This is a genomic window from Acrocarpospora macrocephala (assembly GCF_009687865.1).
Taxonomy (GTDB): Bacteria; Actinomycetota; Actinomycetes; order Streptosporangiales; family Streptosporangiaceae; genus Acrocarpospora; species Acrocarpospora macrocephala.
Genome location: NZ_BLAE01000090.1, coordinates 1 through 40,961 on the forward strand (window position 1 = coordinate 1; position 40,961 = coordinate 40,961).

At 68.4% G+C, this 40,961-nt stretch carries 32 protein-coding genes, 2 tRNA genes and 1 rRNA gene; 16 read left to right on the forward strand and 19 right to left on the reverse strand.

Features of this window, described 5'->3' with window-relative positions; all coding sequences use genetic code 11:
* Positions 1-273, reverse strand: a 16S ribosomal RNA gene (locus Amac_RS47920); the annotation flags it as partial.
* A gap of 693 nt (positions 274-966) precedes the next feature.
* Between Amac_RS47920 and Amac_RS47925 the strand changes: the two genes are divergently transcribed.
* Positions 967-1,377 carry a hypothetical protein gene (locus tag Amac_RS47925; protein ID WP_155361118.1) on the forward strand — a complete coding sequence of 137 codons (411 nt, stop codon included), beginning with the start codon at positions 967-969 and terminating at the stop codon, positions 1,375-1,377.
* A 163-nt stretch (positions 1,378-1,540) separates the two neighbouring features.
* Positions 1,541-2,164, forward strand: coding sequence for an FMN-dependent NADH-azoreductase (locus Amac_RS47930; RefSeq protein WP_155361119.1), 624 nt, complete (start codon positions 1,541-1,543; stop codon positions 2,162-2,164).
* Positions 2,165-2,219: 55 nt separating this feature from the next.
* Here Amac_RS47930 and Amac_RS47935 read toward each other — a convergent pair.
* The 3 genes from Amac_RS47935 to Amac_RS47945 all read right to left on the reverse strand — a co-directional run bounded on the left by Amac_RS47935 (position 2,220) and on the right by Amac_RS47945 (position 4,749).
* Positions 2,220-2,296 (reverse strand) — tRNA-Met (locus Amac_RS47935).
* A 66-nt stretch (positions 2,297-2,362) separates the two neighbouring features.
* Positions 2,363-3,667 carry an ABC1 kinase family protein gene (locus Amac_RS47940; protein WP_155361120.1) on the reverse strand — a complete coding sequence of 435 codons (1,305 nt, stop codon included), beginning with the start codon at positions 3,665-3,667 and terminating at the stop codon, positions 2,363-2,365.
* Entirely contained in the window at positions 3,664-4,749 is a 1,086-nt protein-coding gene (locus Amac_RS47945) for a ThiF family adenylyltransferase (protein ID WP_155361121.1), read from the reverse strand. Before Amac_RS47945 ends, Amac_RS47940 begins: the two co-directional genes overlap by 4 nt.
* A gap of 169 nt (positions 4,750-4,918) precedes the next feature.
* Between Amac_RS47945 and Amac_RS47950 the strand changes: the two genes are divergently transcribed.
* Entirely contained in the window at positions 4,919-5,434 is a 516-nt protein-coding gene (locus Amac_RS47950; RefSeq protein ID WP_155351127.1) for a M48 metallopeptidase family protein, read from the forward strand.
* On the forward strand, positions 5,428-6,009 hold the full coding sequence (locus Amac_RS47955) for a hypothetical protein (RefSeq protein ID WP_155361122.1): 582 nt from the start codon (positions 5,428-5,430) through the stop codon (positions 6,007-6,009). Before Amac_RS47950 ends, Amac_RS47955 begins: the two co-directional genes overlap by 7 nt.
* Here the strand turns inward: Amac_RS47955 and Amac_RS47960 are convergent.
* The 3 genes from Amac_RS47960 to Amac_RS47970 form a co-directional block, all read right to left on the reverse strand.
* The gene (locus Amac_RS47960; RefSeq protein WP_155361123.1) at positions 6,002-7,009 is read right to left on the reverse strand and encodes an endonuclease/exonuclease/phosphatase family protein; all 1,008 of its coding nucleotides are present in this window, start codon (positions 7,007-7,009) and stop codon (positions 6,002-6,004) included. The two genes, Amac_RS47955 and Amac_RS47960, sit on opposite strands and share 8 nt — an antisense overlap.
* Before the next feature lie 78 nt (positions 7,010-7,087).
* Positions 7,088-7,651: an NUDIX hydrolase gene (locus tag Amac_RS47965; protein ID WP_155351131.1), complete on the reverse strand. Its 564-nt coding sequence runs from the start codon at positions 7,649-7,651 to the stop codon at positions 7,088-7,090.
* Between the two features lie 9 nt (positions 7,652-7,660).
* Positions 7,661-8,929, reverse strand: coding sequence for a zinc-dependent metalloprotease (locus Amac_RS47970; RefSeq protein WP_373869948.1), 1,269 nt, complete (start codon positions 8,927-8,929; stop codon positions 7,661-7,663).
* 82 nt (positions 8,930-9,011) lie between these two features.
* On the opposite strand from Amac_RS47970, the gene Amac_RS47975 reads away from it, so the two are divergent.
* From Amac_RS47975 to Amac_RS47995, 5 genes are all read left to right on the forward strand, one after another.
* Positions 9,012-10,082 carry an NAD-dependent epimerase/dehydratase family protein gene (locus tag Amac_RS47975; protein ID WP_246269172.1) on the forward strand — a complete coding sequence of 357 codons (1,071 nt, stop codon included), beginning with the start codon at positions 9,012-9,014 and terminating at the stop codon, positions 10,080-10,082.
* A 9-nt stretch (positions 10,083-10,091) separates the two neighbouring features.
* Positions 10,092-10,523, forward strand: a complete 432-nt coding sequence (locus Amac_RS47980) for a molybdenum cofactor biosynthesis protein MoaE (RefSeq protein ID WP_155361125.1) — start codon at positions 10,092-10,094, stop codon at positions 10,521-10,523.
* A 17-nt stretch (positions 10,524-10,540) separates the two neighbouring features.
* A complete protein-coding gene (locus Amac_RS47985; RefSeq protein ID WP_155361126.1) occupies positions 10,541-11,581 on the forward strand; it encodes a YlbL family protein in 1,041 nt (346 codons plus the stop codon).
* A gap of 175 nt (positions 11,582-11,756) precedes the next feature.
* Positions 11,757-14,684: a UPF0182 family membrane protein gene (locus Amac_RS47990; protein WP_155361127.1), complete on the forward strand. Its 2,928-nt coding sequence runs from the start codon at positions 11,757-11,759 to the stop codon at positions 14,682-14,684.
* Between the two features lie 141 nt (positions 14,685-14,825).
* Positions 14,826-14,899, forward strand: a tRNA-Met gene (locus tag Amac_RS47995).
* 500 nt (positions 14,900-15,399) lie between these two features.
* On the opposite strand, the gene Amac_RS48000 is transcribed toward Amac_RS47995, so the two are convergent.
* The 8 genes from Amac_RS48000 to Amac_RS48035 form a co-directional block, all read right to left on the reverse strand.
* The gene (locus Amac_RS48000; protein ID WP_155361128.1) at positions 15,400-15,582 is read right to left on the reverse strand and encodes a hypothetical protein; all 183 of its coding nucleotides are present in this window, start codon (positions 15,580-15,582) and stop codon (positions 15,400-15,402) included.
* A 38-nt stretch (positions 15,583-15,620) separates the two neighbouring features.
* On the reverse strand, positions 15,621-15,884 hold the full coding sequence (locus Amac_RS48005; protein WP_155341624.1) for a WhiB family transcriptional regulator: 264 nt from the start codon (positions 15,882-15,884) through the stop codon (positions 15,621-15,623).
* A 124-nt stretch (positions 15,885-16,008) separates the two neighbouring features.
* Positions 16,009-16,266, reverse strand: a complete 258-nt coding sequence (locus Amac_RS48010) for a hypothetical protein (RefSeq protein WP_155361129.1) — start codon at positions 16,264-16,266, stop codon at positions 16,009-16,011.
* 626 nt (positions 16,267-16,892) lie between these two features.
* Complete coding sequence (locus Amac_RS48015; RefSeq protein WP_155361130.1) at positions 16,893-17,324, reverse strand: cupin domain-containing protein; 432 nt, start codon at positions 17,322-17,324, stop codon at positions 16,893-16,895.
* Positions 17,325-17,570: 246 nt separating this feature from the next.
* Entirely contained in the window at positions 17,571-18,494 is a 924-nt protein-coding gene (locus Amac_RS48020) for an NADP-dependent oxidoreductase (RefSeq protein WP_155361131.1), read from the reverse strand.
* A 149-nt stretch (positions 18,495-18,643) separates the two neighbouring features.
* The gene (locus tag Amac_RS48025) at positions 18,644-20,602 is read right to left on the reverse strand and encodes an ABC1 kinase family protein (RefSeq protein ID WP_155361132.1); all 1,959 of its coding nucleotides are present in this window, start codon (positions 20,600-20,602) and stop codon (positions 18,644-18,646) included.
* A 15-nt stretch (positions 20,603-20,617) separates the two neighbouring features.
* Positions 20,618-21,487 (reverse strand): acyl-CoA thioesterase, encoded by an 870-nt coding sequence (locus Amac_RS48030; RefSeq protein ID WP_155361133.1) that lies wholly within the window; start codon positions 21,485-21,487, stop codon positions 20,618-20,620.
* Positions 21,484-23,526 (reverse strand): ATP-dependent DNA helicase UvrD2, encoded by a 2,043-nt coding sequence (locus Amac_RS48035; RefSeq protein WP_155361134.1) that lies wholly within the window; start codon positions 23,524-23,526, stop codon positions 21,484-21,486. The genes Amac_RS48030 and Amac_RS48035 overlap by 4 nt, the downstream gene beginning before the upstream one ends.
* Positions 23,527-23,652: 126 nt before the next feature.
* On the opposite strand from Amac_RS48035, the gene Amac_RS48040 reads away from it, so the two are divergent.
* Both Amac_RS48040 and Amac_RS48045 read left to right on the forward strand, forming a co-directional pair.
* Entirely contained in the window at positions 23,653-24,552 is a 900-nt protein-coding gene (locus tag Amac_RS48040; RefSeq protein ID WP_246269173.1) for an alpha/beta hydrolase, read from the forward strand.
* Positions 24,553-24,617: 65 nt separating this feature from the next.
* Positions 24,618-24,854: a mycoredoxin gene (locus Amac_RS48045; RefSeq protein WP_155351149.1), complete on the forward strand. Its 237-nt coding sequence runs from the start codon at positions 24,618-24,620 to the stop codon at positions 24,852-24,854.
* Here Amac_RS48045 and nudC read toward each other — a convergent pair whose 3' ends face one another.
* Positions 24,855-25,766: an NAD(+) diphosphatase gene (gene nudC / locus Amac_RS48050; RefSeq protein ID WP_155361136.1), complete on the reverse strand. Its 912-nt coding sequence runs from the start codon at positions 25,764-25,766 to the stop codon at positions 24,855-24,857.
* A 120-nt stretch (positions 25,767-25,886) separates the two neighbouring features.
* Between nudC and Amac_RS56950 the strand changes: the two genes are divergently transcribed.
* The 4 genes from Amac_RS56950 to Amac_RS57605 all read left to right on the forward strand — a co-directional run bounded on the left by Amac_RS56950 (position 25,887) and on the right by Amac_RS57605 (position 31,890).
* The gene (locus tag Amac_RS56950) at positions 25,887-27,233 is read left to right on the forward strand and encodes an ATP-grasp domain-containing protein (RefSeq protein ID WP_246269174.1); all 1,347 of its coding nucleotides are present in this window, start codon (positions 25,887-25,889) and stop codon (positions 27,231-27,233) included.
* A complete protein-coding gene (locus Amac_RS48060; RefSeq protein WP_155361137.1) occupies positions 27,218-28,810 on the forward strand; it encodes an IucA/IucC family protein in 1,593 nt (530 codons plus the stop codon). The genes Amac_RS56950 and Amac_RS48060 overlap by 16 nt, the downstream gene beginning before the upstream one ends.
* A gap of 3 nt (positions 28,811-28,813) precedes the next feature.
* Entirely contained in the window at positions 28,814-30,391 is a 1,578-nt protein-coding gene (locus tag Amac_RS48065) for an IucA/IucC family protein (protein ID WP_155361138.1), read from the forward strand.
* 239 nt (positions 30,392-30,630) lie between these two features.
* Entirely contained in the window at positions 30,631-31,890 is a 1,260-nt protein-coding gene (locus tag Amac_RS57605; protein WP_281356416.1) for a type III PLP-dependent enzyme domain-containing protein, read from the forward strand.
* Here Amac_RS57605 and Amac_RS48075 read toward each other — a convergent pair.
* The 3 genes from Amac_RS48075 to Amac_RS48085 form a co-directional block, all read right to left on the reverse strand.
* Entirely contained in the window at positions 31,869-35,108 is a 3,240-nt protein-coding gene (locus Amac_RS48075; protein WP_155361139.1) for an ATP-dependent helicase, read from the reverse strand. The genes Amac_RS57605 and Amac_RS48075 overlap by 22 nt on opposite strands.
* A complete protein-coding gene (locus Amac_RS48080; RefSeq protein ID WP_155361140.1) occupies positions 35,102-38,761 on the reverse strand; it encodes an ATP-dependent helicase in 3,660 nt (1,219 codons plus the stop codon). Before Amac_RS48080 ends, Amac_RS48075 begins: the two co-directional genes overlap by 7 nt.
* 277 nt (positions 38,762-39,038) lie before the next feature.
* Complete coding sequence (locus tag Amac_RS48085) at positions 39,039-39,632, reverse strand: TetR/AcrR family transcriptional regulator (protein WP_155361141.1); 594 nt, start codon at positions 39,630-39,632, stop codon at positions 39,039-39,041.
* A gap of 171 nt (positions 39,633-39,803) precedes the next feature.
* Between Amac_RS48085 and Amac_RS48090 the strand changes: the two genes are divergently transcribed.
* The gene (locus tag Amac_RS48090) at positions 39,804-40,772 is read left to right on the forward strand and encodes an aldo/keto reductase (RefSeq protein WP_307729855.1); all 969 of its coding nucleotides are present in this window, start codon (positions 39,804-39,806) and stop codon (positions 40,770-40,772) included.
* The last annotated feature ends 189 nt before the right edge of the window (positions 40,773-40,961 follow it).

The window sequence follows — 40,961 nt, forward strand, 5'->3', positions numbered from 1 at the left end:
GTCGCCTTGGTAGGCCACTACCCCACCAACAAGCTGATAGGCCGCGAGCCCATCCCCAACCGAAAAAACTTTCCACACACAGACGATGCCATCGTGTGTCATATCCGGTATTAGACCCGGTTTCCCAGGCTTATCCCAGAGTCAGGGGCAGGTTACTCACGTGTTACTCACCCGTTCGCCGCTCGAGTACCCCGAAGGGCCTTTCCGCTCGACTTGCATGTGTTAAGCACGCCGCCAGCGTTCGTCCTGAGCCAGGATCAAACTCTCCAAAAAATGCTTGAAAAGAAGATCTCCAGCTGAAACATAATGTTCAACCAAAGGAATCCGTCAAATAGACGGGGTTGTGCATCATGCACTGGCTTTTAGCACACTGTTGAGTTCTCAAGAAACGCACACGAACACCCGAGGAACACGATCATGGTGTGATCCCGCCCTCAGGGGCGTCATCGTCCAGCTTGTGAAGCTTATGTCTCTGCTATGTCCGATATTTTTGCAGTTCGTTTAGATCTTGTCAAACCGCCCCAACTTCGGACTCTTGACTCTAACCCGATCTGACTGCAGAAATTCCGACCACCCCGAATCCGGGGCAACCCCTCTAACTTACCAGACCATCATCCGCTTGGCGAACAGCTACCGGATCAGGCATGTCATCGGGGGTGTCGGCTCGGCCGAGTCAGCCCACGACTCACCCGCGTAAGCGAGGAGGTGGATTGCGCCGGGCCGTACCGACTCCAGAAGACTAACAGTTCCGCCGAGTGCTCACGCCGCAAACCGCAGGCGAGAGCCTGACAACCATCCAGGTCACTCGCGCATCTAAGTAGCACCGGTCGAGCGGTTGGCCCAGCACGGAGGTGTGAACAAGCCGATGTCAAGCCAACCGCAATCGTCCCGGGATACGAATCAAGATGCGGGAGTCACCGCCGGCGCCAACCTGACGCCCGGTCTCCTGTCGTGGAGGTGGCCATCATGACGCAGCGGTCCGAGTTCGACGACATCCGCGCACACATCACGGCCGAGGGCACGCACGCGGGCGATCTCCTTCGGATTGCGCGCGAGTTGCTGGACGACCTTGAGCAGGTTCGCATGCGGGAAGCGACCTTGCGTACCTACTACCTGGCGCTACTCACCGCCAGCCGGGCGAGTGTGGCCGCGCAGGCGGCGGGCTCGGATGAGCCCCTGCTCTTCGTGATGCACGAGTTGGCCAAGCACGGCCAGTTGCCCACGGGCGAGGAGGTGTCGCGGATCCTGTCCGACGCGACCGCGGCGCAGGCCATGCTCTCCGCCATGGGCCAGACCCCGCCGCCGCCCCGGCGGACGGGCCCCAGCAGCAGCCGGTTGCGCCGTTGCGTGGGGATAAGCCGATCGCTGCCGCACTGATCGCGGTTCGCCCTCTTTCCTCCCGCGCCTGACGCTGTGACGGCCGTTCGGCCGTCATGGCGGGGGGCTCCTCTCATGGCTTATCCGGCGCTTGACTAAGCGGACCACAGTCCATATCGTTCCATCGAGGAACCGGACCACAGTCCAATTAGGAGGGTCTTTCATGAGCAGGCTGCTGCACATCTCCGCATCGCCGCGGGGATCCGCTTCACACTCGCGTGACATCGCCGACGCGTTCCTGGCCGAGTATCGGGACAGCCATCCCGACGTCCAGGTCGACCACTACGACCTCTGGGACGGGACTTTGCCCCAGTTCGGCCCGGCCGCGGCGGGCGCCAAGATGACCGTCTTCGGCGGCGGAACGCCAGTAGGCGAGGAGAAGGTGGCCTGGGAGGCCGCGGTCGCGACCTTCAAGCGTTTCGACGCGTACGACAGGTATCTGTTCAGCGTCCCCATGTGGAACGGGGGCGTGCCGTACATCCTCAAGCAGCTGATTGATGTGGTCAGCCAGCCGGGCATGGTGTTCGACATCGACGGCGAACGGGGATATGTCCCCCTGCTCACGGGGAAGCGGGCGGCTGTGATCTATACGAGCGCCGTGTGGGCTCCCGGTCTCGGCATCGAATGGGGTCAGAACGCGCAATCGCCGTACTTCGAGGGCTGGCTGCGCTGGGCGGGAATCAGCGACATCCAGGACATCCGCTTTCATCCGGCATTGTGGGGCGACTACCCGGACGAACTGAAGAAGGCCGCGGAAGCGGCCCGCGAAGTTGCCAGGACCTTCTAGCGCACATGCAGACAAAACGAAGAAAGGCCCGGAGGTTTCTCCGGACCTTTCTTATTGGTAGCGGGGACAGGATTTGAACCTGCGACCTCTGGGTTATGAGCCCAGCGAGCTACCGAACTGCTCCACCCCGCGTCGTTGTGTAGCTCAAGACTATCCGGGCCCTCACGCCAAAGCAAATCAGCCGAGTGACCTCTGTGATTACGTGGCGAAACCCGGCACCCAGCGGATCACTTCGTCCTTGAACCGCGCTGTGGTGCCGAGCTGGCACAACACCCCGATTCCCGCCGCGTGCACCCGGTGAATCAGCACGTACGACGCCGGCAGATTCAGCTGCCGGACCACATTGCTGGGGCGCAGGTCCGCCACGCTGGCGGCCTGCGCCTGTAGCCATTCCCGGCTGAAAGTGAACTCCTCCACCTGAGTCGGTTCAACGTAGGGCGCGAGAAACCCGCGCAGCGCCTCCACGTCCACCGTGATGTGCGGAAGGATGAACCCTTCGTCCCGCAGCCCCTGGACCACGGTCGTCATGTCACCCTGGTTGAAGATCCGGGTAAGTCGCCCGAATACCGGCGGATAGCCGTCCGGCAGGTGGTTGACCGCGCCGAAGTCGAGCACGCCCAGGCGGCCGTCGTCGAGCACCCGGAAGTTGCCCGGATGGGGATCCGCGTGCAGCATCCCCACCCGCGCGGGTGAGGCGAATAGAAAGCGCACCAGCAGCAGGCCGGCGCGGTCCCGCTGTTCCTGGGTGCCCTCGGTGATTATTTTTGACAGCGGTGTGCCGTCCATCCACTCGGTCACCAGGATCTGCTCGTTGGCCGCGATCACGTCGGGCACGCAGAAATCCGGGTCGTCCTTGAACTCCAGGGCGAACGCGTGCTGCGCCTCCGCCTCCTTGAAGTAGTCGAGCTCCTCGACCACCCGCTCCTTGAGCTCCCCGAGCACGGCCTTGATGTCCAGCCCGGGCAGCAGCACCCCGAACAGCTTGCCCAGCCGGGCCAGCTGGTTGAAGTCCGACATGAGCGCCCTGCCCGCGCCCGGATACTGGATCTTCACCGCGACCTGGCGCCCGTCGTGCCAGACGGCCCGGTGCACCTGCCCGATCGACGCCGCCGCGGTGGGCCGATCATCGAACTCCAGGAAGTTCTCCCGCCAGTCGTCGCCGAGTTGGTCGGTCAGCACCTTGTGCACGACCGCCGCCGGCAGGGGTGGCGCCGCGTCCTGGAGCCTGGTGAGGGTCGCCCGGTACGGCCCGGCGATCTCGGGCGGCAGCGCCGCCTCGAAGATCGACAGCGCCTGACCGAGTTTCATCGCGCCGCCCTTGAGCTCGCCGAGGATCTTGAATATCTGCTCGGCGGTCCGCTGCTGGATCTCCTGAGCGACGACCTCCGCGGATATTCCGCCGATGCGTTTGCCCAGCCCCAGCGCGGTACGCCCGGCAAACCCGAGCGGCAGGGCCGCCAGCTTGGCCGAGCGCGTCACGGCGTTGCGCGGTAGGTCAGTCACGCGACCATTGTTAGCGCAGCCTGGGGGTTTCGACTACAAGGGCAGCGTGGATGCGGCTGCCAGGACCGCTGCCGCCAGCGTCGATCAGGCAAAATATCTACTGTGCCATTACTCACAGCGGGCTTTCCGCCGTCGAGGAAAGCAAGCGCATGACCGGCGGCCAGGCTCGCCACCAGGGCGGACAGCACGGTGTCGCAGGCCGCTTCGCCGCCGGGGCGGATCCTGAGCGCGGGCCAGCCGGGGTCGCGGTCGCCCCGGGTGAGATCCAGGCAGTCCAGGCACGCGGTCTCGCCGGGCAGCACGAGCGGGCCGACGCCGCCGCAGCCCTCCTGGCAGGTCACCAGCAGGTGCGGCAGGCCGCGCTCGGCCAGGTCCCGGATCAGGAGGGGATCCAGGGGTTCCATGGGGGCCAGCACGACCAGATCCGGGCCCTGGGCACCGTCGCCGAGGCCGGAGGCTGTCCTTCCCGGCCAGGCGTTCACGCTCGGCGTCTGGGCGCGGGCCAGGGCGACGGCGCCGTCTTCCCGGGGTGACCCGACCTGGGCCCAGCCCAGTCCGCCGGGGACGACATCGTCATTGCGCGTGGTGCCGGGATCCACCACACAAAGGTGTCCGATTCCGGCCGCCGCCAGCAATATCGCGATCTGGGCGCCGACCCGGCCCGCGCCGTAGATCCGGACCTGGGTGTCGCGGCGTCGGGTCAATGCTCCGATTCCGCCGTCCATGCCGGAAAAGGAGAGGGTGGCGAGGTCAGGCCGGAGGCGTTCTCGCTCGGCTGTGGTGAGGGTGGCGTCCGGCCGTACGGACGCGTCGTCGAGCAGGCCGCGAACCGCCAGGAGTTTGATCGTTTCCGTTGCGGCGCCCGGGTCCAGTTCGCTGGTGGCGATGACCTGGTCCAGCGTTCTGGTGCCGTCCAGGGCTTCGATCAGCCGCCGTACCGGCGGTTCGACGTCGGCGAGGACGACCGCGCGGGCCGGATGCGAGCCGAATTGCAGGGTGCGCGAATCTCGCGCCCGCATCCGCAGGATCGGCTTCAGTCGCGGGCGGGCAGGCCACCCCGGATGTGCGTCACGCAGTCCCATAGCCGCGTGACCCTGCCATACTTCTTGCTTCTGGCGAGCGCCGATTTTCCGCTCTGTGGATAACCCTAGAGGTCAGCGGGGCTGTTTAACATCAGGGAAACGCTGATTGACCAGGGAGAACGTGTTGCACCCCCTGTGGAATTCCGCGCGTGTCGGATACCTTGCATATGTGCCCCCCGAGACAGTCGAGGTTCGTCGGAGCGCACGACGGCGGCGAACCGTTTCCGCATATCGCGATGGTGACAAGACCATCGTGCTGCTACCCGCTGGTCTGAGCACGACCGATGAAGAGCAGTGGGTCAGGCGCATGCTCGATCGCCTTGCGGCCAAGGAACAGCGAAAACGGCCCAGCGACGACGACCTCCTTGATCGCGCCCGCGAACTGTCGGCCCGCTACCTGGACGGCAGGGCCGAGCCCGCGAGCGTGCGCTGGGTGGAGAACCAGCTGCACCGCTGGGGCTCCTGCACGCCGGACCATGGCACGATCCGCCTGTCGGCCCGGTTGCGCGGCATGCCCGCCTGGGTGGTCGACTATGTGATCATGCACGAGCTGACGCACCTGCTGGTGCCCAGCCACGGCCCCCGCTTCTGGGCGCTGGTGGAACGCTACCCCAAGGCCGAGCGGGCGCGCGGGTTCCTTGAGGGATTCTCCATGGCCGCCAGTGGATCAGCGGAGGAATGTTGACCGATCGTATCGCGGCGGTGCTCGTCACCCCCGAGCAGGGTGACGCGGCGCCGCCGGGCGTGGATCGTGCCGCCTTCCTGCTCGCCCTGGCCGAGGACACCTACGAGATCGTGGCCGGGCTGGAGCTCGTCCGGCCGGTGATCCTGTCGGCGGGTGTCGCCGGGCTTGAGGAGATCGCCTGGCCGGGGACGCCGGTGATCACGATCGGCTCGCCGGAGAAGGCGTTCGCCGCGCTGCCCCCGGCCGACGAGGCCGTGGTGGTCAGCGCGGACGCGCCGGACCTGCCGCCGCTGCTGATCGGCAAGCTCTTCCGGGAGCTGGGCCGGGCCGAGATCGCGGTCTGCCCGGCCGCGAACGGCGGCGCGGTCGCGATCGCGGCCCGCCTGCCCTTCCCCGGCTGGGCGACGCCCGAGTTCGACCGTCCCGACGTGGTCGCGCACCTGCGCGGTCAGGCTCCCGGCCCGCGCCGGGTCGCGACCGGGCCCGGCTGGCACCGGCTGCGCACGCCCGCCGACATCGCCCGCCTGGATCTGGGCTTGGAAGGCTGGGACAACACCCGGGACCTGCTCAGCTGAGCGAGGCGGGCAGCCGCAGTTCGGTGAACAGGGCCCGATGGTCGGTGTCCCGGATGGTGTGCGCGTCCACCGCGAGCACCTGGACCCGGGAGTCGACCAGCACGTGGTCGATCGTGATCATCGGGGGTGTGGGCCAGTTGGCGGGCCAGGTCGGGATCAGTCCCGCGCCGACGACCTCGGCCGCGTCCACGTAGCCCTTGCCGAGCACCTGGCGGAACTCCGGGTGGTCGAGCGTGGCGTTGAAGTCCCCCGCCATGATCCGGATCGCGTCGCCGCCGGCCGCGGGCATCGACGCCATGCCGGCCCGCCACTGCTTCGTGCCCTGTTTCACCGGGTTGACGGGGTGCACGGCGGCGATGTCCACGGGCGGAGCCCCTGGCATGAGCAGCCGCGCATAGGGCATCACATGCCCCCGATCGGGTGCGAATTCGGGCAGGATGGTCAGCGGGAAGCGGGAGTACAGGCCGCCTCCCGTGGCCGCGCGCCGGGGCATCAGATGCGTGTACGGCAGGATCTCCTCCAGCCCTTCCCGCTCCAGCGAATTCGCCGCCCACGGCGTCAGCTCCTGCACGCTGAGCACGTCCGGCCGCAGCCGCCGTACCAGATCGAGCAGGGCGCCGAAGTCCGCGTCCCCCATCATGATGTTGATCGAGAGCACCCGTAGCGACGCTCCGGCGGCCGGCGCCTGGTCGGCGGCCAGCGCGCGCGGCGTCACCTGCGCCAGCAGGCCCGCCGCCGCGAGCAGCCCCACCACGGCGGCGGCCCGCGCCCGGGCCAGCACCGCCATCAGAACCGCCACAAGAGCCCCAACCGCCACGTACGGCGTAGCGCTGCTCGCCATCACCCCAAGCACGCCGAACCGCAGCCCCGCCACCTGGAACAGCGCCCAGACCGCGCACGGCACGACCAGGAACCACGCCAGCCGCCGTCGCCCCCGCCCGGGTTCGCGACTCGGGGTCGCGATGACGCCCCCCACCTCGATGACGTCCGACTCGACCACTCTCCTCCTGCTTCGCTCCCGACCCTAGCCAGCGTGACAGCGCCGATCGGCAGCGGATGTGTGCGGATTCGGTGCAGGTTAGGCCAGCTGTTCCAGCGGCTCGCCCCGCAGGACGGCGCGGGCTCGCCTGGCCAGCCGCCGGGTGGCGTCGTCGGTCGGCTCGGGGATCCGGGCCAGCGGATACCAGCGCAGGTCGAGCGATTCGTCGCTGATGACCGCTTCGGCCTCGGGCGGGGCGATCGCGCCGTACTCGACGTCCAGATGCCAGCAGCGCGGCGGATGGCACCACACCTCATGCCGATCCAGCGCCAGCGGCCCGGGCAGCAGGGTCAGCCCCTCGATGCCGGACTCCTCCCACGCCTCGCGCAGCGCGACGGCCGCCAGGGAGGTGTCGCCAGGCTCGCAGTGGCCGCCCATCGGCAGCCACATCCCGGCCTTGGGATGCAGGGTGAGCAGGATCTTCTCGCCGTCATGCGACAGCACCGCGGTGGTCGCGGTCAGGTGGCCGGGCACGCAGGCCCGCCACATCGCGTCGTCATGATCGGCCAGATGGGCCAGGAATTCCTTCCGGAGCAGTTCTTCCGCCTCGGTGGGAGCAACCCACCCATCTAGTACGGCTACCGCGTCTGTGTGCAAAGTCACCCAGAAAGCCTACTCTGCGTCATCGTTCGGCTTCTCTCCGGGTTCCTCGTCCAGCATGCTCAGATCGAACTCGGCCTCGCCCTTCACGAATCCGGACGGATCATCCAGGTCCGCGGGCGTCGGCATGAGATCCGGGTGCCGCCACACCGCGTCCCGCCCGTCCAGGCCGCGCTCCGCGCCGAGCGAACGCCACAGCGTGGCCGCCTCGCGCAGCCGCCGGGGGCGAAGTTCCAGGCCGACCAGGGTGGCGAAGGTCAGCTCGGCGGGGCCGCCGGTCGCGCGGCGGCGCCGGACGGTCTCGCCCAGGGCGGCGGCCGAGGGGAGCTTGCCCTCGGCGGCGGCGTCCACGACGGTCGACACCCAGCCCTCCACCAGCGCGAGCGCGGTCTCCAGGCGGACCAGGGCGGCCTTCTGCCGCTCGGTCTCCTCCGGCTTGAGCAGGTCGCCGCCGCTCAGCAGCTCCTGCAACTGCTCGGGGTTGTTGACGTCCACCGCGCGGAGCTTGTCCTCCAGCGCGGCCACGTCCACGGTGATGCCCCGGGCATACTCCTCCACCGCGCCGAGCAGATGGCCGCGCAGCCACGGCACGTGCTGGAACAGGCGGTGATGGGCCGCCTCGCGCAGCGCCAGGTAAAGCCTGATCTCCTCGGCGGGCGTCTCCAGGCCCTCGCTGAACGCGGCGACCCCGCCGGGCAGCAGCGCGGCCGTGTCCGACAGCGGCAGGCCGATGTCGGTGGAGCCGATCACCTCGCGGGCGAGCGTGCCGAGGGCCTGGCCGATCTGCTGGCCGACCATCATGCCGCCCATCTGCTTCATCATGCCCATCAGCGGCCCGGCCATGGCCTGCGCCTCGGCGGGCAGCCCGGAGGCGCCCAGCGTGCCGCTCATGGTCTCGACCATCCGCGCCGCGACCGGATCGCACAGCTTCTGCCAGACCGGGGTGGTCTTCTCGATCCACTCCGATCTGCTCCACGCCTGCGGATTCGACACGCCGCTAGGCAAAGTCGTGGCCTCATTCAGCCACAGATCAGCCAGATTGAGGGCGTCGACGATCTGCCGTCGCTCGCCTTCCATCACACTGGGATCGCCACCCTCGGCGAGCACCGCGTGCCTGGCGATGTTCTTGGCCATGTCCCAGTTGACAGGCCCGGAACTTTGCGGCGCCGACAGCATGTCGGCGAACTGCCGCATCGCCGCGGCCATCTGCTCCGGGTTGCCGAACATGGCGAACGGATTCTCGTTGGGGTCGTCGTTTTCGCGACCTGGCAGGTCAGTCACCGCGCCACCTCGTGCAGGATGGAGGAGTCCACATCCGCCACGTTATCCGTCGTGGGGCGGATCAGTGCAAAGTGAGGACCTCGTGCCGACCTCGAAACGCCATCGTCCGCCCGTCGTCGCCGTCACCGGCGCGGCCTCCGGGATAGGCAGGGTGTTCCTCTCGAAGGTCGCCTCGTCTGCGGATTTCCGCCGCGTCGTGGCCATCGACGACCAGCGCGGCGACGTCACCGACGTCACCTGGCGGGTCCTCGACATCCGAGATCCGCTCTTGGCGAACCGGATCTCCGACGTCGACGTCCTGGTACATCTGGCGGGCGACTTCGGGCTGGACGCCGAACCGGCCGAGCGCCGGGCGTACAACATCAGAGCCGCCCAGACCGTGCTGACCGCCTCGGCGGCGGCGCGGGTGCGCCGGGTCGTGCTGGTCACCAGCGCGATGGTGTACGGCGCCGCCGCCGACAACCCGGTCCCGCTGGCCGAGGACGCCCCGGTGGCGGCCGAGCCGGACACCGGTGTGGTCGGCGACTACCTGGAGATCGAGTCGCTGGCCCGCCGGGCGCTGCGGGTGCATCCTGGGCTCGAGGTGACCGTGCTCCGGCCGGCCGCCCTGGTCGGGCCCGACGTGGACACCGTGGTCACCCGGCACTTCGAGGCGCCCCGGCTGCTGGTGGTCAAGGGCTGCCTGCCGCGCTGGCAGTTCTGCCACCTCGACGACCTGGTCTCCGCGCTGGAGCTGGCCGCGCTCGGCCAGGTCACCGGCATCGTCGCGGTCGGCTCCGACGGCTGGCTGGAGATGGAGCAGGTGGAGGAGGTGTCCGGGCTGCGGCGGTTCGAGCTGCCGGCCGGGCTCACCTTCAGCACCGCCCAGCGGCTGCACCGGCTCGGCGTCACCCCCGTCCCCGCCACCGATCTGCACTACGTCGTCTACCCGTGGGTGGTGACCACCACCGCGCTGCACCAGGCGGGCTGGAAACCGGCCTGGACCAACGAGGCCGCGCTGCAGGAGCTGCTGTCGCACCGCGAGGGCAAGCACGCGGTCGTCGGCCGCCGCCTGTCCGGCAAGGACGCCACCATCACCGCCGCCGGAGCCACCGTCGCCGTCATCGGCACGGCGGCGATCGTGCGCGCGGCCCGCCGCAAGAAGAAGATTTAGACTCGGCGGGTGGACGTTATCCGGTTGGTGGAGATCCGTGACACCGCCCTGTCGGTGGACGAGGTGCTGCGCGCGGTCGGCGATCACGCCGCCGGCGGCACGGCGCTGTTCATCGGCACCGTGCGGGAACAGGACGAGGGCAGGCCGGTCACCCGGCTGTCCTACTCCGCGCATCCGAGCGCCGAGGCCGAGCTGCGCCGGGTCGCCGAGAAGGTGGCCGCCGACTTCCCGGTGACCGCGCTGGCCGCGGTGCACCGGGTCGGCGACCTGGAGCTGGGCGATCTCGCGGTGATCGTGGCGGTCGCCAGTGCGCATCGGGCCGAGGCGTTCGCCGCGTCCCGGCGCTTGATCGACGACCTCAAACGTGAGGTTCCCATTTGGAAGAACCAGCTGTTCGCCGACGGCTCCGCGGAGTGGGTCGGCGCCTGCCAGGGGTCATGAACGAATAGAGTCTCCGCATGTCCCGACGTGCTCTCACCTTGATCGTGGCGGGTTTCCTGACGCTCACGCTGGCGGTCGGCGGCGCCATGCTGCCGGTGCCGTACGTGGTGCTGAGCCCGGGGCCGACCGAGAACACCCTTGGCGACGTTAAGGGCAAACCGGTCATCAACGTGCAAGGCAGACAGACCTACCCCACTAGCGGCATGCTCAGCCTGGTCACCGTGGCCTACCAGGGCGGTCCTGGAAACCGGATCGGGTTGCTGACCGCGCTGCGCGGCTGGTTCGACTCCACCATCGCCGTGGTGCCGGAGGAGACGATCTTCCCCAAGGAGCGGTCGGTCCAGGAGGTCGAGGAGCAGAACACGGCCGAGATGGCGGGTTCCCAGGACACCGCGACCGCGGCGGCGCTGAACCAGCTGAAGCTGCCGGTGGAGGACGTGGTCAAGGTGTCCACCGTGGACAAGGGCACGCCCGCCGACGGGAAGCTGCTGCCCGGAGACATGATCGTCGCGGTGGACGGCACGCCGACCGCCGACCCCGACGCCGTCGTGGCCGCGGTGCAGAAGCACAAGCCGGGCGAGAAGATCGTGTTCACGGTGGAGGGCCGGTCTGCCAAGACCGACGTCACCGTGGTCAGCGCGGCCGCCAAGGACGGCAAGGCCGTCGTCGGGGTACGGATGGGGATGAGCTACAAGTTCCCCTTCAAGGTGGACTTCAGCGTCGGGGACGTGGGCGGGCCGAGCGCCGGTCTGATGTTCTCGCTCGGGATCTACGACAAGCTCACCCCCGGGGCGCTCACCGGCGGCAAGGCCATCGCGGGCACCGGCACCATGCGGCCCGACGGCCAGGTGGGCCCGATCGGCGGCATCGAGCAGAAGATGGTGGGCGCCCGCAAGGCCGGGGCCACGATCTTCCTCACCCCCGAGCTGAACTGCGCCGCGGCGCTGGCCGCGGTCCCCGACGGGCTGCGGCTGGTCAAGGTGAAGAACCTGGACGGGGCGATCAAGGCGCTGGACGCGCTGCGTACCGGGTCCGGGACGGTCCCCGCCTGCTCCTGAAAGCTTTACCCTTCGCGGATCGCCGTCCACAGGGGGAGGCTTCGTCCACAGGGCCGGTCCAGAAATCACAGCCGGGCTTTTCGCGGTGTAGGTTGCCAGGCACGGACCGTTGTGCTCACTGAGATTTATTAAGGGGTTGGCGTTGAGCTTCCGGAGCCCCGGAGCCGGTCGGGCGATGCGCTTGCCCCGCCGGCCGCGACTGCTCATTCCCGTCGCGATCACCCTCGTGGTGCTCGTGGTGGCACTGTTCATCTTCGCCGGGATCTACACCGATTACCTGTGGTTCGACTCGGTCGACTTCACGCCTGTTTTCTCCACCATGCTGCTCACGCAGATCCTGCTGTTCCTGGCGGGGGCTGTGCTGATGGTCGGCATCGTGGGTGGAAATATGGTGCTCTCCCACCGGATGCGGCCCATGTTCGGGCCCGGCATGTTCGGCAACGCCCAGGGCGCCGATCGTTACCGGCTGGCCGTCGATCCGCACCGCAAGCTGGTCTTCCTGATCGGCATGGCCATCCTCGGCCTGTTCGCCGGCTCCTCCACGGCCGGGCAGTGGCGCACCTGGCTGCTGTTCCAGAACGCCACCCCGTTCGGGCCCGGGCAGACCGACGCCGAGTTCGGATTGGATCTGTCGTTCTTCATGTTCACCTATCCGTTCCTGCGGATGGTGCTGAACTTCCTGTTCACCGCCGTGATCCTGTCGATCATCGCGGCCGCGCTGGTGCACTACCTCTACGGCGGGTTCCGGATCCAGACCCCCGGTGGCGTGCACGCCTCCCGGGCGGCCCGCTCGCACCTGTCCGTCCTGCTCGGCGTCTTCGTGCTGCTCAAGGCGGGGGCCTACTGGCTTGATCGGTATGGTCTGGTCTTCTCCGACCGGGGCAAGGTCTTCGGGGCGTCGTTCACCGACATCAACGCGGTGCTGCCCGCCAAGGGCATCCTGGCGATCATCTCGCTGATCTGCGCCGGGCTGTTCTTCGCCGGGGTGATCCGGCCGGGCGGCATGCTGCCCGGGGTGGCGCTGGGCCTGCTCGTGCTGTCGGCCGTGCTGATCGGCGGCGTCTACCCGGCGCTGGTCGAGCAGTTCCAGGTCAAGCCCAACCAGCAGGCCAAGGAGCAGGAATACATCAAGCGCAACATAGACGCGACGCGTAAGGCGTATGGGGTCGATACCGCCGTCGTGACGCAATACGACGCGAAGACCACCGCGTCGGAGTCCGTGCTGCAGAGCGAGTCGGCGGCCATTCCGGGCATGCGCCTGCTCGACCCCAGCCTGCTGTCCCCGACCTACCAGCAGAAGCAGCAGATCAGGGGTTACTACCAGTTCCCCGAGCAGCTCGACATCGACCGTTACCCGACGCCGGACGGCAAGTTCCGCGACACCGTGGTGGCCGTCCGCGAGATGGGCCTGCCGCCCAACGAGCAGCGCAACTGGATCAACGACCACCTCGTCTACACCCACGGCTTCGGCGTCGTCGCCGCGCCCGGCAACGCGGTGGACGGCAGCGGCGTGCCCAACTTCAGCGAGAAGGACATCCCGCCGACCGGCAACCTGGGCAAATACGAGCCACGGGTGTATTTCGGGGAGAGCTCGCCCGAATACTCCATCGTCGGCGGCCCCAACAGCACCAACCCCGTCGAGCTGGACTACCCCGAGCAGGGCGGCAGCGGCCAGAAGAACAACACCTACACCGGCCGGGGCGGCGTCCCCATCGGCGGCGTCTTCACCCGCTTCCTCTACGCGCTGAAGTACGGCGAGACCAACCTGCTGCTCAACTCCAACATCAACGAGGACTCGCGGATCATGTACATCCGCAAGCCGATCGAGCGCATCCAGCAGGTCGCGCCGTTCCTCACCCTGGACCGGGATCCGTATCCGGCCGTGGTCGGCGGGCGGATCGTGTGGATCGTGGACGCGTACACGACCTCGGACGCGTACCCGTATTCCGAGCCCAAGAGCCTCGAAGAGCTCACCACCGACATCTCCACCTCGCGCCTGGCCGTGCCGCAGGTGCCGCGGGACATCATCAACTACATGCGCAACTCGGTGAAGGCGACCGTGGACGCCTACGACGGCACCGTCACCCTCTACGAGTGGGACTCCAAGGACCCGGTCCTGAAGACCTGGCAGAAGGCGTTCGGCGGGATCATCAAGCCGACCGCGCAGATCTCCGCCGAACTGCGCAACCACCTGCGCTACCCGGCCGACCTGTTCAAGGCCCAGCGCGAGATCCTCACCCAGTACCACGTCACCAACGCCAACGCCTTCTTCAGCGGCCAGGACTTCTGGAAGGTCCCCGAGGACCCGGCCACCAAGAAGAGCAAGCAGCCGCCGTACTACGTGACCATGAAGATGCCCGGCAGCACCGAACGGTTCTCGCTGACCACCACGTTCGTGCCCAACGGCCGCCAGAACATGGCCGCCTTCATGGCCGTCGACGCGACCGCGGGCGCCGACGCGAAGCTGCAGATCCTGCAACTCCCCAGCAATACCGCCATCCAGGGTCCACCACAGGCGCAGAACACGTTCCTGTCCAACACCACGGTCTCGCAACAGCTGAACCTGCTGCGCGGCACCGGCGGCGCCACCGAGGTGCTGTACGGCAACCTGCTCACCCTCCCCTTCGGCGGCGGCCTGCTCTACGTCGAGCCGGTCTACGTCCAGCCGAAGGAGGAGACCTCGGGCCGCTTCCCGACGCTGCAGAAGGTCCTGGTGCTGTACGGCGAGAAGGTGGGCTTCGGCAACAACCTCGAAGACGCCCTGAAACAGGTGTTCGGCGGGGCTACCATCACGCCTTCCACGAATCAGCCGGAGACCACCACCCCCGAGCAGACGGAGAACACCACTCCCCAGGCCGCGACCCTGGCTCAGACCGTCGACAAGGCCAAGAAGGCCTATGACGACGCCCAGGCGGCCCTGACCGCCAACCCGCCCAACTGGGCCGCGTACGGAACCGCACAGGCGGCACTGAAGGCGGCGCTGGAGGAACTGGCCGCCCTCCAGAGCGCCGCGCCGACAACACCCGCGTCCGCCTCACCGTCACCATCACCTTCGGCCTCACCGAGCTCGTCTCCGGCGGCCGCGGCTTCGGGTGGGCCGTGACACATCGACCGAGTCCTGGCGTCTCAGCGTGAGCCGGCGGACCTGATGCCAAACGGGACCCCCGCATCGACTTCGGTGCGGGGGTTTCCTATTCGGTTTGCTTAGCCTCCCGGCTGTGGATAGAGTTAAGTCACACACCAACGCGGGGTGGAGCAGTTCGGTAGCTCGCTGGGCTCATAACCCAGAGGTCGCAGGTTCAAATCCTGTCCCCGCTACTCATATGTGAAGGGCCCTGGTCATCGACCAGGGCCCTTCATCGTTCCCAGGGCCTCGGGGGATCACCGGGAGATCCCGAGGCGGCTCCCCGGAGGCTTGCCTGCTGGCTGGGCTCGACATGGAACTGCTCGAGCGGCGCAGCTGAGTTGAAACCCTGCGACCCCTTCTGGGGCACGTCGGGCATGGGATCCAGAGGCGTGACGGACGTGAGGGTTCAGGGGAATGTCGGGCGCGAGGGCCAGGGGCATGTCGGACACGAGAGTTCAGGAGGCATGTCGGGCGCAAGGACCAGGGGCACGTCGGGTGTGAGAGTTCAGGGGGAATGTCGGGCGCGAGGGCCAGGGGCATGTCGGACACGAGAGTTCAGGAGGCATGTCGGGCGCAAAGACCAGGGGCACGTCGGGTGTGAGGGCCAGGGGCACGTCGGGCGTGAGGATTCAGGGGCATGTCGGGTGTGAGAAAGGCCCGGGCCAGAAGGCCCGGGCCTGGGAGGGCTCGGTTAGGCGCGCGCGAGTGCGGCGCGGAGGCGGGCGGACGCACGCTCGGCCTGCCGGCGTGCCTTCTGCACGCTCCTGACTCGGCTGGCGATGCTGTGCTCCGCGGCCTCCTGGTGGAGCCCTCGTATTCGTTCGTCTACCAGATCTTTGTAGATGGTCGAGGCGGCGAGGGTTTGGATGCTCATGGCAGTTCTGCTTTCTGTGGAAGAGCGTGGTCGGGGGGTTAGGCGGCGACGGGAGTCTTGCGGGGACGCCCGCGCGGCCGCTTCCGGGGAACGATGGTTCCCCGCAGGATGAGTTCGCCGCCCCAGACGCCCCACGGCTCCTCGCGCTCCAGCGCGCGGGCCAGGCAGGCCTCTCGGATCGGGCAGCCTCCGCAGAGCGCCTTGGCGAACTCCACGTCCTCCGGAGACTCGGCGAACCACAGGTCGGGCTCGGTACGACAGGGGATCTCGGCTTCGATCAGGTCCATGACCGGGGCCGCCATCTGCGTCACCTTCTTTGGGATTGGTTTGGTCGGATGTCCTCTTCGATGCGGGGATACGTGGCCGGACAAACAAGAAGGCCGCGGATCCGGTGTGCGGATCCGCGGCCTGGAGAGTGGAGACCGGTCAGGTTGTGACTGGTTCTCTCCAGGCATATTGCGGACCCTGCACTCCGCCATTGGCGGTGTGGCTGGTCGGTGCGTCGCCCATCAGGCGGTCCGTGCGGACCGCGACATAGGCGGCGGCGGGGGCGTGGGTGGGCACAAGGGTGGCGCCGTTGAACGCTTCCGGACGGAAGGCCTTCTCCTGGCGCAGTTTCGCTTGCGCAGCACCCGCACGCGCGGTGGCGAGCCACGACGGCGATGACATGCTGATGCTCTCCACTGGGCTCACCTCCACTCGAATGCGATTCGCCGGACAGGACCGTCCGACTTGCTTGAGCATGACCCTAAACGGGAACCCGACAACCGGGCAACCTATTTTCTACCTGGGAATATACGGCTGGCCGAACAGAAACGAGCGGTGCCGCGCCGACCGCGGGCCGATTTCCGCTGACAGCCCAGGTAGTACGGCATCTGCGCAGCTGAGGGCCGATAGCGGACAACTCACACCCCGGTATATAACAGTTCGGCCACGGGCTTCGGCAGCGATAAGCAGAGTCAGGAGGAAGGCGTCCTCATGACGCGACACGTCATCTCGCATGATTGAACCGGCGGCGGGAGCGGTTCCCCATGAAGGACCGGCTGGAACTGCTGGCTGTGCTTGAGCGCTGCCGGCCGGTCACACTGGTGGTCGACGTCGAGCCGTTCGTGGTCGGGTGGAACATACCTGCGGGAGCGTTCTCCGGGAGCGCGGCTAGCTCCCCCGAATCATGCACTCCTGCACCGCAGACACCGCCAGGTCCCCCGCAGGCGTGAACATCTGGCGGCGTGTCAGCCTTCGGGCGTGGCCGGACCAGGGCGGATGCAACGGGAGTAGTCACCTGGCATGCGGCCGGCCTACCCGCCCGGTCATGGGCGAGGCGCCCGGCGGTCCCGCCGCTCTTCTAGTTCTTCCGCGCTCACCGGGATGAGCATCGGCTGCCCGGCCACACCGAACATCGTGACGACGAAGGCGGTTTCCGCGCCCGGGAGGTTGTTCGCGTCCTGGTAGTGGATGACGTCGCCGCCCGGCTCCCAGAACGACTCTCCGGCCTTGACGACCCGCTGGGGTTCGCCTTCCAGCTCGAAGATCATCTCGCCTTTGATCATGTACCCGAACGCGGGACCGGTGTGGCGGTGCGGCGGATTGCCCGCGCTGCCCGGCGGCAGAGTGACCAGGATCGTCATCGCCTCGGCGTTGTCGGGCACCGGTGGCATCGGCACCGACGAGATGAGTTCCAGCTTCGGCGGCGGAGTAGTCGCGTTGGGGTTCTCGAGGTGGTGCGAATGTTCGATACCCATCGGTTCCTGCCTCCTCCGTGGTCGTTCCTGTTGCCAGCCTAGACAAGCGGCGATCCGTGAGTGTCACCAGGTGGTCACAGAGCGCTTATCACCCCTGGCGGCATAGGCCCGGTTGGCGCGGGAGCGCGGTTTCCCCGCGCAGGCGTGGACGGCGAGTCACCGGAGCCTGGCTCGACGACCCGGCGACTGGTTTCCCCGCGCAGGCGGGGTTGGCGACCGTCCCGCCCTTGCCGCGCACGTGGCCGGCTATTCGCCTGCCGTGACCCGGATGATCGTCCTGCCGGGGGTGCGCTGGGCGGGCGCGAACGCGGCGGGCGCCTCGGCGAGCGGCCGTACGGCCCCGATGATCGGGCGGAGCCGGCCGTCCCGGAGCCGCCAGGCCAGGTCCGCGAGCCGGGCGCGGTCGGGTTCGACGATGAAGAAGATCGCCTGCCCGTCGGGGGGCCGGACCGTGGGTGGCGAGGCGATGGTGACCAGCGTGCCGCCGGCGCGCACCAGCGCGGCCGAGCGGTCCAGGATGTCGCCGCCGATCACGTCGAACACCACGTCGACCTGGCCGGCGTCGTCCAGGGGATCGGCCTGCAGGTCGAGGAAGGCGTGCGCGCCGAGACCGAGTGCGGTGTCCCTGTCGCCGGCCCTGCCGGTGCCGATCACTCGGGCGCCCGCCTCGCGCGCGAGCTGCACCGCGAGAGAGCCGACGCTGCCCGCGGCGCCGTGGATCAGGACGGTCTGTCCGGCGGCGAGGCGGCCGTGGTCGAACAGGCCCTGCCATGCGGTCAGTCCTGAAATCGGCAGTGCGGCGGCCACGGTGTGGTCGATGTCGGCCGACAGTGGCGCGAGGTTGCGGGCCTCCACCGCCACGTACTCGGCCAGCGAGCCGTTGCGGGTCCAGTCGGTCAGCCCGAACACCCGCTGGCCGACGGTCAGGCCGGTCGTTCCGTACCCCAGCTCGGCGACGACACCCGACACCTCGTGCCCGGGCACGCTCGGCGTCCGGTCGCGGCCCGCGCGATCGGCCCACGTTCCCGGCCAGTCGAGCTCTCCGCGGGTGAACCCGGCAGCATGCACCCGTACGATGACGTCGTTCTCGGCGGCGTGGGGGTAGGGCTCCTCCGTCAGGGAAAGCCCGGCCAGACCGGCGGCGCGGTCTCGGACGGTGATGGCTCGCATGGTGGGTCCTGAGAGATCGCGTGCGTGTTCGGCCAGTTCAGAGCTAGCTTACGCGGATCATGCACTCCTGCACGACGGACACAGCGAACTCTCCAGCGGGCGTGAACATCTGGCCCTGGGCGAGTCCGCGCGCGCCCCCCGACCAGGGGTCAGCGGCGGTGGAAGACCAGGGCGAGCGAGCGCAGCGCGAGTATGAAGCCGACCAGCAGCATCGCGCCGCCTATCAGCGAGAACAGCCGCACGCCGGGGGCCACCGTCGGGCCCGCGTCCGCCACCATGAGCACGATCGCGCCCAGCGTCGCCGTGGCGGCGAGTATGGCGATCACCACCTGGTGCACGAGGCCGGTCAGGAAGCCGCGGTCGCGCTCGTCCGAAAGCGGCCTGATGTTGATCGAGATCCTGCCGTGCTCCAGGTCCTCGGCCAGCTTGTTGATCCGCCTGGGCAGCCGTTGCAGGAGCGGGAGGTAGGCCGCCATGCGGCTCTCCAGGTCGGCCCGCACCGCCTGGGGCTCGGTGGCCTCGCGCATCATCTCCCTGCCCTGCCGCCTGACCGCGCTCACCACGTCGAGGTCGGAGCTGATCAGGGTGAGGGTGCCGTCGAGTGCGGCCAGCGCGCGGAAGGCGCCCGCGATCTGCGGCGGCACGGCGAAGCCGTACGCGTGGATCAGCTTGAACAGCGCGGCGAACATCCCCGAGCTGCCGCCACTGCCGAAGCCGGCGCGGTAGCGGACGATGAGCTGGCCGACGTCTCGTTCGAGGTCCCGTTCCACCAACCCTTCCGGCCTGTCCAGCATCTCGATGAGAGAGTCGGTGGCGACGATCGCGTCGTTGTTGTCGATGGCCAGCAGCAGCATGCCGAGCGCGTTGCGGGTCGGCTGGTCGAGACGGCCGACCGAGCCGAAGTCGAGCAGGCCGAGACCGCTGTCCGGGGTGATGAGGATGTTGCCGGGGTGCAGGTCGGCGTGGAAGACGCCAGTGCGTACGAGCTGCCTGAGCACCTCGCTGAGCAGGCGTTCGGCGAGGTCCTTCCGGGTGGCGGCGGGCAGGGCCGCCAGCAGCGCGCCCGCGTCGCCGACCGGGGTGCCCTCCAGGCGGTCCATGACGAGGAGCCTGCTGGTGGAGTGCTTGTCGTGGGCGGTGGGCACGCGTACGCCGCCGTCCAGGGTGGCCGCGATGGTGCGCAGGTTGTCGAGCTCGACGGTGTAGTCGAGTTCCTCGTCCAGGGAGGCGGCGAAGCCCTCCGCCAGCCTGGTCACGCGCAGCGACCTGCCCCACGGCGTGGCGCGCTCCAGCCACCGCGCGAGCCTGATGATGATCTCGACGTCGGAGGTGACCTGTTTGCGCGCGCCGGGGCGCTGCACCTTGAGCACGACGGGTGTGCCGTCCAGCAGTTCCGCGGTGTGGACCTGAGCCACCGAGGCGGAGGCGAGCGGATCGGGGTCGACGGAGCGGAAAACCTCGCCGAGCGGCCTGCCGAGTTCCTCCTCGATGGCCTGCTCGATCTGCGGCCACGGCTCGGGCCCGGCCCTGGTCTGCAGGGTGGCGAGCTGGTCGGCGAAGACCTCGGGGACGAGGTCGCGCCTGGTGGAGAGCATCTGGCCGAGTTTGACGAAGGTGACGCCGCCCTCGTTCAGCGCGGCACGCAGTGAGCGGGCGATTGCGCTCTGCCCTTCGCGGGCCTTGCGGCGCCCGCCCAGGTAGCCGCTCAGCCCGTGCTTGGCCGCGATCCGTACGACCTGGGTGTAGCGCCGCGCCCTCTTCCTGCGCGCCTTCCACCCGCGCAGCAGCGCCGGCGGCGAGGGCAGCGTGCCCGTCGGGATGAAGAGTTCGAGCAGGACCAGGACGACCAGGCCCAGCACGAAGACCGATGCCGTGATCAGCGTGGCGATGGCGAAGAGCACCCCGAGCGGAGCGTTGGCCCGGCCGTCGACGTAGATGCCGGTCTGCTCGCTGATGTAGACGACGGCCCACGAGATGGTCGCGCCCGTGAACAGGCCGATGACGATGGAGCGCGGCCAGCCCGCGGGCACGCCCAGTGCCTTCCGGGCGATGACCGCGATGAGCAGCGCGTTCAGGAACGGGGCGACGATGGACAGCAGGTCAGGCATCACGGAACCCGTGTTTCACCTGGTCATCCGAATCATGCACTCCTGCACAACAGACACCGCCAGGTCTCCCGAAGGCGTGAACATCTGGCCCTGGGCGAGGCCGCGTGCGCCTCCCGACCAGGGGGACTCCTGGGCGTAGAGGACCCAGTCGTCGACGCGGAAGCGCTGGTGGAACCACATGGCGTGGTCGAGGGAGGCGCCGGTCACGTTGGAGGCGCCCCAGGCCAGGCCGTGGGCGAGGAGCACGGTGTCGACCAGGGTGAAGTCGGAGGCGTACGCGGCGAGGACGACGTGCAGGAGGGGGTCGTCGGGTAGTTCGGCGTCGTAGCGGAACCAGACGCTGTTCTCGGCGCTGATCAGGCTGGGATCTTTCTGGGCTTCCCAGGTGAGGGCGTTCACGTAGCGGGCGTCGACGGCGCGGGGTTTGCTGAGCCAGTCGCGCCATTCGGGGTTGTCGCCGACGACGGCGCGCATGCGCTCCTGGAAGGGGGCGAGGGTCTCGGGGTCGGGCGCGGCGGGCATGACGACGGCCTGGTGGTGCACGCCGGGCTCGGCGATGTGGAAGGAGACCGACATGGTGAAGATGGCCTTGCCGTGCTGGATGGCCTGCACCCGGCGAGTGGTGAACGAGCGGCCGTCGCGGACGCGTTCGACGTTGTAGACGATCGGGATGGCGGGGTCGCCGGGGCGGATGAAGTAGGCGTGCAGCGAGTGCACGTCGCGCTCGTCCGGCAGGGTACGGCCCGCGGCCACCAGCGCCTGCGCCGCCACCTGCCCGCCGAAGACCCGCTGGATGCGCTCCTCGGGGGATCTCCCCCGGAAGATGTCCAGCTCGATCTGCTCCAGGTCGAGCAGGTCGAGCACTTCCTTGAGCGCCGAGTTCACACGTCCTCCCCGACCTTCCTGCACAGTTCCAGCACGGCTTGACCGTATCGGTCCAGTTTTACCCTGCCGATACCGGCGATCGAGAGTAGGGCTTCCTCGGTGGTGGGAACCCGCTCGGCGATGGCCTGGAGCGTGACGTCGGTGAAGATCACGTAGGTGGGGACTTTGGTCTCCTTGGCCATGGTGGCCCGCCAGGACTTGAGGCCTTCCAGGAGTGCTTCGTCGTAGTGGGCGGGGCAGGTCGCGCAGCGCCCGAGCTTCTGTTCTGCGGCCAGGGCGAGGGTACGGCCGCAGACGCGGCAGCCGACGGGCGTGGCCATGGTGCGCCGAGGCGCCGCCGGTTGTTCGGGGCGGGGGGCGGGAGCCGTACGGGGTGAGAGGCCTTCGAGGAAGCGGGACGGGCGGCGGGCGCGGCGGGCGCCGGGGGTGCGGGCGAGGGCCCAGGAGATGTGCAGGTGCTCGCGGGCGCGGGTGACGCCGACGTAGAGCAGCCGGCGTTCCTCTTCGATCTGTTCGGGGGTCTCGGCATAGATGATCGGGAGCATGCCGTCGGTGGCCCCGACCAGGAAGACGGCATCCCATTCGAGGCCTTTGGCGGCGTGCAGGGACGCCAAGGTGACACCTTCCTGCGGCGGCGCGTGCTGCTCGGCCGCCCGGCGTTCGAGTTCGGCGACGAAGCCGGGGAGCTCGGTCCCGGTGGCCGCCATGTCCTCGGCGAGTTCTGCGAGGGCGTTCAGCGACTCCCATTTGGCCCGTGCGGTCCCCCCGGCGGGCGGCTCATGAGATAGGCCGATCCCGGCCAGAATCGCGTGTACGGCGGGCGCCAGCGGCTCCGCGTCGTTGGCCGAGCGGGCGGCCCCGCGCAGCAGCACGACGGCCTGCCGGACTTCGGGGCGCTCGAAGAACCGTTCGGCGCCGCGCAGCAGGTAGGGCACCCCGGCGTCGGTGAACGCCTGCTCGTACGCCTCCGACTGGGCGTTGATCCGGAACAGCACGGCGATCTCGCGGGTGGGCACCCCGTCGGCCATCAGCTTCTTGACGGTGAGCGCGACCCCGAGCGCTTCGGCGGGCTCGTCGTCGTACTCCGCGAAGACGGGCTGCGGCCCGGGGGGACGCTGCGCGACGAGGTCGAGCCGGTGCACCGACTTGCTCATGATCCGGTTGGCGAGGGTGACCACCTCGGGGGTGGAGCGGTAGTCGCGGACGAGGCGGATCACCTGCGCGCCGGGATGTTCCACCGCGAAGTTGGTCAGATAGTGCGGAGTCGCCCCGGTGAAGGAGTAGATGGTCTGGTTCGGGTCGCCGACCACGCACAGGTCGTCCCGGCCGCCCAGCCAGGTGTCCAGGAGCAGCTTCTGCAGCGGGTTGACGTCCTGGTACTCGTCGACGACGAAATACCGGTACTGGGAGCGGATCTGGGCGGCCACCTCGCGGTGTTCGGTCATCACGGCGGCGGTGAGTTCGAGGATGGTCTCGAAGTCGACGAGGTGGCGCGTTCTGCGCAGGTTCTCGTAGCCCTCGTAGAGGCGGGCCAGCTGGTCGGGCGGGACGGGCGTGCTGCGGCGGGCCTTGGCGGCGGCGGCCGGGTAGTCCTCGGGGCCGATTTGGGTGACCTTGGCCCATTCGATCTCGCTGGCCACGTCGCGGAGCTCGGCGCGGTCGGGGGTGCGGCGCAGCTGCCGGGCGGCCTCGATCAGCAGCGGGAGCTTGGACTCCACCACCTGGGGCGGGTCGCCGCCGATGACGCGCGGCCAGAAGTAGCTGAGCTGGCGGAGCGCGGCCGCGTGGAAGGTCCTGGCCTGCACGCCGGGCGCGCCCAGCCGGCGCAGGCGCTGTTTGAGCTCGCCCGCCGCGCGGGTGGTGAAGGTGACCGCGAGCACGCTCTGCGGATCGACGCCGCCGGATCGCACCGCATGCGCGATCCGGTGGGTTATCGCCCGGGTTTTCCCAGTTCCGGCCCCCGCGAGCACGCACACCGGTCCGCGCACCGCCAGGGCGACCTCACGCTGTTCCGGATCGAGACCCTCCAGAACGTCCAAATAGGGCTCCCCAACGTGCGGATGACCGGATCTGCTGGCATCATCCTTCCAGCAGCCGACCAAGTGTGTCTCAAGACCGGGTCAGCCACAGGCAAACAGGAACCGCTCGCGGGAGGAACGAGGACCTTGAGGAAAGTCTTTGGTTTCGGTGCGCTCGCGCTGGCCGCGATCATTCTCTCCTCGCCCGGGCCGGCGTCCGCGACGCCCGTCGGGGGTGATCCCACGCCGAGTCCCACCGCGACGCCCCCCGCCTCGGTGGAGGACCGCGCCACTTTCTCGTACGGCAAGCATGTCCGCCAGCGCATGGACATCTGGTGGCGCAAGGACGGCGTCGTCCGCCCGGCCGTGTTCGTGATCCACGGCGGGTGGTGGTCCGGTGGCGACAAGAAGTACATGACCGAGGTGAGCCGGAGCTACTTCCAGCTCGGCTACGTGGTGGTCAACATCAACTACCGGCTGGCGCAGGACGCGGCCTGGCCGGCCCAGCGGACCGACGCGCTCGACTCGATCGCCACCGTCCGGCGGCACGCCGCCCAGTTCAACATGGACCCGGATCGGTACGCGTTGATCGGCTTCTCGGCCGGGGGCCACATCGGGGCGGCGGTCGGCACGTATGGGGACGGGGTTCCCGGGTTGCGCGGCGTGGTCGGCATCTCGCCGGTGGTCTCGCCGCGGACGGCGTTCGAGGACGGCGACGAGGGCGCGGATCACGAGCAGCGCAAGTTGCGCAAGGCGACCATCGCGCTGGCGGGCGGCTGCGACCCGACCGAGTGCCCGCGGATCTGGTCGAGCATGGAGGTGCCGCTGCACGCCACCCCGCAGGACGCGCCGATGCTGAGCGTGCACTCGACCGACGAGTTCGTGCCGCCGTACCAGAGTGAGATGTTGAAGCAGGCGCTGAACGAGGTCGGGGTGGCGATGAACATCCGGGCGGTTCCGGGCGTCCAGCACAGCAGCCCGCTCTACCGGGAGCCGGGCGTGGCGGAGTCGGTGCAGTCGTGGATCATCGCGCGGCTGGCCCGCTGACGATCACCGGGAACATGAACGATCCTCGCTGTGTTGCCAATGTCGGCCTAAGGAAAGGGACGAACATGGCGCTCACGGTTTACACCACCACTTGGTGTGGCCCCTGCAAGCGGCTCAAGAGCCAGTTGACCCGGGAAGGCATCTCCTACCGGGAGGTCGACATCGAGCGGGAAGCGGACGCGGCCGAGTTCGTGATGAGCGTCAACAACGGGAACCGTACCGTCCCGACCGTGGTTTTTCCGGACGGGACGGCGTTCACCAATCCGTCGGTCATCGAGGTGAAGGCCCGGTTAGGGCTGTAGTTACCAGTCGCCGCTGAGCGTGTCGCCGTACCAGGTCTCGATCAGCCGGCGGGCGATCGAGACCGGGGGCGGCAGGCGCAGGTCGCCGCTTTCCAGGGCGGCGAGGAGTTCGGCGCGGGTGAACCAGCGGGCTTCGGCGATCTCTTCGGGGTCGCGGGTGAGTTCGGTGGTGGCGGCGCGGGCGAAGAAGCCGAGCATGAGGCTGCGCGGGAACGGCCAGGGCTGGCTGCCGAGGTAGCGCGGGGCTTTGACGGTGACGCCCACCTCTTCGAGGACTTCCCTGATGACGGCCTGTTCGAGGGATTCGCCTGGTTCGACGAATCCGGCGAGCACCGACATGCGGCCTTCCGGCCACTGCGGGCTGCGGGCGAGCAGGATGCGATCGTCGTCGTCGTAAACGGCCATGATCACCGCGGGGTCGACCCGGGGGAAGTGCTGGCTGCCGTCCTGCGGGCAGGTGCGGACGTGCCCGCCCGCGGTTATCTCGGTACGGCTACCGCATTGCGGGCAGAACTCGTGGGTGCCGTGCCAGGCCTCCAGGGCGACCGCGTAGACGAGCAGACCGGCGTCCCGGTCGCCGAGCAGCGCCCCCGCCTGCCGCAACCCCGCCACCTCCGCGCCGGATATTTCCGGAAGTTCGGTGTCAACGGCGAAATAGGCGATGCTCGCGGCGTCCACGCCGAGCAGGTATCGCTGGCCCTGCGGGGCCTGGCCCGGCGGGAAAAGGATCAGGTCCGCGCCCTGCTCGTGCCGCCTGACCAGGGTTTCTCCCTTGCGGACCAGCATCACTCGGGTCCTGTCTTCGGCCCAGGCACGTTCCAGCCAAGCGGTGTCCTGGCGCAGCACCGCGGACCGGTCGATCGTGCTACGCGCCAGGAGTAGTGGGCCGAGTAGGCCCTCAGAGATCTCCACAGGCTTTATCCTTCCTCATCTCGGCATCCACAATGGACCAGGGTCCACGGATTCCCCGCACGCCACTGAGTGATCGACTACGATGGCCGAGTTAGGTAAGCCTTACCTCAGGGGACTTCGTTGCGGCTGTACCTTGCCACGCTCAATCCCACCGATTCGGTCATCTCCGGGTTCCTGCCCGCGGCGGACACGCTCGGCTGGGACGTGACGATCCTGACCGACCGGCCCGAACGATACCCCGGGTGCGAGACGATCGGGACCGACGTCCGGGACGTCCGGGCGCTGATCGACACCATCGCCCGGCACCATCCCCCGGACGTGGTGTTCACCAATTCCGACCATATCCAGGCGGAGACCGCCCTCGCGGCGTCCTATTTCGGCCTGCCCGGTAAGGATTGGCGCGCTTGCCTGACGACCAAGAACAAGTCCCTGACGCGACGCGCGCTCGCCCTGGCCGGGGTGGAGTCGGTCCGGTCGGTACGGCTGCCGCCCGGCGATCCGCCACCCCTGGAGTGGCGCGGACCCGTGGTGATCAAGCCACGGGAAGGTGTGGCGAGTGAGGACGTGATCCTGGCGCGGAACGCGCGGGAACTGTGGACCGCCGCGTCGGCGATCAAGGCGCGGCGTCCGGGCGAGACCCTGGTCGCGGAGGAGTACCTGGAAGGCCCGCTGCTGACCCTGGAGACGTTTGGGGACGGGCGGGAGATCCGGGTGCTGGGCGGATATCGCACGACATTGGGGCCGTTGCCGCATTTCGTGGAGGAGCGTCTGGATTGGGAGCCTGACGGCCCGGGTCGGGACCATGTCCTGACGGCGCTGAACGCCCTCGGAGTCGGTTTCGGCGCCTGCCACACCGAATACGTCCTGACCGCCGCGGGCCCTCGGATCATCGAGATCAACTACCGCGTCATCGGCGACAACTGCGACTTCCTCCTCGCCGATCTCCTGGACATCCCGCTTTTCGAGTGGATCCTGCGAGTCCACGCCGGGGAGGTGATTGCCGACTTAGGCGAAATATCGCCTGAGCACGATGCCGGAACCCTGGGTGGAGAATCGCGATACACAAAGGCAGACAGTGCCCGGATGCGTGATTTCGCGCTGGAAACTGTCGCCCATAGCAGCTCGGCGCAGAAAGTCATCGCCCACGACGACACGCCGAAGGAAGTCGTCGCGCACCACGGCAGGGCGCAGGTAGTCATCGCGCCCAGTCGCATGATGCATGGTGCCACGGTCAGCCTGCTCGCTGATCGGAGTGGAACGATCGTCGCCGCGCCGCCCGCGCAGGAGCTGGTCATCGGGTCCGCGCGGGTCTGGCACAACCCGCTTCGGGCGCTGGGCGACTACGTGCAGCTCACCCATACCAACCGCGACTACCTGGGACTGCTCCGGGTGGTCGGGCCCGATCCGGTGGCCGTCGACGACGCCGTGCGCCGGTTCCGTGAGGAGCAACCATGGGTGATCTCGTGATCTCGCTGCCGCGACGGCGGGGCGTGCGGGCGGTTCCGGCGCGGGAGGCGTACCTGGCGGCGCGGGTGCTGAACGCGCTGCTGCGGGAGGACTACGGCGGGCTGGCGGCACGGGTCACCCGGGATAAGGCCGGGGTCGCCCTAGAGCTGGCCTCCGGGCGGAAGGTCCGCCTGACCTCGGGTGGTTTCGCTGGCCTATTTCAGGATTTCGTCGTGGCTTCCGATGAGGAATTGGAGCTCGACGAGGTCCTGGAGACGCTGGCCGACGTCGCCGAACCCGAAGACACCGCGGGCGTGGCGGCGTTCGCCGAGGAATGCCGAGAGACGCTACTCGCCCTCGATTTGTACGCCGCGCACGACATCGAGTCCGGTCTCTTCGTCGATCGGACGACGATCGGGTATGAGTCGTTGGCTGCGTGTGTCGATCATCCGATTTATCCGACCGCGAGATGCCGGTCGGGGCTGAGTTCGGCGGAGTTGCTGGCGTATGCGCCGGAGTTCTCGCCGGCGTTCGAGTTGCGGTGGGCGGCTGTTCCCAAAGAGACCGTTAGCTCGCGTGGGGTTGGGGAGTTCTGGCCGGGATTCTCCCAGGTCGGGCTGCCGGAGTTGGGGACGCATGTGTTGTTTCCCGTGCATCCGTTGTCGGTGGGGAGTCTGCCTGGGGTGATTGTGGGGCCGGTCCCGTATCTGCGGGTGCGGCCGACGTTGTCGATGCGGACGGTGGAGGTCGATTCGCGTACCCATCTGAAGTTGCCGTTGGCGACCAGCACGCTGGGGGTGCGGAACCGGAGGTCGATTCGGCCGGGGACGCTTAGGGACGGCGCCGAGGCCGAGCGGTTGCTGCGGGGTGTGCTCGATCGGGAGCCTGGGCTGCGTGTGCTGCTCGCCGATGAGCAGACCTACGCGCACGCGGGCGAGGAGTATCTGGCCTGGATGATCCGCCGCCTTCCGGAAGGCGAGATCGTCTCGGTGGCCGCGCTGGCCGCCCCCGGCGTGCTACCCGATCTCGCCGACCGTCATTACGAGGGTGACATCACCGCTCTGCTCAGGGACTACCTTTCCGTTCTGTTCGCCTGGAACGTCACGCTCTTCGTCCGGTACGGCATCGCCCTCGAAGCCCACCAGCAGAACCTCGCCCTCGTCTTCGGCGACGGCCCCATGCACCTGCTGGTCAAGGACAACGACGGCCTGCTGGCGGCACCGGACCGGCTGGCCGCCTCCGGCCTTGAGGTGCCCGCGTTCGGGGATCAGCGCATGTTCACCGACGACCCGCACGCGCTCGCCGACGTATTCGTCACGATCACCCTGCATCTGGCGGCCGCGGCGATCACGGTCGGCGCGCTCGGCGAAGCGGACCTGGTGCGAGCCACCCTCGCCGAAGCCCTGGACGCCTTCGGCGACGACCCCAAGGCCAGGCTGCTCAGGGCCAGAACCCTGGACGCGGCCAGGCTGGTGGGCAAGTCGATGGTCACCGCAGGCACTTTGGTTGACAAGCACCGCACCGGCGCCAGGGATATCAACAAGTTCTACGGCACCAGTGGCCCCAACTATCTCCTGATCACGCAAAGGAGCGTGTAATCCATGGACCGCCTTGTCGTTGAACCCTTCACGAGCTCGGGCGCGGATGATTCCGGTTGGTCCGGGGCTGCGGAGATCGCGGAGAGGGCCACGGTGGCCGCGCTGTTGCGGTGTTGTGTGCGTGAAGTGGCCGGGCCGCGTGGGCAGGTCTGGCCGTCGGACGACCATCTCCTGCTGGAGCTGGGCGGCCGGTGGTTGCGGGCCCGGACGAGTGGCGGGATCGCGTTGCGGCTGGAGCGGGGTGAGTGGCTGCGTGACGGGGTCTGGGAACCGCTGAGCTCCACGATGCTGGTCGAGCTGATCATGGCGGAGCTGGGCGGGGACAATCCGGAGTTCGCCGAGCAGGTGGCGTCCAGCAGGTCCGTGCTGGAGGTGCTGGCTCTGGTCCGGGAGGAGGTCGCGCCGTCGCAGGATCCGTGGCTCGCTTCCGAGCAGTCGCTGCTCTTCGGGCACGCGTTTCATCCCACGCCCAAGGCGCGGATGGCGGCGAAGGGCGACTGGCTGAGCTACGCGCCGGAGGCGTACGCGCGGTTTCCGCTGCGGTTGCTGGGGGTTCGGGCCGATCTGGTGGTCGAGGAGGGCGACCCGAGCGCGCTGGATCGGCTGGGGACGGCTCCGGAGGGGTACGCGCTGCTGCCGGTGCACCCCTGGCAGTACGAACTACTCGACCTGCCGATGGACGGACGGCTGATCGATCTCGGTTTCACGTCTGGGCTTTCCACGCCAACTTCGTCGGTTCGTACGGTGTATGAGCCGGATCTGGACAAGTGCCTGAAGTTCAGCCTGGATGTGCGGATCACCAACTGCGTACGGAAAAACGCCTGGTATGAGCTGTCCGGGTCGGTGGAGTTGTCGCGGCGGCTGGCGCCGGTGTTCGCGGATCTGGCGGAGACGTTTCCGGGGACGCGGTGGCTGCCGGAGCCGGGGTATCGGTCGGCTGATCTTGGGACTGGGCTGCTGGAAGGGCTCGGGGTGCTGGTGCGGTGCAGTCCGTGGGGGCGTTCGGGGAGCGGGGTGACGCCGGTGCTGGCGGGGGCGCTGGCCGTGCGGGATCTGCGGCGGGCGGATCCGATGGCGTGGTGGGTGGCGTATGTGGAGCGGGTGGCGTTGCCGGTGTTGGACGCATATTTCCGGCATGGGGTGGTGTTGGAGCCGCATCTGCAGAACGTGCTTGTCGGGCTCGACAGCGAGGGCATGCCGGTAGAGGCCGTGTTTCGCGACCTCGAAGGGACAAAACTCGTCGGTCACGATTTATCTGGACTTGCTCCGGAGGTGGCGGCCGCGCTGGAGTACGACGCCGAACGCGGCTGGAACCGAGTCGTCTACTGCTTGTTCGTCAACCACCTGGCCGAAATCGCAGCCACCCTCGAAGGCTCCCACACGCTCCGCGAACTATGGACGGCCGCCAGCGAAATCCTCACCGCCTACGCCGAAAGCCGCGGCTGGCCACCCCCACTAGCCGACCTACTCGCCGGCGTCCCACTCCCCGCCAAGGCCAACCTGACCGTGCGCTGGTCCCGCGCCGCCGACCGAACCGCCACCTACGTGCCGGTGGCCAACCCATTGTCGAGGCGCGCATGAACCTCCAACCCGACGGCGACCCAACTGCCAAGAGCCGGATAAACCCGCGACCTGACCGCCCCAACGGTCGAGACCGGATGCACCCGCAACCCAATAGCGACCCAACTGCCCCGACTGCCGCGAGCCGGCTGGACCCAGCCCGCGCGTCCATCCCCCAACCTCCCGATATCCGGACAGTCCTTCGCGAGTACGCCGGACGGCTGGGGGACGTTCCGGCCTATGTCTACGATCTGCCCGGTTTGGACGCGCATGCGGGGGCGATCCGGCGCGCGTTGCCGGGGATCGAGATCTATTACGCCGTCAAAGCGAACCCGGATCCGATGCTGTTGCGGGTGATCGCGCCGCATGTGGATGGGTTCGAGGTGTCATCCGGAGGTGAGTTCGCACACGTGCAGTCGGTGCTGCCGAACGCCCGGATGGCCTTCGGCGGGCCTGGCAAAACCGACACCGACTTGGATCTCAGCCCATACCGGCTTCATGTGGAAAGCTCCGGCGAAATGCGGCGGCTGCTCCGGCGGGCGCAACCCGTGGACGTCCTGCTGCGCGCCAATCTGGATGTGCCACTGACCGGAGCCGCCCTCACCATGGGCGGCGGGGCCACACCGTTCGGCATGGATCCCACCGGTATCGAGGAATGCCTCCGACTCATCGGCGGTCCGGTGCGATTTCGTGGCCTGCACGCACATCTGGCCAGCGGCCTTGACGCCCCAGACCTGCTCAAGCTGGCGACAGCGGTAATCGGGTACGCCCGGGAGATCGGCGCCACCGAAGTCAATCTGGGCGGCGGTATGGCCGTGGACTACCAGGATCCGGAACGACGCTTCGACTGGCTGGAGTACGGCTGCGGCCTGGCCGGATATCCGGAAAAACTCCGGATCGAACCCGGACGGGCAATGACCGCGTATTGCGGCTGGTATCTGACCAAGGTCCTCGACATCAAGCGGGTACACGGCGAACTATTCGCCATCCTCACCGGCGGAACACACCATCTCCGCACACCCGTCACCAAAGGACACAACCAGCCATTCACCGTGTTCAGCTCTTCCGCCCACCCGGAGGAGAAGTCCACGAACGCGGGCTATTCCGACCGCCCAGAGGAGAGATCCACAAACGCAGGCTATTCCGACCGCCTGGGGAGGATATCCGCACCTGCGGATTCCCTCGACCACCCGGAGGAGTGGGCCATAACCGCGGGCTCTACCGACCCGCCCGAGAAGGTCGCCACAACTGGAGGCTCTTCCAACCCACTCGGGACTGCAGGCTCTTTCAACCAACCCGAGACGTCCAGGGGCTCTCTACGTGTGCCCGAAGAGACGGTCACGCTGGTGGGGCAGTTGTGCACGCCGAAGGATGTCTTCGCGCGGCGGGTCAGGGTGTCGTTGGAGGTTGGGGATGTTGTGGCGTTCGGGATGGCAGGGGCGTACGCCTGGAATATCTCTCACCATGACTTCCTGATGCACCCGAAGCCTGATTTTCACTACATTTCGGGAATTTCGTAGATCAGGGCGGTTAGGTCTTCGGATTCCATTAGGTCGACTGGGCGGACGGTCTGGTTCGCGCGTACATAGTGGAAGGCGGCGCCGACCTTCTCCAGTGGTGTGCGGGAGAGTTGTGCCCAGGCCAGCCGATATGCGGCCAGCTGGATCGCGGCCGTGCGAGCGGCTCCGCCCCGGGGGCGTTCGCCGGTCTTCCAGTCGACTACGACATATCCGTCTCGTTCCCGGAAGACGGCGTCCATCCGCCCGCGGACCAGCCGGTCGGCGATCACGGTCTCGAATGGGACCTCCAGGTCGACCGGTGTCTGGTCGGCCCAGCGGCTCTCCTCGAACCTGGCGCGCAACTCGGTGAGGCGTAGATCAGCCTCGGAGATCGCGTCGGCCGCGCCGGGCAGTTCGAACTCGTCGAGCAGGCGCTGCTGCCCCCAGCGGGACTCCAGCCAGCGGTGAAAGGACGTGCCCCGGCGGGCCAGCGGTGCCGGTTTGCGCGGCAGCGGTCGGCGGATCTGCTTGGCGAACCCCGATGGATCCTGGGCAAGCGTGACCAGCGACGACACCGACAGCCGCACCGGAAGTTCGACAATGCCAGACTCGCGGCGACGATCACGTTCGCGGAGCAGGAGTTCGGTGTCACGCGCCCACGAGCGCATCCGTTCACGCTCCCATTCCTTCACCTCGCCCTGACCTTCCTCCGACAGCCCATCCATCGCCTCGGCGACCATGTCGGCCCCCTCCTTGATGGCATCCCGGACGACCACCTGCGGCCAGGTGGCCTCCGGCGGCTCCGCCAGCAGCGGGTTCTCGTCGACCTCGCCCTCGGTCCAGCGCGGCACAGCGGTGGCGTGCTCCTTGATCTCCTGAAGGAATTCGGACGGTTCGAGCGGCTTCGACGAACTCCCCCACCGGTAGCCGGAGGCGATCAGCAGATAATGCGCACGAGTCACCCCGACATACGCCAGCCGCCGCTCCTCCCGAAGGTCCCGTTCCCGGCAACGCTCGTCGAAATCGGCCAGCGCCTCCTTATCGAGACCGGTCAACTCCGGCAGATCAGCACTGTCCCCACGCAGCACGTAGGGAAGTTTGCGGGGATTCTCCGTCCACCGGGAGTTGGTAACCGGAGTCGCCGGAAAGATACTGCCCTTCGCCAGACCACCACGCTGCGTGGTCAGCTGGGACAAACCAGGCACGACGACGACCGGCCATTCCAGCCCCTTGGCGGCATGCACGGTCATCAGCTTCACGCTGTTGGTCTCACCGACCCGGCCCTGCTCCAAGCCGAATTCTTCGCTTTCCGCGGCTTTGATGTAGGCGAGGAACGCGCCCAGCGTGGGATCCTCCGCGTCACCGGCGAACCGGCCGGCCGCGTCCTGAAAGGCATCCAGATCAGCGCGGGCCGCCAGCGGGCTGCCACCCCGGGCGGCCACCTCCACATCCAGACCGAGCCTGCGTTCCACCTCACCGATCAGATCGGGCAACGGCTGCCCAGCGTGGGCGCGCAGCAGCCGGAGCTCCATCGCCAGGGTGGGCAGCCGCTCCTGAGCGAGCTCGGAGAACTTGGCCCGCCACTCCTCCTGGTCGGGCAGCTCGTCCAGCGCGTCGATCAGGCTGCCGCGCTCAGCCTCCAAGTCGGCGACGACCTGCTGCAGTGGGTCCTGTCCGGGCCGGTGCCCGGCGTCACGGTTCAGCTCCCGCGCCAGCTCCCCGAGAACCTTCAGGTCCGCCGGCCCGATCCGCCAGCGTGGCCCCGCAAGCAGCCGGACAAGCGCGTCGCCCGCAGTCGGGTCGTACATAACCCGAAGCGTCGCCACGATATCCGCCACTTCAGGCACGGTCAGCAGCCCACCCAACCCCACGACTTCCACCGGAATGTCCCGCGCTTCCAGCGCACGCCGGATCGCCGGAAACTGCGATCGTTTGCGCGCAAGAATCGCCACATCCTGGGGTTGTACGGCATTCGCCCCCCCAAACACGCTGGACTTCGCCTTGGCGCGTTCGCCCTCCCCCCACGGAAGACCGTCGGGCGCGGTCTCCTGCCCGAGCGTCCCGGCAATACCCTCCGCGATCCAGGCGGCCTCGTCCTCGGCGGTCTCATGAAAGGCGCAGATCACGCGGCCCCGGTCGGCGCGGTTCTCACCCGGGACCAGAACGGGCACCTCGGTCGCCTCCCGGCGCAACTCGACCTGAACCCGAGCGGCCACGTCGAGAATGCGCTCGCCGTTGCGAAAGCTCACCGAAAGCTGCCGGATCGGGGCAAGCTCACCACGCGAAGTCCGGAAATCCTCCGGAAAACGCGTCAGGTTGCCCGCCGACGCGCCACGCCAGCCGTAGATCGACTGGCAGGGATCGCCAACGGCGGTGACCGGATGCCCGCCACCGAACAGCGCGCGCAGCAGAACAAGCTGGGCATGACTGGTGTCCTGGTACTCATCCAGCAACACCACCGTGAACCGCTCCCGCTCCAGCTCCCCCACTTCCGGATGATTCGCCGCGATCCTCGCGGCCAGCGCCATCTGATCGCCGTAGTCGATGACCTCCCGCCGCCGCTTGACCCGCTGGTACGCCTCGACCAACGGCACCAACTGCTCCCGTACCAGCTGCACCTTGACCGGTTTCTGCTGCGGCAACGTGACCCGCCCGGACAACGCGGCCAGCCGTTCCCGCAGCCAGTCGCCGGTGCGGTAGACGTCGTCCGGTTCGCGCAGGTGCTCCGACAGCTCGCCCGCCAGCTCGAGCACGGCGGCGGTCACGCTGGCCGGGCCCAGATCGACGTGATCCATCGGGCCGTCGTACTGGCCGACCACGCGGGACGCCAGCTGCCAGGCCACCGCGGGCGTCACCAGCCGCATCGTCGGTTCCATCGCCTCGCGCAGCGCGTGGTCGGTGACCAGCCGGGCGGCGTACGCGTGATAGGTCGAAACCGTGGGTTCGGTCTCCAGCTCGGCGATCAGACCGGCCGAGACCAGACCGGTCAGGCGTTTACGCACCCGTTCGGCGAGTTCGCCCGCCGCCTTGCGGGTGAAGGTCAGACCGAGGATCTGCTCCGGCCTGGCGTACCCGTTGGCGACCAGCCAGACCACCCGCCCGGCCATGGTCTCGCTCTTGCCGGAACCGGCACCCGCGACGACCACCATCGGCTCGCGATCGGCCTCGATCACGGTGGCCTGCTCAGGCGTGGGCGGTAACACCCCGAGCTTGACGGCCAACTCGTCCGGAGTCAGCACACCTGGCCTCCGCTGTCGTTGACCGGGCAGGAGATCTTGGCGGCGCAGGTGCGGCAGCCGTCGTTGACCTTGGCGACGAAGAGCTGGGATGACATTCCGGCGGCCACGGTGGTGACCAGGTCCTCAGCCCAGCCGGGGTCGGGGTCGTCGCGGAGGGCGCCCTGGCGCTGTTCCTTGGCGTCCTTGCCCGCGGCCTTGCCGAGTTGCACGAGTGCGGCACCGCCAGGCTCGACCAGGCCGTGGCGTTTGAACGCCCCGAGCAGGGTGGCGAGCTGGTAGACGCCGAGCTGGGGGTGCCGGTCGAGCTCGTCGTCCTTGGGTTTGCTCGTGCCGGTCTTGATGTCGATGATCACCGCACGGCCTTCGCCGTCGCGTTCGACGCGGTCCACGCGGCCCTTGATGACGACACCGTCGGAGACGACGGCGGTGAACGCCTCCTCGGGGGCGATGAGTTCCCTCGGGTTCTCCGCGTGCCAGCGGAGGAAACGTTCGACCATCTGCTCGGCGACGTGCCGCTGCTTGCGGTTGAACCAGAGGCCGCCGAAGTCGAGTTCGTCCCAGATCTCGTCCAGCCGGCCGCTGAGGGCGTCGACGGGATTGTCCTCGGCGGCCAGCACGGCGATCGCGTGGATGACCGTGCCGAGGCTCTGCGAGACGCTGGCGCTGCTCGCGCCGACGGCTGTCTCCAGGACCCAGCGCAGGCTGCATTTGGTGAAATTCTCGACGGCGGACGGGGAGATGCGGACGATGTCGTCGGGCCAGGCGAGAGGGCGGTCGTCGGAGAGTTCGGTCAGGGCATACCAGGTTTTGGGGTCGGCGCCGGGGATCTTGGCTTCGGCCAGGCGGGCCAGGTGGCGGGCGGCGGCGCGGCGCAGCGGTTCCGGGCGGGACTGGTCGCAGACGGTGGCGCGCAGGTCGGCGACCAGGGCGGGCATGCTGAGCCAGCGAGCGCGGTCGTCCACGGTGGCCGCCTCGAGTTCGCCCGGCAGCAGTTCGGCCAGGAACCGGGACGGTCGCTCCTCGGCGTCCTCGCCGCCCACCGCGGTGACGACCAGCTTGCGCTTGGCCCGGGTCGCGGCCACGTAGAACAACCGCCGCTCCTCGCCCAGCATCTTGGACCCCAGCGCCGCCTTGACCGCGTCGGTCCCGTCCAGCCCGGACCCGCCGGCCACCTCGACAAGCGTCTCAGTGCCCAGCAGAGACCCGCGCAGCCGCAGATCCGGCCAGATCCCTTCCTGTACGCCGGCGACGACCACCACGTCCCATTCGAGCCCTTTGGAGCGGTGTGCGGTCAGGATGCGTACGGCCTCGCCGTCGGGCGCCTGCTCGGCCAGCGAGTCGGCCGGGATCTCCTGCGCCACGAGATCATCGAGAAAGACCTCGATCCCCGCTTTCGGGAGCCGGTCCACGAACTTGGCCGCGTAGTCGAACAGCGACACGACCCCGTCCAGATCCCGATCGGCCTGCGCCCCCCGCGCTCCCCCACCGAGACTGACCGACGTCCACTTCTCCGAAAGCCCCGAAGCCTGCCAGACCTCCCAAAGCACCTCTTCGGCCGTCCCCGACTTCCGCGCCGCCTCCCGCGCCACCTTCAACAACCGAGCCACCCGCTCCGCCGGCGCCGCCACATGCGGCTCCAACAACCCCAGCTCCCGCTCATCCCGCAGCGCCGCAATCACCATCTCATCCGACGACCGCATCCCAAACGGCAACATCGGCTGCCTTGCCCCATCCTCCTGCCCCTCAACACCCTCCTGCGCCGCGCCCAGCTCGTCGGCACCCCCCGCACTCAAACCATCGGCATCCCGCCCACCAGCACCTTCCTCCTCCGCGCCTAAACCACCCGCAGGCTGCTCACCGAGATCGTCGGCGCCCTCCATCCCTGCGCGCAAACCACCCGTATCCCCCTCGCCGGGACCCTCGGCGCTCTCCTCCCCGGCACCCAGCCCATCGGCATCCCGCTCGCCTAGATCGCGAACGCCCTTCTCGCCCTTGCCCAGACCATCGGCATCGCCCTCGCTGTCGGCGCCTTCCTCCCCTGTGCTGACGGCTTGCCCGTCGCCCACCACGACCGCCTCCCCCTGCGCGGCGGCCGCCAAAGCCTCATGTTCCGCGATCCGGAGCGCCCGCCGCAGCCGCCGTACGCCGATCATGTCGGTGGCCCCAACCGGCCCGGTCAACAACTCCTCCGCTGTGGCCACATCCAACGCCGACGGCCGGACCGCGGCCCGAAGCAACGTCACCAACGGCCGGACCCCCGGCTCCTGAATCAGCGGAACCTCATCCCCCGCCACCACGACGGGAACCCCCACCGTCAACAACGCCCGCCGTAACGTCGGCACCTGCCGGGTAGCACTCCGCACCAGCACAGCCATCCGCGACCACGGCACCCCATCAAGCAAATGCGCCCGCCGCAACACATCCGCGACAACCGCCGCCTCCTGGCTCTCACTATCAGCCAGGATCACCCGAACGCTCCCAGGCTCATCGTCATCGGCCGCCACCAAATCCCGATGCCCACCCCTCTTCCCCACAACTCGGACAGGGTTTCTCCCCACCAATCCGTCGTCGTTTGTGGGGAGAGCTCCTTCGGTTGGGGTGTCCCAGAGGGTGGGCTGGATGTAGAGGTCTCGTTCGTTGGTGGGCATTGGGGCTGAGGGGAGGCGGGAGGCGACTCGGCGGGAGGCGGTCAAGAGGTCGGAGCCGCTTCGGCGGGAGAGGTGGAGGGCGATTACGGGGGCCTCTTGGCCGGTTATGGTGCGGAAGCGGTCGGGGAATTTGAGGATGCCCTGGACGTCGGCGCCGCGGAAGCCGTAGATGGACTGGTCGGGGTCGCCGACGGCTACCAGGTTGCGGCCCTGGCCGGCGAGTTGGCGGAGGAGGGACTCCTGGGCGGGGTCGGTGTCCTGGTACTCGTCGACGAAGATCCAGTCGTAGGCGGCGCGTTCGCGGGTACGGGGTTCGCCGTGGCTGAGGAGGCCGGCGGCTTCGCGGATGAGTTCGGCGTAGTCGAGGCTGGGGGTGGGGTCGAGGTCGAAGCGGTCCTCGTAGCGGTGGGAGAAGTGGCCGGCGGCCTCCCAGTCGGCGCGGCCGTGGGTTCTGCCGAGGTGGATGAGGGCGTCGCCGTCCAGGCCGCGTTCGGCGGCGCGGGAGAGGAAGTCGCGGAGTTCTTCGGCGAAACCTCGGGTTTTGAGGCCTTCGCGCATACGTTCCGGCCAGAGTCTGGCGCCGTCTTCGAGTTCGCCGTGCAGGAGGCGGCGGACTTCGAGAAGTTGTTCGGGGCCGGTGAGCAGGCGCGGCGGGGGCTCGTCGGCGAGCAGGGCTTCGCGGCGGAGCAGGGCGTAGGCGTAGCTGTGGAAGGTGAGGGCCAGCGGGGTTCTGGTGGTTCTGCGAAGCCGGGCGGTGATACGTTCGCGCAGTTCACCGGCGGCTTTGCGGCTGAAGGTGAGGACCAGGACGCGTTCGGGGTCGATTCCGCGTCTTTCGATCCGTTCGACGACGCTCTCCACTAGGGTGGTCGTCTTGCCGGTGCCGGGCCCGGCCAGCACGAGCAGCGGCCCGCCCCGATGGTCCACGACGGCACGCTGATGCTCGTCGAGCACGGGAGCGATCCCCCGCCCCACGCCCCCACGCCGCACCAGCCGGTAACTCATAGCGCTTCATTCCACCAGATCGCGGGGACAGATCGTGCACCCTTGACGGCACGCTAACCCCGCCACCCCCACAGACCCGACAACGACACGGCCCCAGGCCGTTTCGGTCTATCCCGCCACAATTAACACCAGACCCACCGTCGGCGGGGCACTCACCGCTATCCGACGCTGTTCACGCGGATGATGGCCCTCACCGCACCAGCGCCAGGAGCGACAGCGGCATCGGGCTGGCATGCGGTCATCCTCGGCTGAGTGAGTGTCAGGGAGTACGGAGCTGTCACTTAGGCAGAGCGGGGTGGGTGCCGTAGCGGAGGCCGTCGACGAGCAGGGCGATCATGCGCTGGGTGTAGGCGTCGTCGTCCGGTTCGACGATGCCGCTGATGGCGCGCAGGAGGTCGTAGGGGATGACGTCGGAGCGGATGTCCCCGGCTGCCGCGGCGGCGTCCAGAAGCTGCGTCAGGGCGGGGACGAAGCGCTCCATGAAGTACGCGGGCAGGCTTTGGTAGGCGGGATCGCCGGAGTGCAGGGCGGATTTGAGCCCGCGTTTGGCGGCGACGAACCGTGCCAGGTGCCGCAGCCAGCGGGTGAGGGCCTCGACCGGCTCGTACTGGTCCGCCAGGGCGGGGGCGGCCTCGGCGCACGCGTCGACCTCGTGGCGGAAGACGGCGGTGATGAGGTCGGAGCGCTGCGGGAAGTGGCGGTAGAGGGTGCCCGCCCCCACGCCGGCCTTGGCTGTGATCCGTCGCACGGGGGCGTCCACTCCGTCGGAGGCGAAGACCTCGGCGGCCGCGGTCAGCAGAGCGTCCAGGCTGCGCTGAACGTCGGGCCGCATGCGGCGGGCGGGCGGTGCTTCGGCGGTGCGGTCAATCATGGCTGGCAACCCCTTGCAATACGGAACAGTGTTCCATATTGTGAGTGCTGAACGGCGTTCCGTTTTTAGTTTAACGGGCGCGCGACCAGCAGTCCACGCAGGAGGAGAACCATGCGGTACCGCACGCTGGGCCGGACCGGCATCAAGGTCAGCCCCTACGGGCTCGGCGCCTTGATGCTCGGCGCGTCCATCGGCAACCCCGACCACGACGACTCGATCCGCATCATCCACAAAGCGCTGGACGCGGGGATCAACCTCATCGACACCGCCGACGCGTACGCCCGGGGCGCGTCCGAAGAGGTTGTCGGCAAGGCGCTCAAAGGGCGGCGTGACAGCGTCGTCCTTGCGACCAAGGTGAGTCTCCCGATGGGTGATGATCCCAATCAGCAGGGCGCTTCGCGGCGCTGGATCATGGCCGAGGTCGAGAACTCGCTGCGTCGCCTGCAGACCGACCACATCGACCTCTACCAGATCCAACGGCCGGACCCCGACACTGACATCGAGGAGACGCTGTCCGCGCTCTCGGACCTGATCCGCAGCGGTAAAGTCCGTGCGATCGGGTCGTCCACGATGCCCGCCTCCGACATCCTCGAGGCCCAGTGGGTGGCCGAGCGGCGCGGCCTGGAACGGTTCCATACCGAGCAACCGCCCTACTCGATCCTCAACCGCGGCATCGAAGCCGAAGTGCTGCCGATCGCGCAACGCTACGGGATGGGCACGCTGGTGTGGGGCCCGCTCGGGCAGGGAATGCTCACCGGACGCGTCCGCAAGGGCCAGCAGACCGACCTCGTCCGCGCTGCCTTCTTCAAGGTCTTCAATGATGAGCGCCGGCTTGCTGCCGTCGAACAGCTCATCCTGCTCGCCGAAGAGGCGGGCCTGCCGATGACGCACCTCGCGATGGCGTTCGCGATCGCTCATCCTGGTGTGACCAGCGCGCTCATCGGGCCGCGCACGATGGAGCACCTCGACGATCTACTCGCCGGCTTCGACGTCACACTCACCGACGAAATCCTCGACCGGATCGACGAGATCGTCCCGCCCGGCACCGATATCGGCACGCTCGACCAGGCCTACTTGCCCCCGGCCATCAAGAGTTCAAGCCTCCGCCGCCGACCCGTCAGTGAACGCACCGCCGCCTGACGGCATCCCCTCACCAGCGGCAACCCTGGTGATTCCCTCGGGCTCGCCCGACTCCGCCCGAAGCGGCAGGTTGATCAGTGTGGTTCTCCCACCCACCCGACCCTTGTGATTCCCCTCGGGCTCCGCCCGACCCCGCCAGCACCGTGGTCGCGCGAACGAAGCGGCAGGTTGATCCGCGTGGTTCTCCCA

Excerpts from the sequence above, each read along its gene's own strand:
- Amac_RS47925 (WP_155361118.1), top strand. The coding sequence starts at position 967 with ATGACGCAGCGGTCCGAGTTCGACGACATCCGCGCACACATCACGGCC.
- Amac_RS47930 (WP_155361119.1), top strand. The coding sequence starts at position 1,541 with ATGAGCAGGCTGCTGCACATCTCCGCATCGCCGCGGGGATCCGCTTCA.
- Amac_RS47945 (WP_155361121.1), bottom strand. The coding sequence starts at position 4,749 with ATGGGACTGCGTGACGCACATCCGGGGTGGCCTGCCCGCCCGCGACTG.
- Amac_RS47955 (WP_155361122.1), top strand. The coding sequence starts at position 5,428 with ATGTTGACCGATCGTATCGCGGCGGTGCTCGTCACCCCCGAGCAGGGT.
- Amac_RS47985 (WP_155361126.1), top strand. The coding sequence starts at position 10,541 with ATGTCCCGACGTGCTCTCACCTTGATCGTGGCGGGTTTCCTGACGCTC.
- Amac_RS47990 (WP_155361127.1), top strand. The coding sequence starts at position 11,757 with ATGCGCTTGCCCCGCCGGCCGCGACTGCTCATTCCCGTCGCGATCACC.
- Amac_RS48000 (WP_155361128.1), bottom strand. The coding sequence starts at position 15,582 with ATGAGCATCCAAACCCTCGCCGCCTCGACCATCTACAAAGATCTGGTA.
- Amac_RS48005 (WP_155341624.1), bottom strand. The coding sequence starts at position 15,884 with ATGGCGGCCCCGGTCATGGACCTGATCGAAGCCGAGATCCCCTGTCGT.
- Amac_RS48015 (WP_155361130.1), bottom strand. The coding sequence starts at position 17,324 with ATGGGTATCGAACATTCGCACCACCTCGAGAACCCCAACGCGACTACT.
- Amac_RS48020 (WP_155361131.1), bottom strand. The coding sequence starts at position 18,494 with ATGCGAGCCATCACCGTCCGAGACCGCGCCGCCGGTCTGGCCGGGCTT.
- Amac_RS48025 (WP_155361132.1), bottom strand. The coding sequence starts at position 20,602 with ATGCCTGACCTGCTGTCCATCGTCGCCCCGTTCCTGAACGCGCTGCTC.
- Amac_RS48045 (WP_155351149.1), top strand. The coding sequence starts at position 24,618 with ATGGCGCTCACGGTTTACACCACCACTTGGTGTGGCCCCTGCAAGCGG.
- Amac_RS48060 (WP_155361137.1), top strand. The coding sequence starts at position 27,218 with ATGGGTGATCTCGTGATCTCGCTGCCGCGACGGCGGGGCGTGCGGGCG.
- Amac_RS48065 (WP_155361138.1), top strand. The coding sequence starts at position 28,814 with ATGGACCGCCTTGTCGTTGAACCCTTCACGAGCTCGGGCGCGGATGAT.
- Amac_RS48080 (WP_155361140.1), bottom strand. The coding sequence starts at position 38,761 with ATGAGTTACCGGCTGGTGCGGCGTGGGGGCGTGGGGCGGGGGATCGCT.
- Amac_RS48085 (WP_155361141.1), bottom strand. The coding sequence starts at position 39,632 with ATGATTGACCGCACCGCCGAAGCACCGCCCGCCCGCCGCATGCGGCCC.